The organism is Streptomyces sp. NPDC048142 (assembly GCF_043202835.1).
Taxonomy (GTDB): Bacteria; Actinomycetota; Actinomycetes; order Streptomycetales; family Streptomycetaceae; genus Streptomyces.
The window spans coordinates 103,849-160,075 of the sequence record NZ_JBIDBC010000011.1 but is presented as its reverse complement, the minus strand read 5'-3'; the positions used below and the strand labels follow the sequence as shown (position 1 = coordinate 160,075).

General features: G+C 72.6%; 47 protein-coding genes and 2 pseudogenes (1 of these 49 cut by a window edge). 20 read left to right on the top strand and 29 right to left on the bottom strand.

Going from position 1 to position 56,227, the window contains the following annotated elements; all coding sequences use genetic code 11:
• A protein-coding gene (locus ACGF2Y_RS17005; protein ID WP_392947612.1) for an excinuclease ABC subunit UvrA crosses the window boundary here: on the top strand, window positions 1-2,026 show its 3' portion. It extends 362 nt beyond the left edge of the window; 2,026 of the gene's 2,388 nt are visible here — the last part of the coding sequence; the start codon falls outside the window, past its left edge; it ends in the stop codon at window positions 2,024-2,026.
• 45 nt (window positions 2,027-2,071) lie between these two features.
• On the opposite strand, the gene ACGF2Y_RS17000 is transcribed toward ACGF2Y_RS17005, so the two are convergent.
• Entirely contained in the window at window positions 2,072-2,293 is a 222-nt protein-coding gene (locus tag ACGF2Y_RS17000) for a DUF397 domain-containing protein (protein WP_392947610.1), read from the bottom strand.
• Window positions 2,286-3,083, bottom strand: a complete 798-nt coding sequence (locus ACGF2Y_RS16995; protein WP_392947607.1) for a Scr1 family TA system antitoxin-like transcriptional regulator — start codon at window positions 3,081-3,083, stop codon at window positions 2,286-2,288. The genes ACGF2Y_RS17000 and ACGF2Y_RS16995 overlap by 8 nt, the downstream gene beginning before the upstream one ends.
• 133 nt (window positions 3,084-3,216) lie before the next feature.
• Between ACGF2Y_RS16995 and ACGF2Y_RS16990 the strand changes: the two genes are divergently transcribed.
• A complete protein-coding gene (locus ACGF2Y_RS16990) occupies window positions 3,217-3,561 on the top strand; it encodes a hypothetical protein (protein ID WP_392947604.1) in 345 nt (114 codons plus the stop codon).
• A gap of 285 nt (window positions 3,562-3,846) precedes the next feature.
• Complete coding sequence (locus ACGF2Y_RS16985; RefSeq protein WP_392947601.1) at window positions 3,847-4,005, top strand: hypothetical protein; 159 nt, start codon at window positions 3,847-3,849, stop codon at window positions 4,003-4,005.
• Here ACGF2Y_RS16985 and ACGF2Y_RS16980 read toward each other — a convergent pair.
• Both ACGF2Y_RS16980 and ACGF2Y_RS16975 read right to left on the bottom strand, forming a co-directional pair.
• Complete coding sequence (locus ACGF2Y_RS16980; RefSeq protein WP_392947598.1) at window positions 3,996-4,916, bottom strand: alpha/beta hydrolase; 921 nt, start codon at window positions 4,914-4,916, stop codon at window positions 3,996-3,998. The genes ACGF2Y_RS16985 and ACGF2Y_RS16980 overlap by 10 nt on opposite strands.
• Window positions 4,917-5,134: 218 nt before the next feature.
• Window positions 5,135-6,115 (bottom strand): ArsR/SmtB family transcription factor, encoded by a 981-nt coding sequence (locus tag ACGF2Y_RS16975; RefSeq protein WP_392947595.1) that lies wholly within the window; start codon window positions 6,113-6,115, stop codon window positions 5,135-5,137.
• An 86-nt stretch (window positions 6,116-6,201) separates the two neighbouring features.
• Here ACGF2Y_RS16975 and ACGF2Y_RS16970 point away from each other — a divergent pair, with 86 nt between their 5' ends.
• Window positions 6,202-7,518 (top strand): MFS transporter, encoded by a 1,317-nt coding sequence (locus ACGF2Y_RS16970; RefSeq protein ID WP_392947592.1) that lies wholly within the window; start codon window positions 6,202-6,204, stop codon window positions 7,516-7,518.
• Window positions 7,519-7,618: 100 nt separating this feature from the next.
• Window positions 7,619-8,194: a DinB family protein gene (locus tag ACGF2Y_RS16965; protein WP_392947589.1), complete on the top strand. Its 576-nt coding sequence runs from the start codon at window positions 7,619-7,621 to the stop codon at window positions 8,192-8,194.
• An 86-nt stretch (window positions 8,195-8,280) separates the two neighbouring features.
• Here ACGF2Y_RS16965 and ACGF2Y_RS16960 read toward each other — a convergent pair whose 3' ends face one another.
• From ACGF2Y_RS16960 to ACGF2Y_RS16935, 6 genes and pseudogenes are all read right to left on the bottom strand, one after another.
• Window positions 8,281-9,195: a class I SAM-dependent methyltransferase gene (locus ACGF2Y_RS16960; RefSeq protein ID WP_392947587.1), complete on the bottom strand. Its 915-nt coding sequence runs from the start codon at window positions 9,193-9,195 to the stop codon at window positions 8,281-8,283.
• A 246-nt stretch (window positions 9,196-9,441) separates the two neighbouring features.
• Window positions 9,442-9,930, bottom strand: a complete 489-nt coding sequence (locus ACGF2Y_RS16955; protein ID WP_392947584.1) for a hypothetical protein — start codon at window positions 9,928-9,930, stop codon at window positions 9,442-9,444.
• A 25-nt stretch (window positions 9,931-9,955) separates the two neighbouring features.
• Window positions 9,956-10,597 (bottom strand): hypothetical protein, encoded by a 642-nt coding sequence (locus tag ACGF2Y_RS16950; RefSeq protein WP_392947581.1) that lies wholly within the window; start codon window positions 10,595-10,597, stop codon window positions 9,956-9,958.
• Window positions 10,598-10,660: 63 nt separating this feature from the next.
• A pseudogene (locus ACGF2Y_RS16945) lies at window positions 10,661-11,124 on the bottom strand (immunity 49 family protein).
• Window positions 11,125-11,251: 127 nt separating this feature from the next.
• Complete coding sequence (locus tag ACGF2Y_RS16940; RefSeq protein WP_392947579.1) at window positions 11,252-12,070, bottom strand: GNAT family N-acetyltransferase; 819 nt, start codon at window positions 12,068-12,070, stop codon at window positions 11,252-11,254.
• A gap of 58 nt (window positions 12,071-12,128) precedes the next feature.
• Window positions 12,129-13,742: a PucR family transcriptional regulator gene (locus ACGF2Y_RS16935; RefSeq protein ID WP_392947576.1), complete on the bottom strand. Its 1,614-nt coding sequence runs from the start codon at window positions 13,740-13,742 to the stop codon at window positions 12,129-12,131.
• Between the two features lie 178 nt (window positions 13,743-13,920).
• Between ACGF2Y_RS16935 and ACGF2Y_RS16930 the strand changes: the two are divergent.
• The 3 genes and pseudogenes from ACGF2Y_RS16930 to ACGF2Y_RS16920 form a co-directional block, all read left to right on the top strand.
• A pseudogene (locus ACGF2Y_RS16930) lies at window positions 13,921-14,448 on the top strand (hypothetical protein); the annotation flags it as partial.
• Window positions 14,449-14,552: 104 nt separating this feature from the next.
• Window positions 14,553-15,533: an agmatinase gene (gene speB, locus ACGF2Y_RS16925; RefSeq protein WP_392947573.1), complete on the top strand. Its 981-nt coding sequence runs from the start codon at window positions 14,553-14,555 to the stop codon at window positions 15,531-15,533.
• Entirely contained in the window at window positions 15,530-17,212 is a 1,683-nt protein-coding gene (locus ACGF2Y_RS16920) for a thiamine pyrophosphate-binding protein (protein ID WP_392947571.1), read from the top strand. Before speB ends, ACGF2Y_RS16920 begins: the two co-directional genes overlap by 4 nt.
• A gap of 41 nt (window positions 17,213-17,253) precedes the next feature.
• Here the strand turns inward: ACGF2Y_RS16920 and ACGF2Y_RS16915 are convergent, their stop codons facing one another.
• Both ACGF2Y_RS16915 and ACGF2Y_RS16910 read right to left on the bottom strand, forming a co-directional pair.
• On the bottom strand, window positions 17,254-17,673 hold the full coding sequence (locus ACGF2Y_RS16915) for a helix-turn-helix domain-containing protein (protein ID WP_392947568.1): 420 nt from the start codon (window positions 17,671-17,673) through the stop codon (window positions 17,254-17,256).
• A complete protein-coding gene (locus tag ACGF2Y_RS16910; protein ID WP_392947565.1) occupies window positions 17,673-18,062 on the bottom strand; it encodes a type II toxin-antitoxin system RelE/ParE family toxin in 390 nt (129 codons plus the stop codon). The genes ACGF2Y_RS16915 and ACGF2Y_RS16910 overlap by 1 nt, the downstream gene beginning before the upstream one ends.
• Before the next feature lie 256 nt (window positions 18,063-18,318).
• Here ACGF2Y_RS16910 and ACGF2Y_RS16905 point away from each other — a divergent pair, with 256 nt between their 5' ends.
• The 3 genes from ACGF2Y_RS16905 to ACGF2Y_RS16895 all read left to right on the top strand — a co-directional run bounded on the left by ACGF2Y_RS16905 (window position 18,319) and on the right by ACGF2Y_RS16895 (window position 24,219).
• Window positions 18,319-22,050, top strand: a complete 3,732-nt coding sequence (locus tag ACGF2Y_RS16905) for an ABC transporter ATP-binding protein (protein WP_392947563.1) — start codon at window positions 18,319-18,321, stop codon at window positions 22,048-22,050.
• Between the two features lie 108 nt (window positions 22,051-22,158).
• On the top strand, window positions 22,159-22,584 hold the full coding sequence (locus ACGF2Y_RS16900) for a hypothetical protein (RefSeq protein ID WP_392947560.1): 426 nt from the start codon (window positions 22,159-22,161) through the stop codon (window positions 22,582-22,584).
• Window positions 22,585-22,734: 150 nt separating this feature from the next.
• The gene (locus ACGF2Y_RS16895) at window positions 22,735-24,219 is read left to right on the top strand and encodes a S28 family serine protease (RefSeq protein WP_392947557.1); all 1,485 of its coding nucleotides are present in this window, start codon (window positions 22,735-22,737) and stop codon (window positions 24,217-24,219) included.
• 201 nt (window positions 24,220-24,420) lie between these two features.
• Here the strand turns inward: ACGF2Y_RS16895 and ACGF2Y_RS16890 are convergent, their stop codons facing one another.
• The 12 genes from ACGF2Y_RS16890 to ACGF2Y_RS16835 form a co-directional block, all read right to left on the bottom strand.
• Complete coding sequence (locus ACGF2Y_RS16890; RefSeq protein WP_392947554.1) at window positions 24,421-26,289, bottom strand: glycoside hydrolase family 3 protein; 1,869 nt, start codon at window positions 26,287-26,289, stop codon at window positions 24,421-24,423.
• A 153-nt stretch (window positions 26,290-26,442) separates the two neighbouring features.
• Window positions 26,443-27,231, bottom strand: coding sequence for a sugar phosphate isomerase/epimerase family protein (locus ACGF2Y_RS16885; RefSeq protein WP_392947551.1), 789 nt, complete (start codon window positions 27,229-27,231; stop codon window positions 26,443-26,445).
• A gap of 105 nt (window positions 27,232-27,336) precedes the next feature.
• Window positions 27,337-27,972, bottom strand: coding sequence for a GAF domain-containing protein (locus tag ACGF2Y_RS16880; protein ID WP_392947549.1), 636 nt, complete (start codon window positions 27,970-27,972; stop codon window positions 27,337-27,339).
• Window positions 27,956-28,840 (bottom strand): S8 family serine peptidase, encoded by an 885-nt coding sequence (locus tag ACGF2Y_RS16875; RefSeq protein WP_392947546.1) that lies wholly within the window; start codon window positions 28,838-28,840, stop codon window positions 27,956-27,958. The genes ACGF2Y_RS16880 and ACGF2Y_RS16875 overlap by 17 nt, the downstream gene beginning before the upstream one ends.
• 60 nt (window positions 28,841-28,900) lie before the next feature.
• Entirely contained in the window at window positions 28,901-32,314 is a 3,414-nt protein-coding gene (locus ACGF2Y_RS16870) for an AAA family ATPase (protein ID WP_392947543.1), read from the bottom strand.
• Between the two features lie 180 nt (window positions 32,315-32,494).
• Window positions 32,495-32,713, bottom strand: coding sequence for an aroma-sacti cluster domain-containing protein (locus ACGF2Y_RS16865; RefSeq protein WP_392947541.1), 219 nt, complete (start codon window positions 32,711-32,713; stop codon window positions 32,495-32,497).
• Window positions 32,710-33,465, bottom strand: a complete 756-nt coding sequence (locus ACGF2Y_RS16860; protein ID WP_392947538.1) for an iron-containing redox enzyme family protein — start codon at window positions 33,463-33,465, stop codon at window positions 32,710-32,712. The genes ACGF2Y_RS16865 and ACGF2Y_RS16860 overlap by 4 nt, the downstream gene beginning before the upstream one ends.
• Entirely contained in the window at window positions 33,462-34,676 is a 1,215-nt protein-coding gene (locus ACGF2Y_RS16855) for a radical SAM protein (protein WP_392947535.1), read from the bottom strand. Before ACGF2Y_RS16855 ends, ACGF2Y_RS16860 begins: the two co-directional genes overlap by 4 nt.
• Window positions 34,677-34,925: 249 nt before the next feature.
• The gene (locus tag ACGF2Y_RS16850) at window positions 34,926-36,878 is read right to left on the bottom strand and encodes a BTAD domain-containing putative transcriptional regulator (protein ID WP_392947532.1); all 1,953 of its coding nucleotides are present in this window, start codon (window positions 36,876-36,878) and stop codon (window positions 34,926-34,928) included.
• A gap of 339 nt (window positions 36,879-37,217) precedes the next feature.
• On the bottom strand, window positions 37,218-40,187 hold the full coding sequence (locus tag ACGF2Y_RS16845; RefSeq protein WP_392947530.1) for an AAA family ATPase: 2,970 nt from the start codon (window positions 40,185-40,187) through the stop codon (window positions 37,218-37,220).
• A 79-nt stretch (window positions 40,188-40,266) separates the two neighbouring features.
• Window positions 40,267-40,464, bottom strand: coding sequence for a hypothetical protein (locus tag ACGF2Y_RS16840; RefSeq protein WP_392947528.1), 198 nt, complete (start codon window positions 40,462-40,464; stop codon window positions 40,267-40,269).
• A gap of 142 nt (window positions 40,465-40,606) precedes the next feature.
• Window positions 40,607-44,128: a type 2 lanthipeptide synthetase LanM family protein gene (locus ACGF2Y_RS16835; protein WP_392947525.1), complete on the bottom strand. Its 3,522-nt coding sequence runs from the start codon at window positions 44,126-44,128 to the stop codon at window positions 40,607-40,609.
• Window positions 44,129-44,460: 332 nt separating this feature from the next.
• On the opposite strand from ACGF2Y_RS16835, the gene ACGF2Y_RS16830 reads away from it, so the two are divergent.
• Complete coding sequence (locus tag ACGF2Y_RS16830) at window positions 44,461-45,435, top strand: DUF4232 domain-containing protein (protein WP_392947523.1); 975 nt, start codon at window positions 44,461-44,463, stop codon at window positions 45,433-45,435.
• A 255-nt stretch (window positions 45,436-45,690) separates the two neighbouring features.
• Here ACGF2Y_RS16830 and ACGF2Y_RS16825 read toward each other — a convergent pair whose 3' ends face one another.
• Window positions 45,691-46,794 (bottom strand): LacI family DNA-binding transcriptional regulator, encoded by a 1,104-nt coding sequence (locus tag ACGF2Y_RS16825; RefSeq protein ID WP_392947520.1) that lies wholly within the window; start codon window positions 46,792-46,794, stop codon window positions 45,691-45,693.
• 109 nt (window positions 46,795-46,903) lie between these two features.
• Between ACGF2Y_RS16825 and ACGF2Y_RS16820 the strand changes: the two genes are divergently transcribed.
• The 4 genes from ACGF2Y_RS16820 (at window position 46,904) to ACGF2Y_RS16805 (ending at window position 50,742) form a co-directional block, all read left to right on the top strand.
• Complete coding sequence (locus tag ACGF2Y_RS16820; RefSeq protein ID WP_392947518.1) at window positions 46,904-48,055, top strand: Gfo/Idh/MocA family protein; 1,152 nt, start codon at window positions 46,904-46,906, stop codon at window positions 48,053-48,055.
• 40 nt (window positions 48,056-48,095) lie between these two features.
• The gene (locus ACGF2Y_RS16815; RefSeq protein WP_392947516.1) at window positions 48,096-49,244 is read left to right on the top strand and encodes a dihydrodipicolinate synthase family protein; all 1,149 of its coding nucleotides are present in this window, start codon (window positions 48,096-48,098) and stop codon (window positions 49,242-49,244) included.
• Window positions 49,241-50,074, top strand: coding sequence for a sugar phosphate isomerase/epimerase family protein (locus ACGF2Y_RS16810; protein WP_392947513.1), 834 nt, complete (start codon window positions 49,241-49,243; stop codon window positions 50,072-50,074). The genes ACGF2Y_RS16815 and ACGF2Y_RS16810 overlap by 4 nt, the downstream gene beginning before the upstream one ends.
• A gap of 314 nt (window positions 50,075-50,388) precedes the next feature.
• Window positions 50,389-50,742 (top strand): hypothetical protein, encoded by a 354-nt coding sequence (locus ACGF2Y_RS16805; RefSeq protein ID WP_392947510.1) that lies wholly within the window; start codon window positions 50,389-50,391, stop codon window positions 50,740-50,742.
• Window positions 50,743-50,781: 39 nt separating this feature from the next.
• On the opposite strand, the gene ACGF2Y_RS16800 is transcribed toward ACGF2Y_RS16805, so the two are convergent.
• On the bottom strand, window positions 50,782-51,489 hold the full coding sequence (locus tag ACGF2Y_RS16800) for a bleomycin resistance protein (protein ID WP_392947508.1): 708 nt from the start codon (window positions 51,487-51,489) through the stop codon (window positions 50,782-50,784).
• Between the two features lie 292 nt (window positions 51,490-51,781).
• Here ACGF2Y_RS16800 and ACGF2Y_RS16795 point away from each other — a divergent pair, with 292 nt between their 5' ends.
• Both ACGF2Y_RS16795 and ACGF2Y_RS16790 read left to right on the top strand, forming a co-directional pair.
• Window positions 51,782-52,663 carry a lysozyme gene (locus ACGF2Y_RS16795; RefSeq protein WP_392947505.1) on the top strand — a complete coding sequence of 294 codons (882 nt, stop codon included), beginning with the start codon at window positions 51,782-51,784 and terminating at the stop codon, window positions 52,661-52,663.
• Window positions 52,664-52,830: 167 nt separating this feature from the next.
• Window positions 52,831-53,478 (top strand): peptidoglycan recognition family protein, encoded by a 648-nt coding sequence (locus tag ACGF2Y_RS16790; RefSeq protein ID WP_392947502.1) that lies wholly within the window; start codon window positions 52,831-52,833, stop codon window positions 53,476-53,478.
• Window positions 53,479-53,593: 115 nt separating this feature from the next.
• Here ACGF2Y_RS16790 and ACGF2Y_RS16785 read toward each other — a convergent pair whose 3' ends face one another.
• From ACGF2Y_RS16785 to ACGF2Y_RS16775, 3 genes are all read right to left on the bottom strand, one after another.
• Entirely contained in the window at window positions 53,594-53,971 is a 378-nt protein-coding gene (locus ACGF2Y_RS16785) for a hypothetical protein (protein ID WP_392947499.1), read from the bottom strand.
• Between the two features lie 309 nt (window positions 53,972-54,280).
• Window positions 54,281-54,505, bottom strand: a complete 225-nt coding sequence (locus tag ACGF2Y_RS16780) for a DUF397 domain-containing protein (RefSeq protein WP_392947496.1) — start codon at window positions 54,503-54,505, stop codon at window positions 54,281-54,283.
• Window positions 54,477-55,316 (bottom strand): helix-turn-helix domain-containing protein, encoded by an 840-nt coding sequence (locus ACGF2Y_RS16775; protein WP_392947493.1) that lies wholly within the window; start codon window positions 55,314-55,316, stop codon window positions 54,477-54,479. Before ACGF2Y_RS16775 ends, ACGF2Y_RS16780 begins: the two co-directional genes overlap by 29 nt.
• 144 nt (window positions 55,317-55,460) lie before the next feature.
• Here ACGF2Y_RS16775 and ACGF2Y_RS16770 point away from each other — a divergent pair, with 144 nt between their 5' ends.
• Both ACGF2Y_RS16770 and ACGF2Y_RS16765 read left to right on the top strand, forming a co-directional pair.
• Window positions 55,461-55,781 carry a hypothetical protein gene (locus ACGF2Y_RS16770; protein WP_392947491.1) on the top strand — a complete coding sequence of 107 codons (321 nt, stop codon included), beginning with the start codon at window positions 55,461-55,463 and terminating at the stop codon, window positions 55,779-55,781.
• Window positions 55,778-56,131 (top strand): hypothetical protein, encoded by a 354-nt coding sequence (locus ACGF2Y_RS16765; RefSeq protein WP_392947488.1) that lies wholly within the window; start codon window positions 55,778-55,780, stop codon window positions 56,129-56,131. Before ACGF2Y_RS16770 ends, ACGF2Y_RS16765 begins: the two co-directional genes overlap by 4 nt.
• Window positions 56,132-56,227: the final 96 nt, after the last annotated feature.

Below are 56,227 nucleotides of genomic sequence, written 5' to 3'. Positions count from 1 at the left end.
CGCCAACGCCATGCTGCGCATCCTCTTCAGCCGGCTCGGCGAGCCGCACATCGGCCCGCCCGGCGCGTTCGCCTTCAACGTCCCCTCGGTGACGGCGAGCGGCGCGATCACCGTCGAGCGCGGCAACAAGAAGGCGGTCAGGGCGACCTTCAGCCGCACCGGCGGCATGTGCACCCGCTGCGAGGGCCGCGGCTCGGTCTCCGACATCGACCTCACCCAGCTCTACGACGACTCCAAGTCGATCTCCGAGGGTGCGTTCACCATCCCCGGCTGGAAGTCGGACAGCTGGTGGACCGTGCGGACGTACGCGGAGTCGGGCTTCCTCGACCCGGACAAGCCGATCGCCAAGTTCACCAAGAAGGAGATGCAGGACTTCCTCTACCGGGAGCCGACCAAGGTGAAGGTCGAGGGCGCGAACCTCACCTTCGAAGGGCTGATCCCCAAGATCCAGAAGTCGTTCCTCTCCAAGGACCGCGAGTCGATGCAGCCCCATATCCGGGAGTTCGTCGACCGGGCGGTCACCTTCACCACCTGCCCCGAGTGCGAGGGAACCCGGCTCACCGAGGGCGCGCGCTCCTCGAAGATCAAGAAGATCAGCATCGCCGACGCCTGCGCGATGGAGATCCGGGACCTCGCGGAATGGGTCCGCGGCCTGGACGAACCCCTGGTCGCCCCGCTGCTCGCCGCCCTCCAGCAGACCCTCGACTCCTTCGTCGAGATCGGCCTCGGCTACCTCGCCCTGGACCGGCCATCGGGCACGCTGTCCGGCGGCGAGGCCCAGCGCGTCAAGATGATCCGCCACCTCGGCTCCTCGCTCACCGACGTCACGTACGTCTTCGACGAGCCCACCATCGGCCTGCACCCGCACGACATCCAGCGCATGAACTGCCTGCTGCTCCGGCTGCGGGACAAGGGCAACACCGTGCTCGTCGTGGAGCACAAGCCCGAGACCATCGCCATCGCCGACCACGTGGTCGACCTCGGCCCCGGGGCGGGTACGGCGGGCGGCACGGTCTGCTTCGAAGGCACCCTGGAAGGACTCCGCGCCTCCGACACCGTCACCGGCCGCCATCTCGACGACCGGGCCGTCCTCAAGGACGAGGTGCGCAAGTCCACCGGCGCGCTGGAGATCCGCGGCGCGACCTCGCACAACCTCCAGGATGTCGACGTCGACATCCCGCTCGGCGTCCTCACCGTCATCACCGGTGTCGCAGGCTCAGGAAAGAGCTCGCTCGTCCACGGCTCTATTCCGGCGGGCGAGAACGTCATCTCGGTCGACCAGAGCCCCATCAAGGGTTCGCGCCGCAGCAACCCGGCGACGTACACGGGCCTCCTCGAACCCATCCGCAAGGCCTTCGCCAAGGCCAACGGCGTGAAGCCCGCCCTGTTCAGCGCCAACTCCGAGGGCGCCTGCCCCACTTGCAACGGCGCGGGCGTCATCTTCACCGACCTCGGCATGATGGCGAGCGTCTCCAGCCCCTGCGAGGACTGCGAGGGCAAGCGGTTCCAGTCCTCGGTGCTGGACTACCACCTCGGCGGCCGCGACATCAGCGAGGTCCTCGCGATGTCGGTCACCGAGGCCGAGGAGTTCTTCGCCTCCGGCGAGGCGGCCATCCCGGCCGCGCACAGGATCCTGGCACGCCTCGCGGACGTCGGTCTCGGCTACCTGAGCCTCGGCCAGCCGCTCACCACTCTGTCCGGCGGCGAACGCCAACGCCTGAAGCTGGCCACGCACATGGGCGACAAGGGCGGAACCTACGTCCTCGACGAACCGACCACCGGCCTGCACCTCGCGGACGTCGAGCAGCTCCTCGGCCTGCTGGACCAGCTGGTCGACTCAGGCAAGTCGGTGATCGTCATCGAACACCACCAGGCGGTCATGGCCCACGCCGACTGGATCATCGACCTCGGCCCCGGCGCGGGCCACGACGGCGGCCGGATCGTCTTCGAGGGCACCCCGGCCGACCTGGTCGCGGATCGCTCCACGCTGACGGGCGCGCACCTTGCGGAGTACGTGGGGGAGTGAGGCCGGCCTTCCCGGCTGCCGCGCCCTCTCCGCCCGACCTCCGGGTCAGGCGGAGAGGGCCCCGCTCTTGACCGCGTCCACGAAGGACGTCCAGCCGGCGGCGGGGATGAGCAGGGCGGGCCCGCCGGGGACCTTGGAGTCGCGGACGGGGACGGCGGTGGGGTGGTGGTCCTGGACTTCTAGGCAGCTGCCGCTGTCGCCGTTGCTGTAGGACGACTTGCGCCAGTCGTCGAGGAGCGACGTCATCGGGACGGTTTCGCTAGCCATGATCTCTGAAGCCCTTCGATGTCGCCTTCATCGCTGCCAGAGACTCCTTCAGCGGCAGCGCGTCGCTCAGGCCGAGAGTGTAGTTGCCCTGGAACGCCTCTACCACGGACGGCGAATCGTGCAGCTTCCCCATCCGCAGCCCTTCGCTGTAGGCGACCGGAGGCTGGTCGTCGAACCACATCAACGTCAGCATCCCGTCCAGCAACGGGTGGTATCCGAGTCCCAGCGGAATCACATGCGTGCGGATACGTTCCGATTCAGTCAAAGCGACGATGTGGTCGATCTGCTCGGCCATGGCTGCGGCACCGCCGACCGGGCGTTGTAGCACCGCTTCGTCGAGCACTGCCCAGACCACTGGTGTCGCCGGGTTCTCGAGGATCTGGGCGCGTTTCAGGCGTGCGACGACCGCCCTGTCACGTTCGGCGGGGCTCATTGAGGGAAACGCCCTGCCGAGAACCGCTCGTGCATACGCCTCGGTCTGAAGGATTCCCGGAACCAACGAGGGTGCGAACTCACGGATCACCGTCGCTTGCTGCTCAAGGTGTTGTACAGGTGCGAAGTAATTCGCAAGCACTTCGTTGTCCGCGCCAGGCCGGAAGCTGGTGAGGACATCGCCCGTCCCCAGGGCCATGTCGAGCCGTCGGGCGTCCTCCTCGCCCGGCACGCGGCGTCCGGCCTCGATGTGCGAGATATGCGACCGCGTCATGATCGCCAGCTCCGCAAGCTGCTGCTGTGTCAGACCGGCCGCTTCACGCTGCGCCTTCAACCATGCGCCATAGGTATTACTCACAGCCAACTCCCGTGCGACGAACGCGGTGTCACCTCAAACCCTCTGGCGAGCCTAGCCACACCGATCGCACCCTGTGAGTGGATCGCTACACAGCGAAGAATTCACCCCCACTGCTCACGGAGTTGACGCCCTCATGAAAGAACAACCGCTGGACACCGTCCGCCTGCTCCCCTGGGCCGGAACGGCAGGCAGGCCGTGTTACGTCGTCGGCAACGGCGACGGCAAGGTCTCGCGTGAGGCCGACAAGGTCGAGGCGATGCAGCTCGGCATGGCGTACGAACTCCTCGACCACGCCGATGACCTGGTCGCGGACGACGGGTCCACGGCCGTCCAGCTCCGTCACGTCGCCGCCGCTCTGGCGCACTCGCTGCGGGACGTCCACCGGGTCGCCCGGAGCCGGGGGCTGAGGCTGGGCATTCCGGACGCCTTCGAGCCCGGTCACCCGTCGGGGCCGGGGATGGTCCGGCTGCGACCGTAAGGCGGCGGAGTCGGCGGAGTCGGCAGGCCAGGTCGAAGCCGACCACCCCGCGCCCCATCACGCTCTGGTCCTGGAGCGTCAGCAGGGCGGCGAAGCGGAAGTCCCAGGGCTCGCGGGCCAGGGTGGACACGGAGAGCATCAGCACGTCCACGAACACCGCCGTGCCGCCGTTGGTCATCTCCAGGTAGCGACCCTCACCGCCGCGGAACGTGTTCATGTCCCGAGCGTAGGGAGAACGGGGGACGACCCGGACGCGCGGGCTCGCCGCCGGGTGACCATGAGGCCATGACGCGTACGCTGTCGGCGCCTCCGGCCACGGCCTCCGGCTGCCTCGCCGGCTCCCCGCAACCCGTACTCCCGGGGGCCGACGACGATGCCCTGTTGCTACGCCCCTGGGAACGGGCCGACGAGGCGGCCTTCCTCCACGCCCGGGGTCAGAGGTGACAGCTGATCCGGTCGTGCAGCCAGGAGTTGACGCCGTTGATCGCGGTGGCGGCCATGGCCGTGGGGTGGCCCGTGAAGCCGTGGGGCGACTCGGGGTAGACGCGCAGCTCGACGTCGTTGCCGGCCGCTGACAACCGGCCTGCCAGCGTCAGGTTGTCCTCCAGCAGCACGTCCTCGCTGCCGACGACCAGCAACGCCGGAGGAAGGCCGCTCAGGTCGGCGTAGAGGGGTGAGATGTCGGGAAGGGTGCGGTCCGCCACGTGGCCGACGTACGCCTGGATGAAGTACTCGTCCGCGATGCGACGGCCGCCCGGGGTCTGTGCGCTCAGGTCGTAGGTGCCGAAGCGGAGCGCGGCCCCGGTGAACCGGTCGACGACGCCCCGGTCCCGCAGCCGGAGCAGGGTCGCCAGGGCGAGGGTGGCTCCCGCCGAGCTTCCGCCGATCGCGAGTCGAGGGGTCCCGAAGCGGGCCTCGGCCGCCTCGACGAGCCAGAGCGCCACCGCTTCGCAGTCGTCGGGCGCGGCCGGCCAGGGGTGCTCGGGCGCGAGCCGGTAGTCGACGCTGACGACGGCGATCTGCAGGGTGTCCGCGAGTTCGCGGTGGCGTTCGTCGCCCTGGGCGGCGGTGCCCATGTAGAAGCCGCCGCCGTGGATGCCCAGGTAGACACCCTGGGGCGGACCGCCGGCCGGCAGGAAGATCCGGACCGGGACGCGCACACCGGCGGCCTCGATCGTCTCCTCGACGGCAGGTGGAACGGCGGCACGAGGTGCGGGCTTCTTCGCCCGCGCCTCCTTGAGCTCCTCGAAGGTGCTTGCGCCCCGGCCTGCCGCCCTCGACCGGTAGAAGGCACGAGCTTCGGCGATCTGCTCGGCGGGCACGTCGGCGAACAGTGTTTCCAGGGCGAATCGCACGCGTCGCTCCTCCTCGTCCATCTCATCCATTCGGGTCTCACCCGGATGCTATCGGCGCTGCCGCGAGGCCGGGCGGCCTCGCCTCGGGGCCGGATATGACGTCTGTCATGAACAGTGGTGAGCAGGACGGAGGGCCCTCCGCGCCCTTCCGGACATAGGGGCTGTCCCGGCGATCATGTGCTGGCGGCGCCTCAAGAAGACAGTGCTGGTCTGAGCCCTCAGCCCGATCCGGCGACCAGTGCCTCGCCGAGTGGGGTACGCCGGTAGAGGACCGACCTTCCGGACCGGGCGCGGACGAGCAGCCCCGCGCTGCGCAGGATGGCGAGGTGGTCTCCTACCGCGCCGGGTGCCATGGCGAGGCTTCGGGCGAGGTGGCTGGTACTGGCCGGGGCGTCCAGCGTCAACAGCAGCCGGGCACGGGCCCGGCCGACCAGAGCGGTCAGCGCGTCCGGTTGGGGGACGGTCTCCTGTTCGCCCCACAGGGCGGCGGTGCCGCGGGCGCGGTAGATCAAGGTCCGGGGCCAGGGATCTTCCAGGTGGGCGGCGATATTCGAGACGAAGACCGAAGGGATCAGCAGGAGCCCGTCCCCGGCGAGGCGGACTGCTCCGACTTGGGGGAAGTGGCCGATCTCGATACCGCCGGCGTGCCAGGCGATGCTCGGGTGCAGGCTCTCGATGGTCGTCGCCCAGCCGTGTTCGCCGATCACTCCCACCCGGTGCACGACGTCGCGCTCACAGATCGCGCGCAGTTGGGGCCAGTCCGCGGCGAGCAGCTCGTGCCACGCCTGGTCCATCGCCTCGGCGATCCTGGAGACGGCGTCCGGTGAGTCCAGCACTGCGCGTACGCGGGGGTCACGGGCGGACGGGCCGGTCGCGTTGGCGGCGAATTCGCGGCGGGCCGCTTCCAGTGGTGTGGCGCGGATCCTGGCCAGGTCGTCCGCCCAGGTCTGGTTGAGGCCGCGCGGCGGCGGAGCGACGAAGTTCGGTCCGCCTCGCGAGGTGTGCAGGGCGAGGGCGGTGTTCAGTTCGGTCTCACGGCGGAGCCGTTCGAAGGCCGGCAGGAGCCGGGTGGCCCAGGCTCGCGGCAGCGGCCGGTCCTGGCCGGCGAGCAAGCGCAGCAGCAAGCAGAGGTCCAGCGCGGGCGACAGTGCGAAGCGGCTGCGCAGCAGGTCCTCGACGGAGACTTCGAAGCGCAGCACGCGGCCATGCTAAGGGCTGTCCGTTCCGATTCGTCCAGCGACGAATCATTGGTGAGTAGCGTGGGCGCACGGCGAGGCTGCGCGTCATGACTCCACCCGCCGGACCCGCGCAGGTCAACCACGGTGCCACCTACCGGGAGGTGCTGGCCGAGCCGCGATTCCGGCTGCTCTTCTCAACCCGCGCCGTCGCGATCACCGCGGACGCGCTGCGGATCACCACGTTCTCCGTTCTGGTCTTCTCCTCCACCGGCTCCACGCTGCTGAGCGCAGTGGCCTTCGGTATCGGCTTCATCCCGCAGCTGTTCGGCTCGCTGTTGCTGGGCTCACTGGCCGACCGACTGCCGCCCCGCGCGCTCATCGCCGGCGGCTACGCCCTGACGTGCGCCGCCGCCCTGCTGCTCGCCCTGGTGCGGATGCCGGTCGCGGCAAGCCTTGGTGCCGTGGCGCTGGTATCTCTCGTCACACCGGTGTTTCACGGCGCGTCGAGCCGGCTGGTCGCTCAGTCGCTGGAGGGTGACGCCTATGTACTGGGCCGTTCGCTGAACAACATCGCCGGCGCCGGCGCGCAACTGTTCGGTCTGGCGCTGGGCGGTGCGGCCGTCGCGGCACTCGGCCCACGCCGGGCGCTCGCGGTCAGTGCCGCTCTTTATCTCGGCTGCGCGCTTGCTGTCCGCCTCCGGCTTCCCCGGCTGCATCCGGGGGAGTTCGGCGGCACACCCGGCAGCGCTGGGGTCGACGGCGGGGCCGTCCGTGCAAGCCTGCAGGGTGCGGGCCTGCTGCTGCGCGGACGCACGGTGCGACGGCTGATGCTGGCTCAGTGGCTACCCGTCGCGTTCGTAGCGGGCGCGGAAGGCCTCATCGTCGCCTACGCGGGAGAACGCCACTTCGCGCCCGGCTGGTACGCGGTGCTGATGGGCTGTCTTCCGGTTGGCATGCTGGTCGGTGACCTGCTGGTGGGCCGACTCCTACGGCCACGCGCCCGGGAGCGACTGGTAGTCCCGTTGGTCGCGCTGGCGGGGCTGCCTCTGATCGGCTTCGCCGCCGAGCCCGGGGTGGGCGTCTCGTCCTGTCTGCTGCTGCTCAGCGGCCTCGGATACGCCTACGGTCTCGGCCTGCAACGCCCGTTCCTGGACGCCCTGCCGCAGGATGGCCAAGGTCAGGCCTTCGGCTTGCTCGGCTCCGGCAGCATGACGCTACAGGGCCTCGGGCCGGTCTGCTTGGGCGCGGTGGCCGCGGGCATGGGAACAGGCGGCGCAATCGCCCTGGCGGGCGGCGCGGTGGCGCTGACCGCCGGCTGGGTTCTCACCTGGCACCCGCTCACCTCCCCGGCCCCTGTCCCGAACTGCTCAACAGGATCGGAGAGCGGCACCGAACAGCATGCGTGCAGCTATCCTGCGCGGTAGCCGTCGCAGGTTGCTGAGGTCGCTGAGGTCGCTGAGGTCGCTGAGGCCGCGAGCCGTCACGCACCCCATGCCCACGTCTCTCCTGGAAGGCTCATGCCGCATGATCGATGAGTTCGCGAAGGACCACCTGCACGGGAGACTGCGGCGGGACCGCGCGGCGCTGCTCTGGAAGCTCGACGGCTTGTCCGAATACGACGCCCGGCGACCTCTGACGGCGACCGGGACCAATCTCCTCGGCCTGGTCAAACACGTGGCCACGGTCGAGGCCAGGTACTTCGGCGAGGTCTTCGACCGCCCTTCCCCGGAGCCGCTGTGCCGGTGGCAGGACTACGACGGCAGCGATCAGTGGGCGGCCGAGGACGAGACCCGTGATCGGATCATCGGGTTCTGCCGGCGCACGTGGGAACACTCGGACGCGACGATCAACGGGCTTCCCCTCGACGCCCCCGGCCACGTGCCGTGGTGGCCGGAGCCGCACGCCAACACGAACCTGTTCGCCGTCATGGCCCATGTCCTCGGCGAGACCAACCGGCATGCCGGGCACGCCGATATCCTGCGCGAAGGCCTCGACGGCCGGACCGGGCTGCGCCCCGAACACGAGAAGCAGATCGACGAGGAAGCCCGCGCGGCCTACCGCGCGAAGATCGAGAAGGCCGCCAGGTCGGCCGCACGCTGATGCACGCGAACGACAGCGGAGTCCACGGAGCTGCCTCGGTCCTGGGCGCGTGCCGCCGCGGGCTCTCCGCCGACGCTTCCGCTCGCTCAGGCGGGGCGGCGGGCCAACCAGGTCTCACGGGTCGACCGTACGACGAGGTCGTCCCGGTGGCGTACATCCAGCGGTCCGCCGTCGATGAGCCGGTCGAGCGCGGCCAGGTCCTCGGAGCTGACGTGCCCTTCTAGGGTGCCGCGGATCCGCTCGAAGAACAGGAAGGCGTACCGGCCGGTCCCTTCGGGCAGTGGGGCGCGCACCTCCCACCGCTCGGCGCGTTCCTGCTCGACGGAGAGACCGGCGGCCGCCAACAGGGAGCCCCAGTCGGCTCCCCGGTGCGGCAACCGCTCGGCATGCAGGCCGTCGAGCGCCGCGCGGCAGCGGATCTCCAGCTCACCCGGACCCCCGCCCTCGGGCAGGAACTTCGGCATCCCGTCCACCTCGGCGACGGCCAGCAGCCCTCCGGGGCGCAGCGCGGCGCGGACACCGGCGAGGGCGGCAGCGGGATCGTCCAGGTGGTGCAAGGACGCCGACGCCCAGACGAGGTCGGCGTCGACGACCCCGGGCAGCCCCGCACCGGCGTCGGCCTCCAGCGTGCGGACGCGGTCGCCCAGCCCCCGGTTCCGCGCCGCCGAGGTGAGCCGTTCGAGCATCGCGGGGGAGCTGTCGACGGCGGTCACCCGAGCGGCGGGGAACCGCTCCAGCAGGGCGAACGTGCCGGTCCCGGTGCCCGAGCCGAGGTCGACGATGTGCCGGACGTCGTCACCGGCCAGACAGGCGATACGCCCGGTGAGCGCGGTCAGGTGGGGCGCGAAGAGGGCGGCGTCGAGGTCGAGGATCTCGGGGAGACCGTTCGGCGTCGGGTCGGAGTGGCGGGGGTGGGCGGAGGCGGGGTGTCCGTGTTGGTGCTGGTGCTGGTGCTGGTGCTGGTGCTGGTGCTGGTGCTGGTGCTGGGGTGCGTGAGCCATGCGATCGAGCGTACGGGACCTTGCGTTCTATGCATGAGATGTTGCCAATGACGCAAGAAGATGGTGCTGGAGTCAACCTCGTACGCAAGGCGATCGGGGCCCGGAGCGAACCGGGGTGGGCAGCCATGCGTCGTACGGATGTTGCACGGGCTCAGGACGTGCCGGTCGTACTCCCGGTGGCCGCCCCCGGGGGAGAACCCTGGCCGGGGCCGCGTTGGCTCTCCAACGGCAGCCGCTCGGGCCCGGTCACCAAAGGCGGCGTCTCCTCCGGCGGGGCGACCCTGGGCGTGAAGCCGTCGCAGGTCCGCTTCGGTAGCCGGCTGGGGTGACGGGTTCCTCCACGAGCCACCGGCGGACGAACGGCGCCGACGCCACCACGAACAGGGCGAAGACGGCGATCCGTTGGAGCCCGGGCTCGGCGAGGAGGCCACTGTCACGGAGGCCGTATGCGGCGTACAGGTTGGCAGCCAGATCGGTCACCATGACGCCGCACGCGAGATCGAGGCCGATCCGCTTGCCGCGGAGCAGCAGCACGGCGGCGAGCGGATCGAGGACGGCGAGCGACGACCAGTAGAGGTTGAGCCAGCCGGGGGCCCACCCGTAGGGCCACAGGCCGTGGCGTACGAGATCGACGACGCGCGCGACGCCGCCCACGAGGATCAGCACGGCCGCGATCACCCAGACCACCACCACCGCCGACCGGGGCGTACGTCTGCGACTCGTCCATCCGCTCACGTCGGGCACCGTTCCACGCCCGGCTTCAGCATCGCAGCCCGACGACACCCCAACCGCGCAGCTCGGCTTGGCCGATGACGTCGCCCCACCCCTGGAGCAGCCCGACGAATGTGTCGAAGTCGTTGATCCGTCCGAAGTCGGTTCGGGCGTGCTGGTCGAACGGGCCTCGCAGCAAGCCCAGTTCAGGGCCGATGGCATCCCAGAGACGCTTCAGCGAGGAAACAGCCGCAGGTCGACACCACAACAGATGGTCCGAGGGCGCAGAGGGCTCGTCCACCGACATGAGCGCCGATGCCTCCTGGGCGTCCTCCCGATCAGGCATGTACTCAAGCCCACCCCAGAAGAGAGGATCGGCGAACCGGTCCACGGCCGAGCGCAGCCCCGGCTCGGCGAACGACCGGATCTCCTCCCACCGCTCACCCGCCCAGAAGTGATCCTTGTACGAGCACCCGACGTCCCCGAAGTCGAACTTCCCGAACCAGCCCAAGGCCGGGGGAGAGGGCCAGAACCACTGAGGCCCGGCGGACAGCGGACGGTCCGGCCCGGCGTCCCACTCTTCCTCGTCCACCGAGGTTCCGGCCTCGTGCAGCATCGCGTAGTGCTGATCCTCCGGTACCGCCATGAGGTGATCCCAGTCGACGATCAGTACGTCAATGCATATGCCCATGACGATAGAGGGTAGAAGGCCGGCGGCACCGATCGCGGCCCTTGGGAGACCAGGTCCGTCGGCTCAGGCGGGGAACTCGCCGAGCCAGGTGCGCTGGAGGAGGTGTTTGGGGAGGTAGTCGGATTCGATGTCGAGTGGGAATTCGGCGTCGTATGCGAGGCAGGCGATGGCGAGGGGACCGAGGGCGATGCTGCCGATGTCTGTGGCGCGGTCCTCGTTGAGGGTCCAGTAGGTCTTGTGGAGTTTGAGGGTGTCTGCGAGGGCGGGGGTGAAGCCGTCGCGGTCGTTTCGGACGTAGTGGTAGAAGAGGTTGATCGGCGGGTAGAGCACGGCCTGGAGCAGGTCTTGTGGTGCGATGCGGACGATTGCGGGGTCGGATGCCTCGATGGTGGCGATGAGCTTGTCCGCGAGGTCGGGCCGGCGGAGCCACCAGCTCTGGAGGGTTTCGCCCCAGTGATGGATGCACTCGTCGTAGGAGCCCTCGGTGAGCGCAGCCGTTCCAGGGGGATCTTGCTGAGCTGAGTCATGCGTTCCTGGTCACGGCAGATGACGGCCAGCCAGAACGCGGACAGCCAGGTACCAGCATCAGCGCGTTGAGCGCCTCCTCCAGCTCACCGGCATGCCCCACACCCCCGTACGCACCACAAAGCCGACCTACCCCCGGCGGGCGCGCGTCCAGTCGTGGTTCTCGCGTACGACGGTGAATCCGGCCGATCTGTAGAGCGCGGCCGCCGCTGTGTTCCTGGCCGGAGTCAGGACGGCCACCGCGCTCGCGCCCAGGTCGGCGAGCGCCGCGCAGGTGCCCAGTACGGCGTCGCGGCCGTAGCCGTGGCCCCGGTGGTCCGGGTGGGTGCCGACCGGTTCGAGCAGTCCGCACCGGCCCGCACCCGCGAACCAGCCGGTCGCGGCGGCGGCGGGGTCCCCGGCCGGTGTGCGGACGAGCCGCTCCACGGCCAGGTGGCCCGCCGGGGACCCCTTCATCGCGCGCCAGCGGTCGATGCCGAACGTGGATCCCTCGAAGGCGGACCGGTGCACCAGCACCCGGTCCGCCGCTTCGGCCTCGCCGACCGCTTCGGCGCGGCCCGACACAGGCCCCGGGGTCCAGGACCGAACGAGCCAGGGCTCCTCCCGGTCCGGTTCCCAGCCGGGCACGGGCAGGCCGTCGCACCAGTCGTTGCCGGGTACGAGCAGATCCTCGGCGTCCGCCGCGAGCGCCCCGAGGTCGGCGCCGGGCGCGGTGGTCACCCGCAGTACGGGGCCGTCGAGGAAGCCCACCGCGACAGGCGATGCGGAGTCGCTCCGGGGGTCGGTCCAGAGGTGGACGGCCGCGTCGTCCAGGCGCAGAAGCCAGCCCACGTCCCCGGGGTGGAGGCCGCCGGCCGGGGCGTCGGCCGGTGTCCACGCGGACAGTTCGCGCAGCGCCGGGCCGGTGTCGGCGGGGGACAGGCGGTGCTGTACGAGTGAGGAAGCCATGGGCGGGACGGTAGCCAGTACGCGACCGGGGGCGCGAAGGGATATCGGCCGCCCGCGTTCACCCCTGCCGCAGCGCGAACCACAACTCCGCCCGTACGTCCATGTCGTCCAGGTCCATGCCCAGCAACTCCCCGCACCGCCCGATGCGTTGGCGCACCGTATTGCGGTGGACGCCCAGGGCCACCGCCGTACGGTCCCAACTGCCGTGGAGGGAGAGCCAGCAGCGCAGGGTGTCGGCCAGCGGCGCGGTGAGCGGGGCGAGGAGGGCGCGGGCGTGGGCGGCCGCCTGCTCGGGCGGTACCAGGGCGGCGAGGCCGCTCACGGGGGCGTCCACCGTCAGCGGGGCGCGGGTCGCCTGCGCGTGGGCCAGGGCGCGGGCGGCCAGCTGGTCGGCGGCGTCGAGAGCGGTGACGGGGGTGGGGGCGGACGCGCCGAGCGTCCAGCCGGGCTGTGGGGTGACCTGGGCCGGCTCCGGTCCGAGTTCTCCCGGGCGCGACCCCGAGTCCGCCGGTCCGCGCTCTCCCGGGCGCGACCCCGACATGCCGGGCGCCGGCCGTGAACCTGACGGGCCGGGTGCCGGTGCCCGTTCCGGCTCCGCTCCCGGGACGCCCGGCAGCAGCACCCGTACGGCCTCCCCGCCCCCGCGGCCGGCGTCGACCAGGGCTGTGCCCAGCGACGTGCCCAGGGCGCCGGCGGTCAGCGCGTCCGCCGGGGCGCCGTTCGTGCGGCGGGCGTGGATGACCGTCCAGGGGCCGGTGGAGCCGAGCAGCGGAGCCACCTCGGCGGGGGAGGCGCCCAGGAGCATGCGGACCAGGGCCGCCGAACGGCCCGCCGCGTCCGCGCCCTGGTGGGGGGCGGCCAGGAGGGAGAGGAGGACCGCCGCGATGCCCGCCACCGTGTGGTCGCCGGACTCCCGCCGCCGGGTCGCCAGCGCCAGGACCAGGCCCTCACCGCCGCCCAGCGCGTACGCGGCCAGGTGCGTGTCGCCGTGGGTGTCGGTGGCCGACGCCGGGGAGGCGGGACGCTCCCGGGCCACCACCCGGGCGAGGCGGGTCAGGGCGCCCGCCGCCTCCGGGGGCGGGCGGCGGCCCGCCGCGTGGACCTCCTCGCCCCGCGCCGTCAGTACGACGGCCCGGCCGCCGAGCTGCGTCGCGAGCTGGTGGAGGACCGCCGGTACGGGGTCGGGCCGGGCCGCCGCCGTCGCCAGGGCCTGCTGGGCGCGGGTCACCCGGCGCAGCTCGCGGTGGCGCGCCTCGGCCATCAGCCGCCACACCGCCCGCGCGATCGTGGTGAACGGGGTCTCGGGCGGCACCTCCAGCAGGGGCAGGCCGTACCGGTCGCACGCCTCGACCAGCGCCCGGGGCACCGTCTCGTGCACCGGCCGCACCCCGAACCCCAGCGCCGCCGCCCCCGCCTCCACCAGCCGGCCGACATAGTGGTCCGGGTCCGTCAGCAGCACCCCGGCGCTCAGCAGCAGCTCGCCGCCGAGCAGATACGGATACGGGTCGGCCATCTCCGAGGTGTGCACCCAGAGAAGGTCGGCGTCGGCCGGGCCCGCGATCCGGCGCAGCCCCAGCTCCTCCCTGGCCAGAAGTTCCGACAGGGGGATGGGCGGGGTCGGCGGACCGGGCGGCGGAGTCACCTGCGTGGTGCCCGCGGGAGGGATCGGCATGGACGGTTCCTCCGTTCAACGCGTCGGGAATGGAGGAAACGTACACTTCAGCGCCAGCATTCGGCGACCTACCGTCTTCTCGCACGTACACACGTACATCTGTTCGCGCGAGACGGAGGGAAGCCCGTGGCTGTCGACTACGCCGTGATCGTCGTCTGCCTGGCCGGCATGCTCGCCAGGGGTGCTGCTGCTCCTGCTGCCGATCGCCGTCGTCAAGGCGGGCGGCTACGGCGAGAGGAAGGCCCAGCTGCCGACCGCGCACTTCGACCTGCTCGGCATCGGCGGCGAGACGATCTTCACGTGCGTGCTGATCTACACCTTCGGCATGGTCATCGGACAGGACATCTGGCAGCGCGCCTTCACCCCGCGCAGCGACACCACGGACTCCTGTGGCGGCGCGGCACGGCTGCCGGGGCGCTGTCGGCGGTGTGCGTCGGGGGCGTCGCGGTGACCGGACTGATGGCGCACTACGGGATCCTCGCCGACCAGCCGACCAGCCGACCAGCCGACCAGCCGACCAGCCGACCAGCCGATCTACTACGGGCTGCTGGCGTCGCTTGCCGTGTACGTCATCGTCTCGCTGACGACGCCGCCGACCGACGCGGCCGTGCTCGCCGCCTGGCGCGAGCGGTTGGCGGGGCGGGGCGGACCGGAGGACGAAGCCGCGGCGGAGGCCCCCGCCGAACCCAGCCCGTCCGGCGTCTGAGGACGCTCCCCGGGCCGGATTCGGGGCACGCCGGATCACCCCGCACACTGGACACCGAACGAAATCCGAAACCCGTACGAAAACGAAGGAAAGGCACACCTCCCATGAGCAGCACCGATACGCCGCGCGGCCCCATCGACTCCTCCCGCGTCCCCCGGTACGCCGGGCCCGCGACGTTCGCCCGGCTGCCCCGGCTCGACGAGGTCGGCCGCACCGACGTCGCCGTGGTCGGCGTGCCCTTCGACACCGGGGTCTCCTACCGTCCCGGCGCCCGCTTCGGCGGCAACGCGATCCGTGAGGCGTCCCGGCTGCTGCGCCCGTACAACCCGGCGCAGGACGCCTCCCCGTTCGCCCTCGCGCAGGTCGCCGACGCCGGGGACATCGCGGCGAACCCGTTCAACATCAACGAGGCCGTCGAGACCATCGAGGGCGCGGCCGACGACCTGCTGGGCACCGGCGCACGCCTGATGACCCTCGGCGGCGACCACACCATCGCCCTGCCGCTCCTGCGCTCCGTCGCCAAGAAGCACGGGCCCGTCGCCCTGCTCCACTTCGACGCGCACCTGGACACCTGGGACACCTACTTCGGCGCCGAGTACACCCACGGCACCCCGTTCCGCCGGGCCGTCGAGGAGGGCATCCTCGACACCTCCGCCCTCTCCCACGTCGGCACCCGCGGCCCGCTGTACGGCAAGCAGGACCTGACCGACGACGAGAAGATGGGCTTCGGCATCGTCACCTCCGCCGACGTCATGCGGCGCGGTGTCGACGAGATCGCCGACCAGCTGCGCCAGCGCATCGGCGACCGGCCCCTCTACATCTCCATCGACATCGACGTCCTGGACCCGGCGCACGCCCCCGGCACCGGCACCCCCGAGGCCGGCGGCCTCACCTCCCGCGAGCTGCTGGAGATCCTGCGCGGGCTGGCCTCCTGCCACCTGGTCTCCGCCGACCTGGTCGAGGTCGCCCCCGCGTACGACCACGCCGAGATCACCTCCGTGGCCGCCTCGCACGCCGCGTACGAGCTGACGACGATCATGTCCCGCCAGATCGCGGCGGCGAAGGAAACCACGGAGGCCAAGTGAGCCACGACCATGACGACCGGCCGCGGCTCACCGCCGCCCAGGCGGCCGCCGCACTGAATCCGCCGCCCGGCCGCAACGGCGGCGACCTCGTCGTCGAGTCCCTTCAGGGCCTCGGCGCGACCACCGTCTTCGGGCTGCCCGGCCAGCACGCTCTCGGCATGTTCGACGCGCTGCGCCGCTCCTCCCTCTCGTACGTCGGACTCCGCGTCGAGAACAACGCGGGCTTCGCCGCCGACGCGTACGGCCGGATCACCGGTGAGGTGGCGCCGCTGCTGCTCTCCACCGGGCCCGGCGCGCTCACCTCGCTCGCCGCGCTCCAGGAGGCGGCCGCCGCCTCCGCGCCCGTCCTCGCCGTCTCCAGCCAGATCCCCACGGCGGGACTCGGCGGCGGGCGGCACGGCTACCTCCACGAGCTGCGTGACCAGCAGTCCTCCGTCCGCGACATCGTGAAGTCCGTCCACACCGTGCGTTCCGCCTCGCAGATCCCCTCCGCGATCGCCGCCGCCTGGGAGTCCGCGCTGACCGCCCCGCACGGGCCGGTCTGGGTGGAGATCCCGCAGGACGTGCTGCTGGCGGAGACCACGCTGCCGGTCGTCAGCGCCATGGACGCCACCCCGCGCGAGCTCCACCCGCGCCCCGAGCTGACGATCGCCGCGGCGCACCTGCTGTCGAACGCCGAGCGCCCGGTGATCATCGCGGGCGGCGGAGTCGTCCGTTCCGACGCCTCCGGCAAGCTCCTCGCGCTGGCCGAGAAGACCGACACCCCGGTCGTCACCACCTTCGGCGGCAAGGGCGCATTCCCCTGGGAGCACCCGCTGTCGCTGCGCTCCTGGCTGGAGGACCGGCACACCACCGACTTCCTGGAGGACGCGGACGTCCTGCTCGTCGTCGGCTCGGGCCTCGGCGAACTCTCCTCGAACTACCACACCTTCCGCCCGCGCGGCCGGGTGATCCAGATCGAGGCCGACGCCGGGAAGCTGGAGTCCAACCACCCCGCCCTCGGCATCCACTCCGACGCCCGCGAGGCGCTGGCCGACCTTCTGGAGGCCGTCGAGCCCCGCGAGGACGCGGGCGCCGCGGAGCGCGTACGTACGGTGCTGGAGAAGGTACGGGTCCGGATCGAGGCACAGGACCTCACCCTGGAGCAGCAGGTCCTCGCCGCCGTTCGCGAGGCACTGCCCGACACCGCGCCCAGCTTCTGGGACATGACGATCCTGGCGTACTGGGCCTGGTCCGCGTTCGACGCCCGGCGGCCCAACACCATGCACTCCGCCCAGGGCGCGGGCGGCCTCGGCTACGGCTTCCCGGCGGCCATCGGCGCGGCCGCCGCCGACCCGACGAAGCCCGTGCTCGCGGTCTCCGGCGACGGTGGCGCGATGTACTCCATCGCGGAGCTGGCCACCGCCCGCCAGTACGACCTGCCGCTGACCTGGCTGATCGTCGACGACGGCGGCTACGGCATCCTGCGCGAATACATGACGGGCGCCTTCGGCGAGGCCACCGCCACCGAGCTGTCCCGCCCGGACTTCGTCGCGCTCGCCGAGTCCTTCGGCGTACCGGCCGTCCGTACGACACCGGAGTCGCTCGCCGCCGACCTGGGCAAGGCACTGGCGGCCCCGGGGCCGTCCGTGGTCGTGCTTCCGGCGCTGCTGCGGATGTTCGAGCCGACGCATCTGTAGGCGGCGTGTCCGGGGCAGGGGTAGCCGGCACCGCGTGCGGGCTACCCCTGGGCCGCCTGCGGGGTTCGGCCGTCGACGGCTTGCGACTCCTCAGGTCGGGAGGCCCGTCCCGCCGCTTCCGGTGCGTCACCGTCGAGGTCGGTGAACGTCACACGGATGCTGCTTCCGAACAGCTCCATCCGGAACATCGCTTCCATGGCACGGGCCAGCCGTGCCAGCAGCGGCACGGTGGGGACCGTGCCGCCGAGCTCCAGCTTCGAGACCTGCGGCTGCGTCATGCCGGCGCGCCGGGCCAGCTCGGTCTGTGAGATGCCGAGGCCGACCCGCCGGTCGTACACGGCTTGTCCGAGGTCGAACGCGAGAGAGATCTCCTCGCGCCGCCGCTCCACCTCGGGGTCCTCGGCGATCCCCTGGGCGACCTTCTCGTCGCGGGCGAACTTCCAGCGTGCGTGGCTGACCATTACCGCTTCTCCTTCTCCTCGTCGGCTGTACGCGTGTACACATCGTGAGCCGGTTGGTGCTGGGTCTCGCAGAGCACCTTGGCGCGCTTGGCGCGGGCGACCTCGGCTGTCTCCCGCTGCCGGGTCTTGCGGAAGACGGTAAGCAGAACGATCCGGCGATCCGGTGCGAGCCAATAGGGAATCCGGGTCGCGAACCCCCGCCGGCCCAGGCTGAACCGCAGCTCGCGGACGCCGTCGCCGAGGTGCCGGGAATACGGCTCCCCGAGCGTCGTGGGGCGCTCCCGCAACAGGTCGGCGACGTGCTCGACCACGAGAAAGTCGTTGTACGGCAGGTTCATCAGCCACAGCCGAACCTCGGGTTCGATCTCGATCACATAGGGCGTATCCATATATCGGAACGTATAGATGCTCCAGTGTATGACGCCTGTCTTCTTGGTGCCGTCACCCGGAAGAGTGGTTCACTCCAAACGGTTGTCGTTGCCCCTGCCCCCGTTCCCGCGTCTGCTTCCTCATCCGCCCGCCGCCGCGGCGGAATTTTCGCGGAGGGATGAAATCCGCTCCCCCTGATGTTGGTGCCTTCCGGTAGAGCAGGTCCGTGATCCGGGCGACCGGACACGGACATACGGGGTGAGAGGGAGGCAACGCGTGACGGGCGCAGAGCAACAGGGGTGGAGCCGGCGGCTGACCGGGTACGCGTGGCGGTACCGGCGCAACGTCGTGCTCGCGCTCGGCTCGTCGCTCGCCGGCATGGCCGTCATGGCCCTCGTGCCGCTCATCACCAAGGTCATCATCGACGACGTGGTCATCGGCCACACCCGCTCCCTCACCGTCTGGACCGGGCTGCTCATCGGCGCGGCCGTCCTCGTCTACATAGCCACCTACATCCGCCGGTACTACGGCGGCCGGCTCGCCCTGGACGTCCAGCACGATCTGCGTACGGACATGTACGCGACGATCACCCGGCTCGACGGGAAACGTCAGGACGAGCTGTCCACCGGGCAGGTCGTCGGCCGGGCCACCAGTGACCTCCAGCTGATCCAGGGGCTGCTGTTCATGCTCCCGATGACCATCGGGAACATGCTGCTCTTCCTCATCTCCCTGGTGATCATGGCGTGGCTCTCACTGCCCCTGACCCTCGTCGCCCTCGCCGTCGCCCCCGCCCTCTGGTTCATCGCCCGCCGCTCCCGCACCCGCCTCTTCCCCGCCACCTGGTACGCCCAGAGCCAGGCCGCCGCCGTCGCCGGAGTCGTCGACGGGGCCGTCTCCGGGGTCCGGGTCGTCAAGGGCTTCGGCCAGGAGGACCAGGAGACCGGCAAGCTCCGCGAGGTCGGGCGCCGGCTGTTCGCCGGGCGGCTGCGCACCATCCGGCTGAACTCCCGCTACACCCCCGCCCTCCAGTCCGTGCCCGCCCTCGGTCAGGTCGCCATGCTCGCCCTCGGCGGCTGGCTGGCGACCCGGGGCGAGATCACCCTCGGCACGTTCGTCGCCTTCTCCACCTATCTCGCCCAGCTCGTCGGCCCGGTCCGGATGCTCGCCATGGTCCTCACCGTCGGCCAGCAGGCACGGGCCGGCGTGGAACGCGTCCTGGAGCTCATCGACACCGAACCCTCCCTGCGGGACGGCACCAAGGAGCTGCCCGCCGACGCCCCGGCCGGCATCGAGTTCGACGACGTCCGCTTCGGCTATGACGACGCCCGCCCGGTCCTCGACGGGTTCTCGCTCACCGTCGCACCCGGCGAGACCGTCGCCGTCGTCGGCGCGTCCGGCAGTGGCAAGTCCACCGTCTCGCTCCTGCTGCCCCGTTTCTACGACGTGACCCACGGGGCCGTCCTGATCGGTGGCCACGACGTCCGCGAGCTCACCCAGGCGTCCCTGCGCTCCGCCATCGGGCTCGTCCCCGAGGACAGCTTCCTGTTCTCCGACACGGTCCGCGCCAACATCGCCTACGGCCTCCCCGACGCCACCCAGGAACAGATCGAACAGGCCGCCCGCGCCGCCCAGGCCCACGGGTTCATCTCCGACCTGCCCAAGGGCTACGACACCACCGTCGGCGAGCACGGGCTCACCCTCTCCGGGGGCCAGCGCCAGCGCGTCGCCCTCGCCCGCGCCATCCTCACCGACCCCCGGCTCCTCCTCCTCGACGACGCGACCTCCGCCGTCGACGCCCGCGTCGAGCACGAGATCCACGAGGCCCTCAGACAGGTGATGGCGGGCCGCACCACCCTGCTCATCGCCCACCGCCGCTCCACCCTCCTGCTCGCCGACCGGATCGCCGTCCTGGACGGCGGGAAGCTCGTCGCCATCGGCACCCACCAGGAGCTGGAGCGCACCTCCGCGCTCTACCGCCGCCTGCTCACCGACCCCGACGGGCTCGGCGGCACCTCGCCCGGCCACCGGCCGCCGCGTACCGGGGCGGACCTGGCGGACGACCGCGCCCTCCAGGAGGAGCTGGACGCCGAGTTCGACGCGGAGCGCGGCATCACCCCCGAGCTGTGGATCCGCAAGGAGGAGGAGCGGGACACCACGGTCGAAGGCATGCCCGCGACGCCCGAACTGCTCGCCCAGGTCGAGGCCCTGCCACCCGCCACGGACACCCCCGAGGTCGACGAGGCCGCCGCCGTGCGGGCGGAGGAGTCCTACGGGCTGCGCCGGCTGCTGCGCGGCTTCGGCCCGGCCCTTCTGATCAGCCTCGGGCTCGTCGCCGTCGACGCCGGCATGGGCCTGCTGCTGCCGGTCCTGATCCGGCACGGCATCGACGAGGGCGTCTCCCAGGTCTCGATCGGCGCGGTGTGGGCGGCCTCCGCGATCGCCCTGGCCGTCGTGCTCGTCCAGTGGGCCGCCCAGATCGGCGAGACCCGGATGACCGGCAGGACCGGCGAGCGGGTGCTCTACTCGCTCCGCCTGAAGATCTTCGCCCAGCTCCAGCGCCTCGGCCTCGACTACTACGAGCGCGAGCTGACCGGCCGGATCATGACCCGGATGACGACGGACGTGGACGCGCTCTCCACGTTCCTCCAGACCGGGCTCGTCACCGCGTTCGTCTCCGTGGTCACCTTCTTCGGCATCATGGTCGCGCTGCTCGTCCTGGACCTCCAGCTCGCCCTGGTCGTCTTCGCCACCCTGCCCGTGCTGATCATCGGCACCGTCTTCTTCCGGCGCAGCAGCGTCAAGGCGTACGAACTGGCCCGGACCCGGATCAGCGCCGTCAACGCCGACCTCCAGGAGTCCGTCTCCGGCCTCCGCATCGTCCAGGTCTTCGGTCGCGAGCACGACGGGGCCGCCCGCTTCGCCGAGCACAGCGACCACTACCGCCAGGCCCGGGTACGCGGCCAGTGGCTGATCTCCGTCTACTTCCCGTTCGTCCAGCTGCTGGCCTCCGTCGCCGCCGCAGCCGTCATGATCGTCGGCGCGGGCCGGATCGACAACGGCACGCTGACCACCGGAGCCCTGGTCGCCTACCTCCTCTACATCGAGCTGTTCTTCGCCCCCGTACAGCAGCTCTCCCAGGTCTTCGACGGCTACCAGCAGGCCACCGTCTCCCTGGGCCGCATCCAGGAGCTGCTGCGCGAGCCGACCTCCACCGCCGAACCGGACGAACCGCTCGACGTGCCGTCGCTGCGCGGCGAGATCGCGTTCGAGGACGTCTCCTTCGCGTACGGCTCCGACGAGGAGGCCCTCACCGGGGTCGACCTGCTCATCCCGGCCGGCCAGACCGTGGCGTTCGTCGGGGAGACGGGGGCCGGGAAGTCGACCCTGGTCAAACTCGTCGCCCGGTACTACGACCCCACGGGCGGCCGGGTCACCGCCGACGGCGCCGATCTGCGCACCCTCGACACGACCGCCTACCGGCACCGCCTCGGCGTCGTCCCGCAGGAGGCGTACCTCTTCGCCGGCACGGTCCGCGACGCCATCGCCTACGGGCTGCCCGACGCCACCGACGCCCGGGTGGAGGCCGCGGCCCGCGCGGTCGGCGCGCACGAGATGATCGCCACGCTGGAGGGCGGGTATCTCCACGAGGTCGCCGAGCGCGGCCGTAACCTCTCCGCCGGACAGCGTCAGCTCATCGCGCTGGCCCGTGCCGAGCTCGTCGACCCGGACGTCCTGCTCCTGGACGAGGCCACCGCAGCCCTGGACCTCGCCACCGAGGCCCTGGTCAACCAGGCCACCGACCGCCTCACCGGCCGCCGCACCACACTGGTGGTGGCCCACCGGCTGACCACCGCCGCCCGCGCCGACCGTGTCGTGGTCATGGACCAGGGGCGCGTCGTCGAGGACGGCACGCACGACGAGCTGCTCGCCAAGGACGGCCGGTACGCCCGGCTGTGGCGCACCTTCATCGGCGAGGGCATAGGGGAGGACGAGCCCGCGGGCGTCTGAGGATCCCCGCGTTCCCCACTCCCCGCACGGGCGGTGCAACCTCCCGCGGGTCCGCTGCGTCGTAGCCAGGGACGCGGGGGTGTGTACAGACGTCAGGTGGGGGCGAACATGTTCGAGGAAACTGCGGTACCGGCCGGGCCGAAGGCGCCGGCGAGACGCCGGCGGCCGTTCCTGGTCCGTCTCCTCGTCCTGCCCCTGCTGGCCGGACTCGTCCCCCTGCTCGGCGCCACCGCCACCGCACAGGCCGCCACCGCCTGCACCGGCCGCCCGGCGAAGACGGTCGGGTTCTCCACGGGGGAGCTGCGTGTCTACAAGAGCCGCGCCCACGTCTGCGCGGTGACCGTCGCGAAGAAGCCCGGCAAGCGGCGGACGATGAGCGTCACGCTCCAGCCGCGCGGCGGACGTACGGTCTCCGACAAGGGCTCGTACACGAGACTGGCCGGGCCGGTCACGGTCAACGCGCTGAACCGCTGCGTCCGCGCCACCGGCGCGATCGGCAAGAAGTCCGTCTCCACCGGATGGATCCTCTGCTGACCTTCCCCTGACGTTCCTTTCCCGGGCCTTCCTCTGACAATTCCCCGGCATTCCCCCGGCGTTCCCTGATGAAGCGGACAACCGGGTCTGGCGTGGCGTGTGTTGCCCCGATAAGTTCACGGCGACTGTTGTGAATCAAGGGGAGGGTGCATGCGCAAGGCGCTCACAGGGGTTCTCTCGCTCGCCGTGCTCATAGGCACGGTCGGAGTCACGGGGGCCTCGGCCGGTGCGGCCACCGCCGTGGAGCCGGCCGCGAAGCGGAGCAGCGGCGCTGCCGGAGGCAGCGAAGCGAGCAGCAAGGACATCAAGGACCGCATCCTGGCCATCCCGGGCATGAGTCTGATCGAGGAGAAGCCTTATGCGGGTTACCGCTACTTCGTCCTCAACTACACCCAGCCGGTGGACCACCGGCGCCCGTACAAGGGCACGTTCCAGCAGCGCCTGACCCTGCTGCACAAGGACGTGAGCCGCCCGACGGTCTTCTTCACCAGCGGCTACCACGTCTCCACGAACCCCAGCCGCAGCGAGCCGACGCAGATCATCGACGGCAACCAGGTCTCGCTGGAGTACCGCTACTTCACCCCGTCCCGTCCGGCCCCGGCCGACTGGTCCAAGCTGGACATCTGGCAGGCCGCCAGCGACCAGCACCGGGTGTTCACGGCGCTGAAGAAGATCTACGACAAGAAGTGGCTGGCCACCGGCGGGTCCAAGGGCGGTATGACCGCCACGTACTTCGAGCGCTTCTACCCGAAGGACATGGACGGCGTCGTCGCCTACGTCGCGCCCAACGACGTCGTGAACAAGGCGGACTCGGCGTACGACCGGTTCTTCCGCAACGTCGGCACCAAGGAGTGCCGCGACAAGCTGGCAGGCGTGCAGCGCGAGGCGCTGATCCGCCGGGCCCCGCTCCAGAAGAAGTACAAGGAGCAGGCCGCCGCCAACGGCTGGACCTTCAACACCGTCGGCTCCCTCGACCGCGCCTACGAGGCCACGGTGATGGACTACGTGTGGGCGTTCTGGCAGTACAGCCTGCTCGCCGACTGCGCGGACATCCCGGCCGACGCCAAGAAGGCCACCGACGACGACATCTGGAACTCCGTCGACTCCATCTCCGGCTTCTCCTTCTACGTGGACCAGGGCCTGGAGCCGTACACCCCGTACTACTACCAGGCGGGCACCCAGCTCGGTTCGCCGAACATCAAGCAGCCCTGGCTCGGCAAGCTGAGCCGCTACGGCTACCAGCCCCCGCGCAACTTCGTGCCCCGCTCCATCCCGATGAAGTTCGACCGGGGCGCGATGCGGGACATCGACCGCTGGGTCAAGCGCAACGCCCGGCAGATGATGTACGTCAACGGCGAGAACGACCCGTGGAGCGCGGAGCCGTTCCGCCTCGGGCGCGGCGCGAAGGACAGCGCCGTCTACACCGTCCCCGGCGGCAACCACGGCGCACGGGTCTCCGGTCTCGTCGAAGAGGAGAGGGCGAAGGCCACCGCCGCGATCCTGCGCTGGGCGGGCGTCGCCCCGGCGGCCGTCGAGGCGGACCCGGCCAAGGCCAAGCCGCTGGCGAAGTTCGACACCAGGCTGGACCAGCGCAACGGTGAGATCGAGCGCGACGGGGCCACGCTGCGCCCGTAGCGGTCGCACACGGTCGTCACAGCGGCGCCTCACGTGGCTGTGCCCGCCGGTCACCTTCCCGGTGACCGGCGGGCGCGGCCCACCGGGCTGTCCGCGCACAGCGGGGTTTCTTCACGGACGAACAGGCCCGTGGTGTCCCGGCAACCGCCGACGCCGGGCCGTCCGGTCGCCGCAGGGCCAGGGGTTCGAGGGCTCAAGGGCTCAAGGGCTGTCCCGTGATTCCCGGCGGGACGGCCCTTGGTACGACAGCCCGTGGCCGACCGGATACAGCACCCGCGTCGGGTCGTCCGCACGTTGCACGGGAACCGGGAGGGTGCCCTCCGGATCGGCGCGGCCCGCGATCACCCGGGCGGCGGCGCGCAGTTCGACATCCGTCCAGGAGTACGTGGCGAGGCTCGCCGCGACTTCGGCACCGGTGAGGTGGGCGATGTCGTAGGGGTTGCGGACGGCGACGGTGATCACCGGGACGCCGGTCGCCACCAGGGCCGTGACGAGGGTGCGCTGCGGGCTGCTCGCCGTGACGTTGTACGTCGCCACGACCACCGCGTCCCTGCCCTCGGCGGCGGCGACCGCCTCGGCGATCCTCGCCTGGTTCGGAGCCGTGCCGGTGGACAACGCCCTTGCTGTGAAGCCCAGTTCTGCGAAGGCGTTCGCCAGTGTGCTGGTCGGCGGGCCCGTCGTCCCGGAGGGCGACGCCGGATCGGCGCCCACCACCAGCAGCTCGCGGTGGGTGCGGCGGGAGAGCGGCAGCAGCCTGCCCGGGTCGGCGAGCAGGGTCGTCGTGCGCTCGGCGATCCTGTCGGCGGCGGCCCGGTGGACGCGGCTGCCGACCGTGCGATCGACGCCCCGGTGGCTGACGAACGGGTGCCGGAACAGGCCCAGTCCGCTCTTCAGCCGCAGGATCCGCAGGATCGATTCCTCGATCCTCGCCTCGCTGATCTCGCCGCCCCGCACCGCCTCCAGCACGGCGTTCCAGGCGACCGAGAGGTTCGGCGGGTTCAGCAGCTGGTCCGCGCCCGCCAGCAGCGCGAGGACCGGCACGCGGTCGTCGCCGTACTTCGTGCGTACCCCTTGCATGCCGAGCGAGTCGGTGACCACCACTCCGTCGTAGCCCAGCTCCTCGCGGAGGATGCCGGTGAGGATCGGCCGGGAGAGCGTGGCCGGGTCCTCGGACGGGTCGAGTGCGGGGACCACGATGTGCGCGGTCATGATCGAGTCGATACGGGCCCGGATCGCGGCGCGGAACGGCGGGGCGTCCAGCTCCTCCCACTGCGCGCGGGTGTGGCTGATGACGGGCAGCCCGGTGTGGCTGTCGGTGCTGGTGTCGCCGTGTCCGGGGAAGTGCTTGGCGGTCGAGGCGATGCCCGCGCCCTGAGCGCCCTTCACCTGCTCCGCGACCAGGCAGGCGACCGCCTCGGGGTCGGAGCCGAAGGACCGTACGCCGATGACCGGGTTGGCCGGGTTGACGTTCACGTCGGCGTCCGGGGCGTAGTTCTGGTTGATGCCGAGCGCGGCCAGTTCGGCGCCCGCGATCCGGGCGGCCCGGCGGGTGTCGGAGCGCGAGCCGCCCGCGCCCAGGGCCATCGCGCCCGGCAGCAGCGTGGCGGGTTCGCCGACCCGGCAGACGATGCCGTGTTCCTGGTCGGTGGAGACGAGCAGCGGCAGCCGGGAGCGCCCGGCGAGCGCGGCGCGCTGGAGACCGTTGGAGAGGTCGGCGATCTGGTGCGGGTCGCGGGTGTTGTGCGCCCAGGTGAAGTAGATGATGCCGCCGACGTGGTACGTGGAGATCAGCTCGGCGGCGGTACGGACCCCGATCTCGGCGAGGTTCGCGTCGATGTCGGCCTGGTCGGGGTCGGTGGCGGAGTGCCCGTAGACCCGCATCACGAAGAGCTGGCCGACCTTCTCCTCCAGGCTCATCCCGGCGATGATCCGCCGCAGCCGGCGGTCGGTGTGGGCGTCCGTGGGGTGCGCGGATGCCGCGGAGGGGGCGGCGAGGGCGCCGGTGGCCGCCGCTGCCGTGGCGGCCGCGGTGGCGGTGAGGAGGGTGCGTCTTGAGGTGCGGTGGGGCACGTGAGCTCCTTCCCGGGGTGAAAGAAACTTCCAGGGAAGTACGCTTATAGGGAAAGTAACTTCCGGTCAAGAGTCCGGGCCGCCCACGAAGCGACCCGTACGCGAACGGGCCCCGCCCTCCGGGCCGCCACCGCCCCGCCGCCACTGCTCCGGCTACTGCTTCGGCGTCCCGAGCCGCAGCAGGTACGCACGCCCCGCGCCCAGCAGATCCGGCAGCTCCGCCGCCCCCGGGTGCCAGCGTTTCTCGTACTCCCAGCACACCCAGGTGTCCTGATCCAGCAGGTCCAGGCAGTCCGCCAGCGGAAGCACCCCGGAGCCCAGCGCCAGCGGGGTCAGGTCGTCCGCCGACGCGACGTCCTTCACCTGGACGTATCCCAGGTGCGGGGCGAGCGCCGCATGACTGGCGGCGGGCTTCTCACCGGCGAGCCAGGTGTGCAGCACGTCCCAGACCGCGCCGATCCGGGGGTGCCCGACCCTGGCGAGGACCCGGGCGGCGTCGAGGCCCGCGCGGTGCGAGTCGTGGGTCTCCAGCAGGATGCTCACACCCATGTCGGCGGCGGCCGGGGCGACGGCCCCGAGCCGCCGGGCGGCCGCCGCGTCAGCCTCCGCCCGGTCCTGGTCGCCGCCGCCGGGGAAGACCCGGACGTAGGACGCGCCGAGATCCCGGGCCAGCTTCACCAGCTCGGCCAGTTCCGCCAGGACCGGTTCGTCGTCGTCCTCCGAGGCCGCCCTCACATACCCGGCGAGGGCCAGGATCTCCACCCCGCCGGCCGTGAACGCCTCGACCACATCGGCCCGTTCCAGCGACGAGAGCCCCAGGTGCACGGGCTCCTCGGGGTGGACGCGCAGCTCCACCCCCCGGTAGCCGTTTCCGGCGGCGAGCCGGACGACCTCGGCGACCGGCGTTCCCGGCACCCCGAGGGTGGAGAAAGCGAGCTTCATCGTGCATGTCCTTCCCATGTTGCCGACGCCCTCGTGGCCGACGCCCTGGTTGCCGACGCCCGCTGCTGCCCGCCGGGCCGGTGGCCGCTCCCGGGCTCAGGATCCTCAGCCGGAGCCCCGCAGCAGCCGCTCCAGGCTACCCAGCAGTTTCAGCGCGTCCTCGCGCCGCGCGCCCTCCAGCGCGCCTGTGCCGAACACCGCGCGGCACTCGGCCTCACGCCCCCGCTCCGGAGTGATCACCCGCAGCGCCGCGGCGGCCTGCCGGGCGAACATCGCGAGCAGGTCCAGCTCCCGGACGCCCGACCGGGCCTGCGGGGACGGATCCAGCACCTCCAGTACGCCGAGGATCCGGGCATCGCTGATGAGCGGGGCCGCCATCAGGGCGTTCGGCACGTACGCGGTCGACTCGGCCAGCGAGCGGTCGAAGGACGGATCGGTGCTCAGATCGTCCACCACCATCGGCTCGCCGGAGGTCGCCACCCACCCGGCGATCCCCCGGCCGGCCGGGAACCGGCGGCCCACGAGGAACTCCTCGCCCTGCCCGGACACGGCCTGGAAGACCAGCTCGTCCGCCTCCTCGTCGAGCAGGAAGACCGAACTGGCCTCGGCCCCGAAGATGGCACGGGCCACGTCGACGACCGACTGGAGCAGTTCACGGCGCGGCGCGTCGGCGGCGGAGAGGGCGGGCGCGGGGGCGAGGGCGGGGGAGAGGGCGGAAGCGGAATCAGTTCTCGGAGTCATCACGGGTATCTCCTGCCACAGTGGAAGGACGCGGCGCCTGACGCACATTGGCCGCGGACAGATAGAGGGCGTTCTTGAGCTGGAAGGCCGTCATCCGCGGATGCGCGGACAGGACGCGGGCGCAGAGCCCGGCGACGTACGGCGTGGCGAAGCTGTTCCCCGTGGTGCGGATCGTCCGGCCGCCCAGCCACGGCACGGTCACGTTCTGGCCCGGTCCGAAGAACTCCACCGGGGGATCCGGGTTGTACAGGTGCAGTTCGGGGTCGTCCTCCTGGTGGCTGCCGACCGAGATCACCGACGCGAACCGCCAGGGGAAGCTCTCCACCGAGGTGTTGTGGGCCGAGGCGACGATCACCGTACGGGCGAAGTAGGCGCTGTCGGCCAGGTTGTGCAGCTCCTGCGCGAACCGGGTGCGGGTCGTCGACAGGCTGAGGTTGACCACGTCGAAACGCTGCTCCACCGCCCAGCGCAGCCCGGCCATCAGGACGTCCCCGGTGCCGGCGAACCGCTCCCCGAGCACCCGCACGCTGTGGATCTCGCAGTCCGGGGCGGTCCGCCGGACGATGCCCGCGCACGCGGTGCCGTGCCCGCAGGTGTCCCCGGTGGTCGTCGGCTCGACCGTGATCTCCCCGCTCTCCCCGTCCTTGACGACCACCCAGGAGCCGGCCAGCGGGCCGATCAGCGGATGGTCCCGCTCCACGCCCGAATCCACCACGCACACGCGTACGCCGCGTCCGGTGGCGGGCGCGGCGGGGCGGCCACCCGGTGGTCCGGCGTCCGCCAGCACCGGTACGTCCCCCGGGCCGCGCCCGCGCAGACTCCAGGTCAGCCCCTGCCCCGGGGCCGTACGCGCGTCTCCTGCGGCCATATGCTCCGGTCCCGGTCCCGGTCCCGTGCGTGTCCGTCCCGAATCCGTGGTCGTCATCGGTCAGCTCCTCTCCCTCGTCGTGGCCACGAACCGGGGTGGGTGTGCGAGGAAACCGGCGACCCGGCGGGTCCCCGGCAGATGCCCCTTGCCCGTGAAGTGCGCCCCGGCCGACCGGGCCGAGGTCCCGGCCTCCGGCCACCGGCCCAGGGCGGCGAGCGTGTGGGCCCGGTCCAGCTCGGCCGTCGCCTGCACCAGCGGGGAATCGGTGAGCAGCGAGGCCCGGACCGCCCGGTCCGCGTGCCCGGCCGCCCCGTCGGGGTCCTCCCGCGCCGTCAGCCGGGCCCGCAGCCCCGCCAGGTCCACCGCGTCCGCACGGCTCAGCCCCGACGTGTCGCCGACACCCGCCAGCCGGGCGGCCGCCCGGTCCTCCCGGCCCTCGTCCAGCTCCAGCCGGGCCGCGTCCAGCGCCACCGCCGTCCGCATCCCGGCCGCCCCCGTACGCCGGGCCGCCGCGTCCGCCCGGCCGAGCAGGTCCAGCGCGGCGGCGCTCCGGCCGAGCAGCGCCTCCACCGTCGCCCGGAACACCGGCAGGAAGACCTCCGCCTCGGCGAACCCCAGCTTCCCGGCCAGCCGCTCCGCCTCGGCCAGGCAGCCGTACGCCACGTCGGGCCGGCCCTGGAGCGCGTACAGCACCGCCAGCGGGCAGTTGAGGGTGACCCGGACCGTGGGCCGGCCCGCACCGTGCGCCGCCAGCAGTGTCCGGCAGCGGATCACCGCGGCGGGCACCGGAACCGGCCCGCGCCACAGGGAGATCCCGATCGCGCCGAGCGCCCCGGCCCGCTCCGGCTCCGCCCCGGCCAGGACGGCGTGCTCCAGGGCCCGCGCCTGGTCCCGCTCCGCCTCCTCGTGCCGCCCGGACCGCTGGAACTGCTGGGCGAGCCGCAGATGGGCCCGCGCCCGGCCGGCCGAGTCCCCGGCCGCCTCGAACACCGGCAGTACGGTACGGGCCACGGCGGCGGGGCCAGGACCCGGGCCGCCCGGATCCAGCACCGCGAGCGCGAGACGGGCATGCGCGGCCTCCACCGCGTCGGACCCCGAGTCCCGTACGCGGCGCAGCAGTTCGGCCCCCTCCTCGGTGCGGCCCAGCGCCACCCGCACCTCACCGAGCCGCCGCGTCACGGCCGGATCCCCGGGGCACAGGTCCACCGCCCGTTCCAGCAGGCCGTGCGCCCAGTGCAGGTCGGACCGGGCGGCGGCCTGCGCCCCGGCCCGGCCCAGCGCGGCGGCGGCCCGGTCACGCAGCCGCCGTGCCCGGTCGTCCAGCAGCCCCAGTTCGGCGCGGTAGCGGTAGGCGCGCTCCAGATGGCCGCCCACCGCCCCGTCGCCGCCGCGCAGCACGCTGGGGAGTTCCGCCGCCCAGGCATGCCGGTCCGCCTTGGCCCGCTTGGACAGCGAGGCGTACGCGACCTCGTGCACCAGTCCGCTGCTGAACCGGTACGCCTCCTCCCCCCGGCCCCCCGGCGGCCCCGACTCCACGAGCCGACGGCGGCCCAGCACCGCCAACGCCTCCTGGACACGCCGCCGGTGCTCCTGGCCCGGTCCGGCCGGCCCGGCGGACTCGGTGAGGGGCCCGGCGGCGTGGCCCTCCGCCGCCCGTACGGACAGCTCCAGCCGGACCAGTTCCGGTGCGGTGAACTCCCGGCCGATCACGGCGGCCAGATCCACCACCCCGCGCTCCGCCCTGGCCAGGGCCCCGATGCGCGCGCCCAGCAGGGCCTGGAGCGTGGGCGGCAGATCCTCGTCGGAGGCCGGGCCCCCGGGCCGGGCGGCGGCCGCCGGGTCCGCCCGGTCGCCGACCAGGAGCTGCTCCAGGTAGAGCGGATTGCCCCCGGCCCGCGCCAGGAGCCGGTCGTCCACCGGGGCCGGCCCGCCGTCCGGACCGGCGAGACCGGCGGCGAGCCGCAGTGCTTCCTCGTGCGGCAGACCGGTGAGCTGGAGATGTCCGGACCGGGCGGGGGGTTCGCCGCCCGCGTCAGGCCCATTTGATCCGTCGGGCCCATCTGATCCGTCGGACCCACCTGACCTGTCGAATCCATCCGGCCTGTCCGACCCGTCGGATCCACCGGACCCGTCGAGTCCATCCGACCTGTCCGGCCCATCCAGCTCGTCAGCCCCATCTGGCCCATCTGGCCCATCTGGTCCGTCCGGTCGCCCGGCGCAGAGCACCAGCACCCCCGCGCACTCCGAGCCGTCCGTCAGCCGGCGCACCGTGCGGACCAGCAGCGGGGCCGCCGCGTGCCAGTCGTCCAGCACCAGGACGACCGGGCGGACCCGGGCCGCTCGCTCCAGGACCGCCGCCAGGGCCGCGCACATGTCCTCGAAGGGGGCGTTCGGCGTTCCGTCGCGCAGCAGACCCCCGGAGAGCAGGGCCATCGCGTCGTCGACCGCCAGCACACCGGCCGCGTCCTTCGCGTCGTCCGCCGGACCGGGCCCGGCCGTCACCAGGGAACGCACCGCGTCGGCCAGCGGGGCGAGGGTGCCGTGGTCCCCGTAACTGCGGCACCGCCCGGCGCCGTACGCGAGCGCGCCGGACGCCGACCGCCCCGCCAGCCACTCCCGTACCAGCCGGGTCTTGCCGATGCCCGCCTCCCCGGTGACCCGCAGCAGTCCGGCCCCGCTGCCACGCGCGGCCTGTTCCAGGGCGGCGTCCAGAGCCTGCCGCTCCGCGTCGCGGCCGACGAAGGGGACGTCGAAGCGGCGCAGCAGTTCGGGGTCGTCCGCGCCCAGTGCCAGCAGCCGGTAGGCCGCCACGCTGTCCCGCTTGCCCTTCAGCCGCAGCGGACCGGTGGGCTCGGCGCGCACCGTCGGACCGGCGGCGAGCAGGGTCCCCGGGCCGATGAGGATCTCGCCGCGGCCCGCGTTCTGCTCCAGCCGGGCGGCGATGTTGACGGTCTCCCCGGAGACCAGGGCCTGCCGGGCGGTGGTGTCCGAACCCGCCACCACCTGACCGGTGTTGACGCCGATCCGGGTGGCCAGCTCGATGCCGAGGGTGGCGTCGAGCTCCTCGTTCAGCCGGGCCAGCGCCCGGCGCATCCCGAGCGCCGCCGCCAGCGCCCGGCGGGCGTCGTCCTCACGGACCACCGGCACGCCGAACACCGCCATCACCGCGTCCCCGATGAACTTCTCCGGGGTGCCGCCCCGTGCCACGATCTCCGCGCTCATCGCCTCGAAGTACCGCAGGGTCACCCCGCGCAGCGTCTCCGGGTCGAGCACCCCGGACAGCGCGGTGGACCCGACGAGATCGCAGAACAGGACGGTCACCGGCTTGCGTTCGTCGCCGGGAGGGGCGGCGGGGGCCGGTCCGGTCCCGGTCCCGGCGGTCGCGGGAGCCCCGGCGGTCGCGCACGGTGTCCCGCAGGACGAACAGAACCGGGCGGTCGGGGGCAGGTCCTGCTGGCACGAGAGGCAGTTCATGGCGGGTCCTTCTCTCCCGGGGGCCGTGCGGTCCAGGGGCGTCGGGCGGGTTCACCAGGCGCTCGCGCCCCGGCGGGTACGGCCCCGGCGGCGGTGATCCCGACGCCGGGCCCGTACCTACCGTGATCGGTCGCCGGTCGTAGGCCGTAGGCCGTAGGGCCGTTGGGCGTCAGGCGTCGGTCAGAACAGCGCGCCCCCGGCGATCTCGCCGTGCGCCTGCACCTCGGGACCGACGGCGTCCAGCCTGCTCTTCACGTCGAGCAGCAGTGCCAGTTCCTCCGGCGTCAGCCCGCTCAGCACCTCGCGCTGTTCCTCGGTGAGCAGATCCACGGGGAAGCCCGCCTCGTACAGCGCGTCGGGCAGCGGCGGCCGTTCGCGGTTCACGGGTGGTCCGGTCATGGTGTGACTCCCATCGGTAGGACAGGTCCGGCTCCCCGCGGCGACGGCGTCGGTGCGGAGCGCCCGAGCCGGACGAACAGCCGGGTGAGCGCGTCGAGGGAGTGCAGTGCGCTGACCGCCACGGCCGCTTCCTGGTCCCGGCGGAGCGGCAGCCGGTCCAGCAGCGCGTACAGCTCGTCCAGGTGCTCCGTGTCGAGCACCGAGTGCTCCCGTACGGTCCGGAGCGCGGCGGCGGGCAGCCCGGTCAGCCGGGCGATGCGGCCGGTGAGGCCGGGGGCGGGCGCGTAACCCTCCAGTACGGCGATGTAGCCGAGCAGGGCGACCGGGTGGTGGTGCTCGATCCAGTAGTACTGGGACCCGACGAGCGAGGCGACCAGGGGAGAGGGCTGCGGACCGAGAGCGTCCTCCGGGGCGCCGCCCGCCGCCAGGAGGTCTTCCAGCAGCCAGGCGTCGTGCCCCGACTCCTCCCGGATGTGCTCCTCCAGATACACGGCGAGCGGCGCCGCCAGCGGGTCGCCCTGGGCGGCCCGGCCACGGGCGCGGTCGAGGGCCAGCGCCATCAGCGGGACGGAGGCGCGGACGACGGCGTGCATGGTGCGCAGATACGTCCGATAGCGCGGCAACAGCCCATCGGAGCGCCACATATGGTGCGTCGCGCCACGGAACTCCGGTTCCAGCAGGAGGAGTTTGGTGCGCAACCGGGCGGAGGCCCCCGCGCACGCGGGCCGTGTGTCACCGGCCGCCGTGCTCATCGGACGTCCCGCGCGCCGGGCTCAGGCGGCGGCCCGCCCGCGACGACCAGCGGTGGCCCGCCCGTGACGACCAGCGGCGCGTACGCCGCGCAGCCGTGCCGGCGCACGACGCCCTGCGCCCCCTCCCGGGAGCCGCGCACCGCGGCGGTCAGGTCCAGCAGCGCCCCGCCCGCCCCGCCCGCCACCGTGCGGGCCCCGGCCGCCGCCGCTTCGTCGCCGCCCAGTGCCCGGCAGCCGTCGCAGTAGGAACCCGCCCGGGGCCCGGAGCCGTACCGGGCGGCCAGATGCGTGGGCCCGACCGTGCGGATCATGCGCAGCACCGGGGACTCCAGCGCCCGGCGGCGCACCGTCCCCCAGTCGTCGACGCCGATGTGCCCGAGGTCCAGGTGGGCCGGTACGGGCCGGCGGTCGACGGTGTCCTGGTTGCAGCAGGCCAGCACCCTGCCGTCGAAGGCGACCACCGGCCAGGCGGCCATCGAGCACGGCGCCGCCGCCGCCGGGTCCGGGCCGGTGCGGGCGGGCCTGGCCCACGCGGCGGCCCGGCCGAACGGCCGCACCTCGTTGACCAGGCACGGGACCCGGCCGCCGAACTCCTGCTCCACCGCCCGGGTGATGTCGGCGAGATACGGATCGGACGCACCGGTCCCGGTGAGGTGGAGGCTCACGGCCACGCCCTCCTCCCGGACGAGGTGCAGGGCACGGAACACGTCGGCGCGCGGGACCTCGCGTTCGTGGTGGACGTCTAGGGAGGCGGAGAAGTGGTCGACGGAACGGATGGCGCGCAGGATCGCGGGCGGAATCACCAGGCCCCGCCGCCCCCGCCGCCCCCACCGGTTCCCGGATCCCGTGCTCCCGGACCCCGCGCTCTTGGATCCCGTGCTCTTGGATCCCGTGCTCCCGGACCGGGCGAAGAACATGCCGCTGAGCAGCGCGGTACGGGACCCGGCGCGCCGCGCCGACGCGCTCAGCCGCTCGGCGAGCGCGGGCAGCAGCAGCGGTTCCCCGCCGGTGAGCATGACGACGTCGGGCCGGTTCTCCTCGGTGAAGGAGCTGACGAAGCGTTCCAGTTGAGCGCCGTCCGGTTCCTCCCGGGTGAACAGGTCCGACCCGGTCGAGCAGTGCGCGCAGCGCAGCGGGCAGCGCCGGGTGAGGCCGAGGAGCAGGCCGGCAGCCGGGAAGGGCCGCCGTGCGACGAGTTCGGCGAGTTCCATACGGGCCGCCTCCTTCGGGGCCGGGGCGCGTCGTGCGCGTACCCAGACTGTGCCGTACCGGTTCGCGGACGGTCCGCCATCGCTTCGGCGGCGGTATGGGCCCAGGTCGGGGCGGCTCCCCGCGCCGCCACCGGGGCCGGGAAACCGGCCTTCCTCCGCTCCGAACTGGCCTGATACCGACGCCATACCGCTGTCGAAGCGGTAGCCAGGCCTGGCTTCCTAGCCTTCCGCGCGATCTGCTGAAGCCGCTCACCCCGGGATGAGCGGACCGGCCGTCACCACCGCGCGGGCCGGTACGCCGGGGCGCGCCGGTACGTCGGTCTGGGCAGGTACGTCGGTGCGCGGGGGCACCTCCCGCTCGCGGGCGTACAGGCCGAGCAGCCGAGGCACCTCGTACAGCGCGGCATGCGCGGTGACCTCCCCGGCCGGCGAGGTCACCGCACCGGCGTCGATCAGCGACTCGACGGCCCGGATCGCCGCCCGCTCCCCGCAGCCCAGTGCCGCCGTGGCCCGGTCCAGGGTGAAGCCCCCGTCCTCGGCGATCCCGGCCAGCCGCCCCAGCACCCGCCGGTCGCCGTCCGCCAGGTCCTGCCAGCCGGACGCGATCCGGTGCCGTACGGAGACGTCCCCGGCGACCAGTTCGTCCAGTGCGGCCGACGGGTCCTCCAGCCGGGCCGCGTACTCCGCCAGCGGCAGATGCCGCAGCACCGCCAGCCGCATCCCGCTCACCTCCACCGCGAGAGGCAGCGCCCCGCAGGCCCGCACGATCCGCAACGCCGCCCCCGGGTCGGCCCGCAGCCGCCCGGCCCCGATCAGCCTTCCCAGCAGCTCCAGGGCCTCGCCGTCCGCCAGCACGGGCAGCGCGATCCGGTGCACCGGGGCGAGACCGGCCAACTGCCCCCGGGAGGTGACCAGTACGGAACACTTCCCGGACCGCGGCAGCAGTCCCCGTACGGACGCCTCGTCCGGTACGTCGTCCAGCACGACCAGCGCCCGGTGCCGGGCCGGCCACTCCTGCCAGGCATCCGCGAGGGCGCCCGTCGCCGCGCCTGCGTCCCCCCGCCCGCCCTCCGGCTGCCCGCCCTCCGCAGGAGCGGCGGCCCCCGCCACCCCGCACAGCCGCCCCAGCTCCGCCAGGATCTCCGCCCGGCCGCGCGCCGTGCCGTCCTCCCGGCGCACCCGGACATGGACGCGGCCGTCGGGGAAACGGTCGGCGAGCAGCTGCGCCGCCCGCACCGCCAGTGCCGACTTCCCCGACCCGGCCGGGCCCGAGACGACCACCACGCGCTCCTCGCCGCCGCCCAGCACGTCGAGCAGGCCCCGCAGTTCGTCACGGCGGCCGGTGAACGCCCCGGTACAGGCGGGCAGCGCGACCGGGCCCGCCGCCTCCCGGGCGGCGGCGGCCCGCCGGGCCTCGCGCCCCCGGCCGAGCATCGAGCGGTACAGCGCCGCCATCGCCGGACTCGGCTCCAGGCCCAGCTCCCTCGCCATCAGCTGCCGGTAGTCGTCGTACACCGCCAGCGCCTCGGCCTGCCGGCCCGACTGGTGCAGGGAGTTCATCCAGGCGGCCCGGAGCCGCTCCCGCAGCGGATGGCGCTCCACCAGGTCCCGCAGCCCGTCCACCGCGACGGCCGGCCGGCCCAGCTCGATCGTGGTCTCCGCCCAGTCCTCGTACACCGACAGACACCGGGCCTCCAGCCGGTCCGCCTCCTCGGCCACCCCGGCGGAGTCCCGCAGATCGTTCAGCGGCGGCCCCTCCCACAGGTCCAGCGCCTCCCGCAGCAGCCGGGCCGCACCGGGCAGATCGCCCCGCCCGGCCGCCGCCCGTCCCGCGCGGGCCAGCGACCCGAAGCGCAAGGTGTCCAGCTCGCCCTCGGCGATGCGCAGCAGATAGCCCCCGCAGCCGTGCGCCACCCGGTCCCGGCCGCCGTCCCCGGCAGGCCCCAGGAGGGTGCGGGCGGCACTGACGTAGACCTGGAGGTTCTTGCGGGCGGTGCGGGGCGGATCGTCCGGCCACACCACGTCGGTCAACATGCCTACCGGTACGGGGGTGTTGGGCCGGGCCAGCAGCGTGGCGAGGACCAGGCGCTGCTTTCGCGGGCCGAGCGGCAGCTCACGGCCGTCCAGCCGGGCCGTGAGCGGGCCGAGCAGGGAGAAGTACACCGCACCGGCCGAACCGGTACGGGCGGGAGGTCGGGTCATCAGCGGGCCTCCGGGAACGGGGACGGGCGGCGGACTGGGCCGTACGCACGCCCCGATCCTGCTGCCGCGCGGGCCCCCGCACATCGGGGCCCCGCCCGCATCTTCCGTCCGGACACCCGACCAAAACCGCCCGACGCCCCCATGTTGCCCGCCACGGCCCCCAGGTCCTTGGATCCCCGGGCCCCGTGGTTCTCAGGCCTGTGGTTGTTAGGCCCCGTGGCTCTCGGGTCCCCAGGTCCCGCAGTCCCCAGGTCCCGCAGTCCCCAGGCCCCGCAGTCCCCAGGTCCCGCAGTCCCCAGGTCCCGCAGTCCCCAGGCCCCGCAGGCCTCAGCGCGGTCCTCAGGCCGGCTCGGCGGCGCACTCGGCGGCGAACTCGCACAGGGCCGCCCGGTCCGCGCGCCCGGTCTTGCTCAGCAGACTGGCCATGTGCTTCTCCACCGTGCGGGGCGAGATGGACAGCCGCCGGGCTATCTGCTGGTTCCCGGGCCGCTCGGGCAGCAGGACGAACACCTCGTACTCACGCGGCGTCACCCCGCTGCTCCGCAGCGACGAAGGGATCCGGTCCCAGCCGCCCCGGTGCTGGGTCACGCTCGCCCCGGCCTGCCGCAGCGCCGCCCGGCACGCGGAGGCGACCGGCTGTACCCCGGCCCCGTAGAAGAACTCCTCGGCGGTCCGCAGCCACGCCACCGGCTCGCCCCACCCGTCCGCGCGGGCCGCGTCCGCGACCAGCCGCAGGCCCAGATGGCGGGCGACCGGGAAGGGCGCGGAGCGCGCGTCGAAGGACGCCATCAGCCGGGCGGCCCCGGCCGGGTCCTTCTCCCGGCCCAGCAGCACCGCGTCGGCCAGCTCCAGGAACTGCCGGTTCCAGGCGAGGCAGCCGCCGGGAGCCGCCCGCGCCTCCGCCAGCTCCGCCCGGTCCGCCTCGCCCGCGAGGACCCGAAGCAGCGGGCGCAGCCCGTACCGCCCGCTCAGGTAGTAGTAGCTCGGGTGGTCCAACTCCCAGGCCAGCGCCTCGTCCAGACCTGCCGCCGCCCGCTCCCGGTCCTCCTCCAACAGCGCCCCGAACGCCCGGCACAGCCCCGCCCGGAGCGGCACCAGCAGCGACTGCTCGCCCCCGGCCCGCCGGAACGCGGCCAGCGCCCGGTCCGTGTCCCGCCGCCGCCCCCGGTGCGCGGCCATCGTCGCCCCGGCCAGCAGCAGATAGCGGTGGGCGGACAGATCGCCGACCCGGGCGCTGGCCTCCGTCGAGCGTCCGATGATCTCCTGGGCCTCCTCCCACCGGGCGCACATCACCGCGTTCATCGCCAGCAGTCCGTCGACCGTGCGGGTCAGCAACAGCGCGCCCAGCTCGGTGGCCGCCGCCCGCGCGGAGAGCAGCCGGGAGGCGTCCCCGGTCCGCATGAAGGCGTTCGCGCCGAGCCGCACCAGCGCCTCCACCCGCCAGACCGGCAAGGCGTGTTCGGTGGAGATCGACAGCATCCGCTCCAGCGCGGCGTCCGCGGCGTCGAAGCCCTCCTCGCGCCGCAGTAGCGCCAGCAACTGCCAGGCCTGGCACGCCACTACGGGCAGCCCCTCGGCCTCGGCGGTCTCCGCGGCCTCCAGCACGGCCCGCTCCGCCTCCGCCGGACCCCGGGGCTTCTGTCCGTGCTCGTGTCCGTGCTCGTGTCCGTGCCCGCGCTGGTGTGCGTGCCCGTGCCCGGGAAGCAACGCCAGATACCCGTCGACCACGACCAGCGCGGCCCGGCGGCCCGGCGGCGGCGACGGGCCGAGCAGGACCCGGGCCGCTTCGGCCTGGAGGGCCGCGTCGGCGGTGCGTTCCGCCATGACCGCCGCCCAGGCGAGTTCGATATGAGTCCGGCCGCGCCGGGCGGCGGCCTCGGAACGCGCCGGAACCGGTGGCAGTGCGTCCGCCAGCGCCAGGGCGCCGTCCAGATCGCCGCCTTCGGCACGGGCGACCGCCAACGACTCGGCGACGGCGGCCCGTTCGGTCTCGGCGGCCAGCGGGTGCGCCCGCTCCAGCAGCACCACGGCCGAGCCGTGCGCTCCCGAAGCGAGCATTCGTCTTCCCGCCTCCGCGAACTGGCGGGCCGCCCCCGCCCGGTTGCCCGCGGCCAGTTGCAGCGAGGCGACGAGCTGCCGCCCGTCCTCGTCCAGTGGCTGCCCGGAGTGTTCGATGGCCCCGGCGGCGCGGCGGGCCAGGGACGCGCGCTCGGCCGGTGCCAGCGAGGAGGTCAGGGCCTCGGCGGTGAGCGAGTGCCGGAAGGTATAGCGGTCGGGGGCCGCGCCGTCCGGAGCGATGACACCGGCCTCCACCGCGGACCGCAGGTGCGTGAACAGGGCCCGGTCCTCGAAACCGGTGACGGTCTGGAGCACGGTCACCGAGAACTGGCTGCCCAGGGTGGCCGACGCCAGCAGAAGGTCCCGCACCGGCTCGTCCAGCCGCTCCAGCCTGCGGGCCCAGCTGCGGACGATGTCCGAGGGCACCGAGGCGTCCGGCTGCTCCGCCGCCTCCCACCCGCCGTCCGTCCGCCGGAGCCGCCCGGTGTCCAGGAGATCGGCCAGCAGCACTTCCAGCAAGTACGGGTTGCCCGCGGCGCGTTCGGCAAGCCGCCGGTGCACCGACTCGGGTATCTCCTCCGGCCGCACCTCCAGACACGCGCCCGTCAGCGCCCGCACCCGGTCGTCGCGGAGCGGACCCAGCTCCCGCACCGTCGCGGTGTGGCGGCGCTCGGCGGAGCGTACGAGGTCCAGAGCGGCGCCGGGCTCCGGGCGCAGGGTGCCCAGGAACAGGATGGGCAGATCGGCCAGGTTGTCGATGACGTACTCGACGACCGCGACGGTCTCCGTGTCGCAGTCGTGCAGATCCTCCAGCAGGATCGTGCAGCCCGCCTCCCTGCCCAGCACGGACAGCAGCCGCAGCAGCGCCTCGGCCAGCTCCACGACCGTCTCCGGATAGCCGGGCGACCCGCCCCTGCGCCACTCCGGGACCAGCCGGGCCAGCGCCGGATGGTAGGGCGCGAGCTCCGGATCGGTCGGGGTGCCCGCGGCCCGGAACCGGGAGGACAGCGCCTCCGCGAGCGGGCGGAAGGGGACGACGAGCCCGGTCGAGGTGGCCCGGCCGCGCAGCACCGGCATGCCGAACCCGTAGGCCCGGTAGGCGCACTCGCCCACCAGCCGGGACTTGCCGATACCGGCTTCCCCGAGGAGGAACAGCGCGCGCCCCGAACGCCGTCGTACGGCGTCCAGGGCGCTGCTCAGCAGTCCGATCTCCTCGTCCCGCCCGACGATGACCGGCGAAGTGGCTCGCATGGCCGCAGGCTACTGGAGCCGTAACTCCGACGGCACCAGGCCAATCCGGCTGATTTGCCGCCGAGTTCGCCTGATCCGGTCAGAACGGGGCCGTCATGGTGGTCCAGGGCAGGTCGTGGCTGTAGCCGCTCTCGCCCTCCGAGCTGCTGAGAAGTCTGCTGCGCGCACCGAGGCCTCCGGTGGAACCCAAGGAGATCTGTCCGGCCGGGTGCTCGGGCGTTCCCTCGTGCGCGAGGTCGCCGGACGCCTGAAGGGCCGATTCGCCGAACTGCTTCATCTCTGCCTCATCCTCTGGTGGTCGTCAGAAACGGTGGTGGTCGTCAGAAACGGTGCGTGGGCATCAGGAGTGGTGCGTGGGGCATCAGGAGCGGAGGTGGTCGTCAGGGGCGGTGGCGGTCATCGGGATCGGTGCATGGTCGTCAGGGACGGTGAAAGTCGTCGGGATCGGTAGTGGCCGTCGGGAACGGCGGGTGGGCATCGGGAGCGGTGGGTCGGGGCGCCCGGGAGGGGCGCAGGAGCAGAGCGGAGCCGATCCGGTCGGGGAACCCCGCCCGCAGCAGCCCGTGCCCGATCCCCGAGAGCCCGGTGAGCAGCCCCGGGTGCGGTACGCGGCCGGGCGTCCCGCACTGCGGTCCCACCCGGTCCGCGGCGGCCAGCAGGGTCCCCGCCCGGCGCACCCACGCGGGCCGTGCGGCGGGCAGTACGGAGTGCAGCGCACTGTGGCCGAGGAGTTCGAGCAGCCCCGACTCCCCGTGGCACAGGCTGTCGTCGGCGAGCGGATCGATGCCGGCCAGCTCCCCGGAGCGCGCCGTCAGCCAGCCGGTCAGCTCCGGGTCCGCAAGTGCGTCGTGGCTGTCCGCTATCGCCAGCGCGATCCCGGCCACCCCGTCGCACCAGGCGGGCCCGGCGGCCGGGTCGGCCGCCGCTTCGTGGGCCGCCCCGGCGACCGGCCTGGCGACCGACCCGGCTGTCGCTCCGGCCGCCGCTTCGTGGGCCGCCCCGGCGGTCGCCCGGCGCAGGGCGTGAAGCCCGGCGCTCCGGTGGCGGGCGTCGCCGCCGGCCCCGGCGAAGCGCAGCAGCGCCCAGCCGATTCCCGCCGATCCGTCGGCGAAGCCCCCGGCGTCGGGGAGCGGGGCGGCGGTGATCCGCTCGGCGCAGCGCGCGGCGCCACGCCAGGCCTCCGTGCGGCCGGTGGCGCGGTACACCGCGAGCAGCGAGACCAGCCCGCCCGCCGCACCGCCGCGCACCCCGTACCCGCTCTCGGCCGCGCCCGCCGCGCAGCTCAGCCGTACGGCGGGACCGGCCAGGTCCAGCACCGTACGGTCGCCCAGCAGCGTGCCCACCTCGGTCAGCGCGTACGCGATACCGCCGAGGCCCGCGAAGGCGCCGGAACCCAGGGACCCGAGATCGTCGGCCCGCCCGTGCAGCGCGTCCAGCAGCCCCGGGACCGGGGCGAGCGCCTCCCGGGCGGCCTCCGCGTACCGGGAGGCGCCGGTGAGCGCGGCGAGCTGGGCCAGGAAGAGCGCGGGGCCGGTGTACCCGCCCGCGAGGTCCGCCGCCATCGGCGTGAGCCGCCAGTAGCGTTCGCCGAGCAGCTCAAGGCCGATCCAGTTGGTGCGGCCCTCGTGCCGGTAGGCGAGGGAGACGAGCTGGTCGCCCACCGACCGTGCGGCGGACAGCAGTTGCTCGGGCTCGGGCGCGGTCGCCGCGCTCGCCGCCCGGCCGCCCGGGACCGCCCGGTGCGGCGGCTCGGGCGAGGTGCTCACCATGGCGGCCCGGATGATCCGTTCCTGGTCCTGCCGGTCCACGGTGTCCATCGCCCGCACCTTCGCCTCGACGCGGGCGAGCCCGGTGGGACCGGCGTCGTCGTGCGCGGACGGGGCGGGGCCGGGCGCGGACAGGTCGTACGCCGCCCCCGCAACCGTACGGCCGGTGCCGCTCCACAGTTCCGTGCCACCCGGCCGGGTGCTGAACACCGGCACGTCGCCGCGCCACAGCTCCGCGATCTCCTCGTCCTCCAGACCGGGCAGCGCGGGCACGCCCAGGAGCGGGGTGCGCAGCAGCGACAGCACCTGGTGCCGTTCGGTGGCATCCCGCATCAGGTCGGGGTGGGTCGACTCGTCCAGCAGTGTGGTGTACGTCCAGGTCGGCCGGGGCACGACGCGCACCTCGTCCCGGGCGAAGAGCCGCAACAGCCCCTTGCTGCCGAGGAGTTCCGTCCGATGCTCGTACATCGCGGTGTATCCGGCGCGGAAGCCGGCGCAGAGGGCTTCGGTGTACGTGGAGGGGTCGGCGGCCACTTTGCCCAGCCGGGGCCGGTTGGCGGACTCGGTGAACCGGCCCGCCCGCCGTACCAGCCGCATGCGGTCGGTTCCGGCCTCCGCCCAGTCGGCGGTCTCGATCGGGGACGAGGCGGCCCGGCCCCCGCCGATGGCGGACATGTCGAGCGCGGTGGTGTCCCCGACGAGCAACTGGGGCAGCAGGCCCACCCGGTGGACCGAGTCGTGCAGGGCGCGGGCGGCCGGATCGGCGGACCGGGCGGGCCCCAGCGGCGGGTGGAACAGGGTCTCCACATCGACCAGGACCGGGTGCGGGCCGCAGGCGATCAGGTTCTCGTGGTGCAGATCCGTACCGTCCAGCGTGTGCAGCAGGGCCAGCAGCGCCCCCTGCCGCCGGTAGAACTGCCGGGTCTCCGCCACCGAGGCGCAGGGCCGCTCCTCGACGAACTCGGCCCAGCCGTAGTCCCCCCGGTCCAGGACGCGCAGCACCCGCAGCTCCGGGGCCCCGGGCAGCGAACCGAACCAGTCGGCAAGGGTGTTGAAGTGCCGGTGTGCCGCGAGCGGACGCGGCTTGTAGACCAGCCGGGTGCCGTCGGCGAACCGCAGCAGCATCACCGACCGGCCCCCGCGGTGGCTGTCGCCCGCGCCGGCCTCCACGCCGGTGAGCGCCCCGGGCCCCGCGCTCCCGGCGAGCGCCCCGCCCCGGGAGCCGGCCCGGTCGCCGAGCACCCCCGCGGGGGCCAGCAGATGCCGGTCGGCGGCGAGCCGTGCGGCCATCTCCGCGAACGCGTCCCCCGCGTTGAGGCAGGCCGTCGCGAGCAGGCGGGCCAGCACGGGGTAGCCGGTGACGAGGAGGGCGAGGCCGTCGCGGCGGGCGGTCAGTCGTACGAAGTCCCGGAACCGCTCCTCGGACCCCTCGCCGTTCAACCGGCCCAGCCGCCGGGCCTCGTGCAGTTCCGTCACGAGGGTGCGCGCCGCGATCCGGGCGAGCCGACGGGTCAGCTGGCGCCGGAAGTCCGCGAGGACGGGGAGGGAGCCGCCCACTGCCGGGCCGTTCGCCCCCGGATCGTTCACCGCCTGGCCGTCCGACGCCTGACCGCTTGCCGTCCGGTCGTTCGCCGCCTGACCGTTCACTGCCGGCTCGTCCACCGCCCGGCCGTTTGACGTCTGACCGTTCGCCGTCCGGCCGTTCGCCCCCGGGCCGCCTACCGCCTGCCCGTTCACCACCCGGCCGTCCGGCGCCTGCCCGTTCACCGTCCGGTCGTACTCCGCCGGGCCGTTCACCGCTGCGAGCGCGTCCCGGAGCCGCTCCGCCGCCGCCTCGACGAACGGTGCGACGACCGGCCCGAAGCCGCTGAGCCCGGGGTACGCCCGCTCGGCGACCACCACCTCACGCGGCGCCGAGGCGACGGCCTCCCGGGCGAAGGCCGCCCAGCCGGGCTCGCCGGAGGGCCCGCCCCCGACGACACCGGGAAGCCACCACGGCTCTCCGGCCGCGCCCCCGAACGGGGAGGGGGAGGACGAGGGGGAGGAGGGCGAGGGGGACGAGAGCGCTGCTGGGGCATCGCCGTACGCGACCGAAGCCCCGTCTTCGGGCGCAACGGAAACAGTGGGGGCGAGGCGACGGCTCGTACCTCTGTCGATCAGATCCTTCTCCGCCACCGCTCCGCACCTCCCCGGTCCCGGGCCGGGCCCGGTCGGGCCGCCCGCGTCCATCGTGGTGGGGGAGCGGGCCGGGCGCATGGGGGAGTCGCCCCCATCTTTCGCCCCCCGGCCCGCAGACACCGACCACGGGGCGGCGGTGGATTAGTGACCGGCGGCTTCTCGTCTGCCGTGCGGCGCCCGCCTGTTGGCCAAAAGGGTTCCCACAAGCGGTACTTACCGTGGTCGGCCGACGACACCGGGGCGTCGTCGGTATCTCTTGTGACGCCTCTGTGACCGTAATTGTGGCCCCCATCACAGGCGCGGGAGGCGCGTCTTGATCGGATGACCGAATGCGCCGAACCACCCCCCTCCGCTCGCCTCTCGCCAGAACCGCCCCCGTCGTATCAGCCCTCGTGGCCGCTGCACTGCTCACGGCCTGCGGTGCGGGGCGCGCCGGGACGGAGCGCCCCGGCGCAGGGAGGGGAGGCGCTGCCGAGTCACCGTCCTCCGTGCAGGTCGACGATCCGGGCAAGGACGGCGTACGGGTCACCTCGCTGACCCTCCCGTCGGTCTCCCCCTCTCCCACCCCCTCGCCCACCCGCAGCTACCTGGTCTCCGCCGACAGCCTCGCCCCGGAATCGGAGGTCGTTGCCGGCTACGAGGTCACCAATGAGGGCACCGAGACCCTGACCTACTCGGTCGTCATCACCTTCATGAGCGCGGACGGCGGGGCCATGGCCAACGAGACCGCGACCGTGCGTGACGTCGGCCCCGGGAAGACAGTGCGGGGGAGTGTCCGGGCCACGGGGCTGCCGCCCACCGCACCACGGGTGACACAGGCCAAGGTGCTCGAAGTGACCAAGGTCCCTGCGGGCGAGGCACCGGCCGAGCCGGGCACGTGCCCCGCCTCCGGGGTCCGGGTCAGCGCCGACAGGGGCGACGCGGCCATGGGACTGCGCGTCGTGGGCCTGCGACTCCAGAACTGCGGCACGCGCCGCTACACCGTCGAGGGCTACCCGCTGCTGAAGCTCCTGGACAGCGACTTCCAGCCCGTCGACGGCGTCACCGTCCTCGACGGCAGCGGTGAGATCACCACCGGTGCCGGGCCCGACGAGCGGCCCCGTCCCGTCACGCTCGGGCCCGGCGAGTCGGCGACCGCCGCCCTGGTCTGGCGCAACACCACCGAGTTCGGCACCGCGGTGAACGTGCCCTACGTGCAGGTCCGGGCCAAGGCCGGGGCCGACCCGGTGACCGTGACGCCGAACCTCGACCTCGGAACGACCGGAAAGCTCGGGGTCAGACCGTGGAAGAAGGCAGAGCGCTGAGCGGGACCCGTGCGAAGCCCGTCCAGCGGCGCTGCCCGGCAGAAGCGCGTCAAGTCTGTTGCCGGAGTCCGTTTCTGGAGGACCCGGTAGGAGCCCCACGCCGCACGGCTGGCTTCCTTCACGGCTACGCCGTCACTGCTCGTGGCACCGACCGTGGGCGAGTGCCGTAGCGCAACGGCGAGCTCACCGGAACGGGGCCACCCGTCCCCGCCGGCCTGGGAACAAGCCGGCGGTCCCGCCATGTCCGAGGACGGCTCATCCCCGCGGCGCTGCCGTGGACCCCCGGATCATCAGCTCGGCCGCGATGGTCGCGATGCCGCCGGGCGGCGGGTTCTCCTTGCCCATCGCGAGCCGCCCCGCCCGAGCGCCCGCCTCGAAGAGCGGCAGCCGCACCGTCGTGAGGGCGGGTACCGCGTCCACCGAGAACGGCAGGTCGTCGAAGCCCGCGACCGAGATGTCCTGGGGGATGCGCATCCCCTGGTCGCGTACGGCGGCGCAGGCGCCCAGCGCCACGGTGTCGTTGGCGGCCACGATCGCGGTCACGTCCGGTGCCCTGCGCAGGAGTTCGAGGGTGGCCTCGTAGCCGGAGCGCCGGTCGTAGGGCCCGTGCACGGTGAGCCGGTCCTGGTCGTCGGAGCCCCGGCCCCCGTCGGCCCCGCCCGGCGAGGCGGCGTCCGGACCGGCCGCGCGCAGTGCCTCCCGGTGACCCTCCAGCCGGTGCCGGGTGGTGGTCCGCTCCGGGGGCCCGGCGACGTAACCGATCCTGCGGTGGCCGAGGGAGATCAGGTGCTCGGTGAGCCGGCGTCCGCCGCCCCGGTTGTCGAAGGCGAGCGCGGCGACGAGCGCGTCCCCGTCGGGCAGCGGGGGCCGCCCGCAGAAGACGATCCGGGTGCCCGCGTCCGCGAGCTTCGTCAGTTTCGCGGAGATCGCCGCCTGGTGCGCCGGATCCTCGACCGCGCCGCCGGTGAGGACGACGGCGGCGGCGCGCTGGCGCTGGAGGAGGGTGAGGTAGGTGAGCTCGCGCTCCGGGGAGCCGCCGGTGTTGCAGATGACGGCCAGCTTCTCGCCGCCCGCCCGTCCGGAACCGTCCCCGGGGCCGCCGATCTCCGTCTGGGCCGCCCCCGCCATGATCCCGAAGAACGGGTCGGCGATGTCGTTGACCAGGATGCCGACCAGATCCGAGGTGGCCGCCGCGAGGGAACTGGCGGGCCCGTTGAGCACATAGTCGAGGTCGTTCACCGCGCGCAGGACCCGCTCGCGGGTCGACGCCGCCACCGGGTAGTTGCCGTTGAGCACGCGCGAGACGGTGGCCGGGGACACCCGGGCGCGGGCGGCCACATCGGCCAGGGTGACGGTCATCGCTGTCCTCCGTGGGATCACGTGCGGCCCCCTCTTGTCCGGCCGCTGTCGGCAGGCTAGCGTCATCTCCGATAGAAAGCGCTTGCTACGACCGCCTGGAGGGACCTTCGTGACACGCAGGACAGTGCGCATCGCCATGAACGGCGTCACGGGACGCATGGGATACCGGCAGCACCTGGTGCGCTCGATCCTCGCGATCCGCGAGCAGGGAGGCCTGGATCTCGGCGACGGCGAGGTGCTGTGGCCCGAGCCCGTGCTCGTCGGCCGCAGGTCCCACGCCCTGGAGAAGCTCGCCGGGCGTCACGGCCTCACCGAGTGGTCGACCGACCTGGACGCGGTCCTCGCGGACGACTCGGTCGAGATCTACTTCGACGCGCAGGTCACCTCGGCCCGGGTGGAGGCGATCAAGAAGGCGATCGCGGCGGGCAAGCACGTCTACACCGAGAAGCCGACCGCCACGGACGTCGAGGGGGCCCTCGGCCTGGCCCGGCTCGCCCGGGACGCGGGCATCAAGCACGGCGTCGTCCAGGACAAGATCTTCCTGCCGGGCCTGCGCAAGCTGAAGCGCCTGATCGACGGCGGCTTCTTCGGCGAGATCCTGTCCGTACGCGGGGAGTTCGGCTACTGGGTCTTCGAGGGCGACTGGCAGGAGGCCCAGCGCCCCTCGTGGAACTACCGCGCGGAGGACGGCGGCGGCATCGTCGTCGACATGTTCCCGCACTGGGAGTACGTGCTCCACGAGCTGTTCGGCCCGGTCACCTCCGTAACGGCACACGTCCAGACGCACGTTCCGCAGCGCTGGGACGAGCAGGGCAAGCCGTACGCGGCGACCGCCGACGACGCCGCGTACGGCATCTTCCAACTGGCGGGCGGGGCGGTCGCGCAGATCAACTCCTCCTGGACGGTACGGGTCAACCGTGACGAGCTGGTGGAGTTCCAGGTCGACGGCACGCACGGTTCCGCCGTCGCCGGCCTGCGCAACTGCCGTGTCCAGCACCGCTCTTCGACGCCCAAGCCGGTCTGGAACCCGGACCTCCCGGTCACCGAGCCGTTCCGCGACCAGTGGCAGGAGATCCCGGACAACCAGGAGTTCGACAACGGCTTCAAGGCGCAGTGGGAGCTCTTCCTGCGCCATGTGGTCCTGGACGAGCCGTACGCCTGGGACCTGCTGGCCGGCGCCCGGGGCGTCCAGCTGGCGGAGCTGGGACTGAAGTCGTCCGCCGAGGGCCGCCGCTTCGGCATTCCGGAGCTGACCCTGTGACCGGCGCGTCCGGGGTGCGGTACCGCCGGGGGCCGCTGACATGACGATCCACCTCCCGCAGGGCCCCTACACGCCTCGCGCCACCCCGCTCGACCTCGCTCCGGGAGCGGCGGCCCCCTCCTCCCGTACGGTCTTCTCGGCCGCGCACGTGGTCGCGGACCCGTACGCGGACACCACCCCGGACGGCCCGGCGGCGGTCGACTGGGAGGCCACGCTCGCCTTCCGCCGCCACCTCTGGGCGCACGGTCTGGGCGTCGCGGAGGCCATGGACACCGCGCAGCGCGGCATGGGCCTGGACTGGGCGGGCGCGGCCGAACTGATCCGCCGCTCGGCCGCCGAGGCGAAGGCGGTGGGCGGCAGGATCGCCTGCGGTGTGGGCACCGACCAGCTGCCCGACGACGGTACGCCGACCCTGGCCGAGGTCAGGTCCGCGTACGAGGAGCAGCTGACCCTGGCCGAGGAGCACGGCGCCCGGCCGATCCTCATGGCATCGCGCGCACTGGCCCGCGCGGCACAGGGCCCGGAGGACTACCTCGCCACGTACGCCCATCTCCTGCGGCAGGCGTCGGAGCCGGTGATCCTGCACTGGCTGGGCCCGATGTTCGACCCGGCCCTGGAGGGCTACTGGGGAAGCGCCGGCCTCGACGACGCCACGGACACCTTCATCGAGGTCATCGCCGAACACCCGGACAAGGTCGACGGCATCAAGATCTCCCTCCTGGACGCGGCCCGCGAGATCGACGTCCGCCGTCGCCTCCCGGGCGGGGTCCGCTGCTACACGGGCGACGACTTCAACTACCCGGAACTGATCGCGGGCGACGAACGCGGCTTCAGCCATGCCCTGTTGGGCATCTTCGACCCGCTGGGCCCGCTGGCGGCGCACGCCGTACGGGTGCTGGACACGGGAGACGTGAACGGCTTCCGGGCCCTCCTGGACCCCACGGTCGGACTCTCCCGCCATCTCTTCCGGCCGCCCACCCGCTTCTACAAGACGGGCGTGGTGTTCCTGGCCTGGCTGGCCGGCCACCAGGACCACTTCACGATGGTGGGCGGACTCCAGTCGGCACGCTCGCTGCCGCATCTGGCGAAGGCGTACGAACTGGCCGACGGCCTGGGCCTGTTCCCCGACCCGGACCTGGCCGAGCACCGTATGCGCTCCCTGCTCGCGGTCCACGGAGGCGTACGATGACCGGTGATCTCACGCGCCTGAGCATCAATCAGGAAACGCTCAAGCAATGGTCGTTGCCCGAGCTGGCCGAAGGTTGCGCCAAGGCGGGCATCGGCAAGGTGGGCCTGTGGCGGGCCCCGGTGCAGGCGTACGGCGTCGAGCGCGCGGCGCGGCTCATGTCCGACGCCGGGCTCACGGTCACCAGCCTCTGCCGGGGCGGCTTCCTCGCCGCCTCCGACCCCGCCGAACGCGCCCGCGCCCTGGATGACAACCGGGCCGCGATCGACGAGGCGGCGGCCCTGTCCACCGACACCCTGGTCCTGGTCTCCGGCGGCCTCCCGCCCGGCAGCCGCGACCTGCACGGGGCCCGCGAGCGGGTGGCCGAAGCGCTGGCGGAACTGGCCCCGTACGCGGCGACGCGCGGCGTACGCCTGGCGGTCGAACCGCTGCACCCGATGTACGCGTCCGACCGCTGCGTCGTCTCCACGCTCGGCCAGGCCCTGGACCTGGCGGAACGCTTCCCCGCCGAGCAGGTCGGGGTGGTCGTCGACACCTACCACCTCTGGTGGGACGACCGGGCGCCCGCACAGATCGCCCGCGCGGGCGCGGGCGGCCGTATCCACTCCTTCCAGCTGGCCGACTGGATCACCCCGCTCCCGGCGGGCGTCCTGCTGGGCCGGGGGCAACTGGGCGACGGGAGCGTGGATTTCCGTGCGTTCCGCCGCCAGGTGGAGTCCGCCGGCTTCGACGGCCCGATCGAGGTGGAGATCTTCAACGAGGCGCTGTGGGCCCGCGACGGGGCGGAAGCCCTGGCGGAAGTGGTGGACCGCTACGTACGGCATGCCTGCTGACGAAACGCCTGCTGAGAGCCTTGCGCCGCACCGATGGTAAAGAAACGGCAAAGGGCTGCAACCTTTGCGTACCCTCCCGTGTCACACATGGCGTCGGGACTTCCGGGGAGGGGTCCGGGGGGACGGGAAGGCCCGACGGGAGGGGAACGCGAGGGGGGTCCGGCCGCGAGGCCGGGCCCCATTCCGCTGCCCGGGGCCGGATTCCGTTCCGTGCGGCGTGAGGCCGCCCCGCACCGGTGAGGGGACAGGGAGTGGACACCGACCGACCGTATGCCGGGATCCGGCTTCCTGAAGGGTCCTGGTGGGACTGGGACGTGGTCGACTGGAACGCCGGGCGATTGCGTCTGGCCGCCGGTCACGATCTCACCTACCACCACGGCCTTGAGCTGGTCTTCGGCGACCCGGTCTTCGTCAGTTGTCCGTCGACCTTCCAGGATCCGACGTTCCGCGCCCCTTCGGCCGACGAGATCCGGCGGATCGCACAGCATCACGATGAGGAGCCCCGCGTCGTGGTCGCCTTCGAGGCCGATTCGGGCGGCCGGACTCCCGCCACCTGTCTCATTGCCGCAGATCGCCTTGAGATCGTTCGGGAGCCTGTCCTGAGGTACTGGCGCGAGGACGCCGAACCCGGCCGACGCTTCGCACCCTGGGTGCGGCCTCCCGGCTGAGGGCTCCTGCCGGGTGTCGCGGGAGGGCGGGCCGGCGGATCAGCTCCGCAGGTCGGTGAGCCTGGACAGGGCGTCGGCGGCGGCATCCCGTTCCTCGGCCCCGAGGCGGATCCCCGCAGCCGCTTCGAGCAGCGCCGCCGCCCGCTCCGCGTCCCCCATCCGCTGCGCGATGTCCGCGCGCAGGACGAGAAGCCGCAGCCTCTGCGCCGGAGTCGGGTGCTCGTCCGTCAGTCCGAGCGCCCGGTCGATGATCTTCGCCGCGCCCGGCAGATCCTGCTTGGAGTCCACGAAGAGGTCCGCCATGTGCAGGGCGCGGGCGAAGATCTCCTTCGGTGCGGGCCGGTGGTTCTGGTCCTCGCTGATCGGCTGCCCGACCCGGATCGTGTTCCCGGTCGGGTCGGTCACCAGGAACTGCCGCATCCCGTACGACATGTCCTTCAGCGGCCCGATGCGTGGCAACCCCCGTGCGGGGACGCGCCCGTAGGCCTCCTTGAGGCCCGCCCGGAACGCGGCGTGCAGGCCGTCCACGTCATCGGTGAGGACGTAGCACCCGGAGTGGGAGAACGCCGGTTCGTACTCCTTCATGCCGTACAGCTGGAGCTCGACCGATCCCCGCTCGACGGCGGCGTACGCGTACGGGCTCTTCTGGAGGTACGTCGTCTCGAAGCCCAGGGCGGTGTAGAAGTCGACGGTGGTCTCGATCAGCGAGGTGCGGCAGGGCAGCATCGGGATGGTCGTCTCGGTCATGCGAGTAACGTAGTCAAATTTGAGTACTGGGGGCAAGTGGCGTTCCGTGACCGGCCGTCGCCCCTGCGCGTCCTGACGCGCCCGCGGGGCGGGATCGGGCGCCGGGGGCCTTCAGGAGTGAGAGTTCTCGCCGCTCCGGCGGCGTTTTCGCGGGTGGGGCATGGCGGCACAGGTCTAGACCGAACGGACTCTTTACGCCTCTCCCCGCCCGTGCATTACTCATGACATGCCCATGGCACTCGAAGGCCGGGTGTCATGGGTCTCTTCCTCGTCAACGTGCCCGGAGGTGGCTATGCCCGCGTACCGTTCTCCGTCCCGCCGAATCAAGAGATCCCGGGTGGCTTTACCGGCCGCCGCTCTCGGCAGTGCCGTGGCGCTGATCCTGACCGGCACGGGCCCGGCCGCCGCCGCGCCGCCCGCACCCGACAAGCCGGTCCGGTCCGGACAGGCCTGGATGGGGGCGGGCACCCGCATTGAGCAGGGCCCCGCGTCCCCGGCGACGGGCGGGGTCACACCGATGGACACCAGCGGCGTCCAGGGCATCGACGTCTCCCACTGGCAGGGGGCGATCAACTGGGGCTCGGTCAAGGCCGCGGGCATCGACTTCGCCTACATGAAGGCCACCGAGGGCACGTCCTTCAAGGACAGCCGCTTCAACGCGAACTACACCGGCTCCTACAACGCCGGTCTGATCCGGGGCGCCTACCACTTCGCCCGCCCCGACGTCTCCAACGGATCGGCCCAGGCCGGCTACTTCGCGAGCAACGGCGGAGGATGGTCCAAGGACGGCAAGACCCTCCCCGGTGTGCTGGACATCGAGCACAACCCGTACGGCGCCATGTGCTACGGCCTCTCCACGACCCGGATGCGCACGTGGATCAACGACTTCTACACCACGTACAAGGCGCGCACCACCCGGGACGTCGTCATCTACACGACGGCCGGCTGGTGGAACACCTGCACCGGCAACTGGACCGGCATGGCCACCAAGTCCCCGCTGTGGGTGGCGCACTGGGGCACCAGCAGCCCGAACATCCCCAGCGGCTTCCCCACCTGGACGATCTGGCAGTACACGGCGACCGGCCGGGTCAGCGGGGTCTCCGGCGACGTGGACCGCAACAAGTTCAACGGGAGCTTCGCCCGGCTCCAGGCCCTCGCCGGCAACACGGCGTAGCAGCACCGTTCCTGGCGGCGGCCGGGTGAGTCCGTCCCGTCCATGGCGCACCCGGCCGCCGTGCCCGCCGCTACCTTGGCCGCCCTCACCCCCGCCGACTGCCCGACTGCCCGACTGCCCGACCGACTGGCCGCCCGGCCGGAACGACCGTAGACCAGGAGCCCGCCGTGAACCTTCCGCAGCCGTCCCGTCGCCACGTCCTGCTCGCCGGCGCCGGCGGACTCGCCGCCGTCGCCTTAACGGGTACGGCCCACGCCCTCGACACCGTCGAACCGGACATCGACAGCACGTCCCAGTGGGAAGCCCGTCCGCCCCAAGGCCCGTTGAGCCTGGTGGGAAAGCGGCCCACCATGATCATCGTGCACCACACGGTCAGCGCCAACACCTCCGACGACTCCCGCGCCCAGGCCCACCGCCACGCCCGCTGGGTCCAGGACCTGCACCTGGACAGGAACGGATGGGCCGACACCGGCTACCACTTCCTCGTCAGCCGGGGCGGCTGGATCACCGAGGGCCGCCACCGCAGCCTCAGCACACTGCGCGGCGGCAGCGACTTCGTCCAGGGCGCCCACACCTCCGGCCGGAACGAGGAGGCCATCGGCATCGCCAACGAGGGCGCGTACCACGACGGCGCACAGCCACCGCAGGCTCAGTGGGAGGTCCTGGTGGTGCTCTGCGCGTACGTCTGCGAGCAGTACACCATCGCGCCGAGCCGCATCTACGGCCACCAGGACTTCGGCGACACCCTCTGCCCGGGTGTGCTGCACGACAAGCTGCCGCAACTGCGCAGCGAGGTCGCGGCGGGCATGGGCTGAGCGCGAGGCCACTCCGGAGGGAAAGGAGCCCCAGCGGTACGCGGTGAACGCTCCGTCGGAGACGGGCAGTTCACGGACGCCCGGCCCCTTGCTGATCGCGGATTGAGGATGGAGCTCACTGGGGCGTACTCCGCTGTGGTCTCTGCTCCGTGGCGTACTCGCGCAGCGTCTTGGCCGGGTCTTCCCCCAGGACATTCGCGAGGTGTCTCACGACCCCGGACGAGGAGCAGGCCCCCTTGTCGGACAGCCGGTTCTTGAAGTGCATGGAGATGAAGTACAGCGTGAGATCTTCGAACCGCCCGGTGAACTCCCACCGCTTCCACTCGTAGCGCCTGCTGAACTCGCAGCCCCAGTAGTTGGTGCGGACCCCGCGATAGCTGACGACGACGAAGGAGAAGTCGTAGCGCCATTTCGTCACTACACGCGTCTTACGGCAGGGACGCCAGGTACACCATCCCCAGTACCGCTCCTCGACCTCGACTTGCTCGGGCATGGTTACCGCCCTCCGGCTAGGGATACCTCCGGCGAAGCGGGTGCCCGGGACTGCGGCGTTTGCTGGTCAGCCACGCTCGGAGACCCGCCAAACACACAGTTTGTCCTCTTCTATCTACGCCGCCGCCCGGCGCCCGGCAACCGCGCCGGACGGGAGCCTTGGGCGCCGGCGAGGGGGTCGCGCCGGCTTCCATTCCGGCCGACCGGTCGCTGTGAGCCACTGCTCAACTCCTCGACCCGCGCGTCGAGAACTCGCCCGCTCATGCGCCCCCCGCCGTCCGTGGTCGAGTGTCAGGGGGAGTCGCTGTCTTCAGGCGGGGAACTCCCCGTTCCTGATCGCGGTGACGAAGGAGGACCAGCCGTCGGCGGAGAAGACGACGGCGGGGCCGCCGGCGGCTTTGCTGTCGCGTACGGGGACGGTGGCGTGGCCGTCGGCAACCTCAAGACACTCGGCGTTGGCCCCGCCGCTGTAGCTGGACTTACGCCATCCGGTCGGGGGCGCGTTGTCAGCAATCCTGGGCTCGTTGATGTGCATGTTCGTGCTCCTCCGCGATGCTTCTGACCAGCGCCACTGACTTTTGCCGTGAGGCCGCGTCACTCAGAGCGAGAGTGTAAGAGGTGTGGCAGGCCGCAACCAGCGCCGGATCATCCATGAGGCGACCGTTGTTCAAGCCCTCGACCCATGCCACAGGAGCCGCGTCCGCGAAGGACAGCAGATAGAGCATGCTCTCCAGGAGCGCGTGCGCGCCGGCTGCGAGAGGCAACACATGCAGCCGCAGGCGACCAGCGTTCGCCATGTCCGCCACCTTGTGCAGTTGCTCCGCCATCACCTGTGGTCCGCCGACACAGCGCCTGAGCGCGGCCTCGTCAAGGAGGGTCCAAGCTACCGGTGATGATGGCCTTTCCAGCACCAGAGCTCGCTTGGCGCGGCTGACAATGAGTTCGTCAAGTTGCGCTGCGGAGTAGTTCGGGCGGTAGGCCTGGAACACAGCCGCGGAGTAGGCCTTGGTCTGGAGCAGTCCCGGGATCAGGGCGGCACCGTACTGACGGATCTCCGTGGCCTCCTGCTCCAGCTCGGCGACTTCCCTGAAGTAATGCGCGAAGGCCGGGTCCAGATCTTCCAGCCACCGCGCGAAGAACCCGTCCGTGTTCAGGGCCCGATCGATCCGCTGTGCGTCCTCCGGATTAGGCAGCCGCCGCCCCGCCTCGTAGTGGCTGATGAGGGTCGGCGAGCAGACGACCCTCTCGCTCAGGGCCTCCTGCGTCAGCCCTGCCGCGATGCGCCGTAGTTTCAGCTCCTCACCGTACTTTTCCCGAGGCGTACGCGGCCTTCGCTTCGTTCCCATTGCAGTCCAACTCCTCGCCTTGACCAGAGTGCTGTCATCCCCGGCCCCCTAGAAGCGTATCGACCCGCGACCCCACTCTGTGATGGGTTCGCTACACAAAGAAGCGACGCCCGTACCTCGACGCACCCTGAGAAAGCAGGCCCCATGAAGCACGCCCTCGCCCGGCTCCTGAAGCCGGTGCTGCGCGTCCTGACCCCCGCATCGCTCCAACGGCACCCGCTGGACCCGTTCGCGTACGTCCACCCCTGCTCCTGCGCCTACGTCGGCGGCCCGACCTTCTGCCGGACCGGTGAGCGTCCCCCGCGCGGCGAGGACAGCCCACTGATGCGCCCGTACTTCGTGGCGCACGAACGGCGGGTGGCCGAGGGGCGCGCGGCCGAGGCGCGGCGGCGCATCCGGCGCGGGGGACTGCTGGTCACCGTGCGGGGCGTGGACGTCGGTCGTGTGACGGGGGGCGTGGCATGAGGGCGAGCAGTGAGCACACCGAAGGCCGGCCGATGCGGCTGCTGCCGTGGACGGGCACGGGCGGGAAGCCCTGTTACGTCGTGGGGGACGGCACCGGTTACGTGTCGCGGAAAGCTGACGAGGTCGAGAGCATCCAGCTCGACATGGCGGACGAACTGCTCGGCCACGCCGCCGATCTGCTGGCCGACGGCAATGCCACCGGGCCGCAGATTCACTTCCTCGCCGGCCGGCTGACCGAGTCGCTGCGCCAGATCGTGCGCGTCGCGGAGAGTCGTGGCGCGCGGCTCGAAGCGACGAGCGCCGAAGGCGGGGAACACGGCGGCCGCTGTTGCGCCGATGCCCCGGAGTAGCCGGCACGGGGGCACCCTGTCAGCACCACCCGGTAGCGTCGGGGCATGTCCAACATGGCCGTCCTCGAAGGTGTCCTGGAGCGGATCCCACTTCAC

Excerpts from the sequence above, each read along its gene's own strand:
- ACGF2Y_RS16780 (WP_392947496.1), bottom strand. The coding sequence starts at position 54,505 with ATGCACATCAACGAGCCCAGGATTGCTGACAACGCGCCCCCGACCGGA.
- ACGF2Y_RS16870 (WP_392947543.1), bottom strand. The coding sequence starts at position 32,314 with ATGAACTGCCTCTCGTGCCAGCAGGACCTGCCCCCGACCGCCCGGTTC.
- ACGF2Y_RS16900 (WP_392947560.1), top strand. The coding sequence starts at position 22,159 with ATGTTCGAGGAAACTGCGGTACCGGCCGGGCCGAAGGCGCCGGCGAGA.
- ACGF2Y_RS16970 (WP_392947592.1), top strand. The coding sequence starts at position 6,202 with ATGACTCCACCCGCCGGACCCGCGCAGGTCAACCACGGTGCCACCTAC.
- ACGF2Y_RS16990 (WP_392947604.1), top strand. The coding sequence starts at position 3,217 with ATGAAAGAACAACCGCTGGACACCGTCCGCCTGCTCCCCTGGGCCGGA.
- ACGF2Y_RS16840 (WP_392947528.1), bottom strand. The coding sequence starts at position 40,464 with ATGAAGCAGTTCGGCGAATCGGCCCTTCAGGCGTCCGGCGACCTCGCG.
- ACGF2Y_RS16950 (WP_392947581.1), bottom strand. The coding sequence starts at position 10,597 with ATGGGCATATGCATTGACGTACTGATCGTCGACTGGGATCACCTCATG.
- ACGF2Y_RS16850 (WP_392947532.1), bottom strand. The coding sequence starts at position 36,878 with ATGACCCGACCTCCCGCCCGTACCGGTTCGGCCGGTGCGGTGTACTTC.
- ACGF2Y_RS16830 (WP_392947523.1), top strand. The coding sequence starts at position 44,461 with ATGCGCCGAACCACCCCCCTCCGCTCGCCTCTCGCCAGAACCGCCCCC.
- ACGF2Y_RS16965 (WP_392947589.1), top strand. The coding sequence starts at position 7,619 with ATGATCGATGAGTTCGCGAAGGACCACCTGCACGGGAGACTGCGGCGG.
- ACGF2Y_RS16910 (WP_392947565.1), bottom strand. The coding sequence starts at position 18,062 with ATGGATACGCCCTATGTGATCGAGATCGAACCCGAGGTTCGGCTGTGG.
- ACGF2Y_RS16895 (WP_392947557.1), top strand. The coding sequence starts at position 22,735 with ATGCGCAAGGCGCTCACAGGGGTTCTCTCGCTCGCCGTGCTCATAGGC.
- ACGF2Y_RS16985 (WP_392947601.1), top strand. The coding sequence starts at position 3,847 with ATGACGCGTACGCTGTCGGCGCCTCCGGCCACGGCCTCCGGCTGCCTC.
- ACGF2Y_RS16880 (WP_392947549.1), bottom strand. The coding sequence starts at position 27,972 with ATGACTCCGAGAACTGATTCCGCTTCCGCCCTCTCCCCCGCCCTCGCC.
- ACGF2Y_RS16785 (WP_392947499.1), bottom strand. The coding sequence starts at position 53,971 with ATGCCCGAGCAAGTCGAGGTCGAGGAGCGGTACTGGGGATGGTGTACC.
- ACGF2Y_RS16770 (WP_392947491.1), top strand. The coding sequence starts at position 55,461 with ATGAAGCACGCCCTCGCCCGGCTCCTGAAGCCGGTGCTGCGCGTCCTG.
- ACGF2Y_RS16775 (WP_392947493.1), bottom strand. The coding sequence starts at position 55,316 with ATGGGAACGAAGCGAAGGCCGCGTACGCCTCGGGAAAAGTACGGTGAG.
- ACGF2Y_RS16935 (WP_392947576.1), bottom strand. The coding sequence starts at position 13,742 with ATGCCGATCCCTCCCGCGGGCACCACGCAGGTGACTCCGCCGCCCGGT.
- ACGF2Y_RS16860 (WP_392947538.1), bottom strand. The coding sequence starts at position 33,465 with ATGAGCACGGCGGCCGGTGACACACGGCCCGCGTGCGCGGGGGCCTCC.
- speB (WP_392947573.1), top strand. The coding sequence starts at position 14,553 with ATGAGCAGCACCGATACGCCGCGCGGCCCCATCGACTCCTCCCGCGTC.
- ACGF2Y_RS16795 (WP_392947505.1), top strand. The coding sequence starts at position 51,782 with ATGCCCGCGTACCGTTCTCCGTCCCGCCGAATCAAGAGATCCCGGGTG.
- ACGF2Y_RS16825 (WP_392947520.1), bottom strand. The coding sequence starts at position 46,794 with ATGACCGTCACCCTGGCCGATGTGGCCGCCCGCGCCCGGGTGTCCCCG.
- ACGF2Y_RS16845 (WP_392947530.1), bottom strand. The coding sequence starts at position 40,187 with ATGCGAGCCACTTCGCCGGTCATCGTCGGGCGGGACGAGGAGATCGGA.
- ACGF2Y_RS16885 (WP_392947551.1), bottom strand. The coding sequence starts at position 27,231 with ATGAAGCTCGCTTTCTCCACCCTCGGGGTGCCGGGAACGCCGGTCGCC.
- ACGF2Y_RS16810 (WP_392947513.1), top strand. The coding sequence starts at position 49,241 with ATGACCGGTGATCTCACGCGCCTGAGCATCAATCAGGAAACGCTCAAG.
- ACGF2Y_RS16765 (WP_392947488.1), top strand. The coding sequence starts at position 55,778 with ATGAGGGCGAGCAGTGAGCACACCGAAGGCCGGCCGATGCGGCTGCTG.
- ACGF2Y_RS17000 (WP_392947610.1), bottom strand. The coding sequence starts at position 2,293 with ATGGCTAGCGAAACCGTCCCGATGACGTCGCTCCTCGACGACTGGCGC.
- ACGF2Y_RS16875 (WP_392947546.1), bottom strand. The coding sequence starts at position 28,840 with ATGGCCGCAGGAGACGCGCGTACGGCCCCGGGGCAGGGGCTGACCTGG.
- ACGF2Y_RS16800 (WP_392947508.1), bottom strand. The coding sequence starts at position 51,489 with ATGACCGAGACGACCATCCCGATGCTGCCCTGCCGCACCTCGCTGATC.
- ACGF2Y_RS16915 (WP_392947568.1), bottom strand. The coding sequence starts at position 17,673 with ATGGTCAGCCACGCACGCTGGAAGTTCGCCCGCGACGAGAAGGTCGCC.
- ACGF2Y_RS16940 (WP_392947579.1), bottom strand. The coding sequence starts at position 12,070 with ATGGCTTCCTCACTCGTACAGCACCGCCTGTCCCCCGCCGACACCGGC.
- ACGF2Y_RS16960 (WP_392947587.1), bottom strand. The coding sequence starts at position 9,195 with ATGGCTCACGCACCCCAGCACCAGCACCAGCACCAGCACCAGCACCAG.
- ACGF2Y_RS16855 (WP_392947535.1), bottom strand. The coding sequence starts at position 34,676 with ATGGAACTCGCCGAACTCGTCGCACGGCGGCCCTTCCCGGCTGCCGGC.
- ACGF2Y_RS16865 (WP_392947541.1), bottom strand. The coding sequence starts at position 32,713 with ATGACCGGACCACCCGTGAACCGCGAACGGCCGCCGCTGCCCGACGCG.
- ACGF2Y_RS16815 (WP_392947516.1), top strand. The coding sequence starts at position 48,096 with ATGACGATCCACCTCCCGCAGGGCCCCTACACGCCTCGCGCCACCCCG.